The organism is Desulfoconvexum algidum (assembly GCF_055382125.1).
The window spans coordinates 4,091,372-4,149,042 of record NZ_AP042394.1 but is presented as its reverse complement, the minus strand read 5'-3'; the positions used below and the strand labels follow the sequence as shown (position 1 = coordinate 4,149,042).

The following is a 57,671-nucleotide window of genomic DNA, read 5'->3' as shown; positions in this document are numbered from 1 at the left end:
GCATCAGCAAATCTTGAGCAAAAAAAAAATGCAGACACCTTTCAAGAAAAGAAAGTCCAGGCTTCTGATCAAATGACAACCCGGGATGTGAAAGAAGTTTTGGAATCCTTTCAAGAGCTTTCAAATACCATTCAGACAAAATTAAATTTTACGGTCCATGAAGAAAACAACGCAATTGTTATCAAGGTCCTCGACAAAGAGTCAAACGAGTTGATCCGGCAATTCCCTACCGATGAAATGCTCAATCTTCAAGATAAAATGAGAGATATGGCAGGCTTCCTTTTTAACGCAAAGGTATAGGTACTTGAAGATCCATCCAGGGGGCAATGGTGGCCACCAACGGGCCGGTAAAAATGGAAACCAGGGTTAAATCAAGGTGGTACCGGGAGAATTTTAGGAATAAATTTTTTCACAATTATTGAAGAATAATCTGGGCACGCCTATTTTTTCTATGGATTTCGTCACTCAATCCGCTTTGTATCGGTTTTTCTTCACCATAGCTAACCAAGGTCATACGAGAAGCTGAAACCCCGAGATCCTGCAGATAGTTTTTAACAGCCATTGCCCGGCGTTCACCCAGCGCAAGGTTGTATTCAATGGTGCCTCGTTGGTCACAATGCCCTTCAATGGTGATGGCAATCCCTTGGTTGGAATCCAGCCATTCTGTTTTTTTCGTGAGTAGTATTTTCGCCTTGGAACCTAGGTTATAACTGTCAAATTCAAAGTAAATATGCTGGTTGAGAAATTGTTGTCTGGCAGTATTTCGGTTTTTTTTCAATTCCTTTTCTCTCAGTTGCTCCTGGAACGCTAGGCTTTTGATCCGCTCCTCCTCGATGCTAGCCAGGTCCTGGGCATTTTTTGCATCGTCGCCATTATTTTCCATTGCATTTTCATGGGATGTGATGCTTTTTTTTGCACATGAAACAGTCATAAGAAGTCCTAATATTACCAGGGCTGCCATCAGGGTTGTTCCTATCGTTTTCTTCATTATATTTCCTTTTTTTATGATATCGTCATTGAATAAAATCAGAAAGAATTCAGACTGCACCCATATTATTTTCAATAAAATCAACATCCAGGGCAATCATAAAATGATCTTTATACCCCATGGGGTTATCCTCTGTGATATACTTAATTCGGGTTGCTCTTTTTTCCATTGGTATCGTTTTATCCTGAAAGTGGTAGGTCATGGGAATAATATCCCCTTTTTTGATGCATGCCAGGGCCTTGGAGCCTTTTCTCACAACGGCAAACATGGGTTCTGACGCATGTTCTCGAAGTTTGAACTGATAAAAAATTCCTGGGTTTTCTAACTGGAATTCAGCGCTGGTATATTTTTGTGTTGTCCTCATATTTACTTAAAAGCTCCTTATTTCATATTGATAACACCCCGGATTAATCGTGATTTTCCAAGGCAGTTGACTTAAATAACAATAAAGCAACATAGCAATTGGTGTGCCAGGTGTATAAGGGGCTGAATCCTTAGGCTTTATTTAGAAAAGGGAGGGGCTTTTGTAACCGTTGGTTACAAAAAGAACATCGGTGGTTACAATTTTTGCACACTTTTAAACCGGCATTGTCGGTGAAGCCGTTTTGGGGGCTATTTCATCAGGAGGGTATCGAGGAGGGTCTTTAGCTGGTTCACTTTATAGGGCTTGTCTTGGTAGACCGAAAAATTATAAATATCTGAAATCATAACCAGGGGAAGCCGTGAATCTTCGGGATGATCACTACCGTGAATTTTGTTATGACCGGCATGGTCACTGGTGATGATGATTAGATACTTTTTCTTGTCCTTGATCATGGTGATAAGCGGTTCCAGGGTATCATCGATAAAATAAAGTTCTTCCATATATCCCGGAGACAACCATCCCTCTGTTGGACCAGCCTGGTCCAGGCCGCTGATATGTAAAAAACAAAAATGTTTTCCAGGAATTTGGAAAAAATCTGTGGCACGGTCTATGGCAAAATCCCTTGAGAGTCCATGGACGTCAATGTCTTTATTGATCAGAAACCCCAGTTTTTTCTTTGAATAAAAATAACCCGTCAAAAATCCTGCGTGTTTGGGACGTTGGAAGATGGTTTCCCCCTGGATGGTGTCCTGCCCCGGAAGCCAGTCATTGTCGGTCTTTCCATTCTCCTGGGGAGAAAGTCCTGAAAACATTGCAGAATGGGCGATCAATGTTAATGGCGGGTCTGTGCTCTGCCCCTTTAGGGTGTAAGTCCCTTTTTCCATCAGTCTATAAATATGGGGACTTGATTTGGGTCCCAGAGCCTTGGGATGGAGGGCATCAATGGAAACAATCAGGATGTTTTCCAGGGAATGGGGAGCAAAGGATTTGTCACTGGCAACGGACGAGCCATTAGCAACGGACGAGCCATTAGCAACGGACGAGCCATTAGCAACGGACGAGCCAGTAGCAACGGATGAGCCAGTAGCAACCAATGGTCCAGCAAAGGAAATCGTCAGCATCAAAAGAGATAAAAATAATCCGATCAAAGAATTTTTACCTCTTTGTATAGGATCTTCGGTCAAACTAAGGGAATAAAATTTTAGCAGCAAATATATGCTTCCTTTATACATCCAGGTTAAGGGTTTGATAAAAATGGGGTGAGGATAAAATAAATCCCCAGCATGCCCAGGGCGACCCAGATCAAGATCAGGCCCACCAGTATCTGCCAATAATTCCCCACATCCCCCAGCATCCGGCCAAGGAGGGCACAAAGAATTCCAATAACCGCAATGGTGATAAAAAGACCCAGGGTAAATATGATGGAATAAAGACAGGCCTCTCTGGGGTTCAGCAACTTTTTTTGCCCCCCCCACATAGGCCACAATCAGAGGAATTGATGCCAGGTGGCAGGGGCTGAACAGCACACTGACCATTCCCCAGGCAAAGCAACCCACCCCGGCCAGGGCCAGGGAGCCTGTCATCCACTGGTTGACCGTTAAAAAAAAGTGTCCAGCATTCTAAGATCCCTGGTTCACAGACTGGCCCAGGGACTCGGGTTCTTCAACTCCCATTTGACTCAACTGCTCAATAATTGAGTGTTCATCAAAAAAACCCACATGACGGAACACTTCTTTTCCCTGTTCATCAAAAAAAATCTGGGTCGGGATGGCGTGGACCTTAAATCGGGGACCCTGCTCCCGATTTTCCCACACGTCAATGAATACAATGGCGGCACGGCCTTCATAGGCGGCTTCAAGCTTTACCATAATAGGGGCCATCATTTTACAGGGAATACATTTTTTGGCCCCCAGGTCCACCATGGTTACCCTTCCTTTGACCGGGATTTGGGTAAAATCTTCGGCAAAAACACATGTTGTCAAAGACAAGATGAAAATAATCATCCAGACACGGAATCCGGCTTTTGTCAATTGCGTCATCTTGGGGTTTCCTTTCTTTTATTCTGCTTGGATCTCTTCTCTTTTATTGGCCCAGCCATTTTTTAATATCCCCTTTTTTCGGCACTTTGCCGGCGCATTTGACCTGGTTGTCAATAATCACGGAGGGGGTGGCAAAAACACCGTGGGAAGCAATCTGCATCATGTCGGTTACTTTTGTTACTATGGCATCTGACTTGGTTTCAGCGATCACTTCCTGGATTAATTTTTCGGTCTTGTTACACTTGGCACATCCTGGTCCCAATACTTTAATTTCCATGGGTCACTCCTTTGCATCATTATTAGAACATTGTTGTTATTAAATAATCATATTGAACAAATAGCCCACCAAAAGGATACCGCTGGCAACCACCCCGATAAACACGGCAATCAATTTGGGTTTTAGCACTTTTCTTAAAATTACCATCTCGGGCAGGGACAGGGCAATCACACTCATCATAAACGCCAGAACCGTTCCCAGGGCCGCCCCTTTCCCCAACAGGGCCTCCACCACCGGAATAATGCCGGCGGCATTGGAATACATGGGAATCCCGATGACAACAGAGAGGGGAACAGACCACCAGGAACCTTTGCCCATGATGGAGGCCATGACGCCTTCGGGAACAAATCCGTGGATGCCGGCTCCCACTGCAATACCAATGATTACATAAACCCAGACCCTTCCGATGATTTCTTTTACCGCATCCCATCCATAAACGATCCGGTCATAAAAGGAGAGTTTTTCTTCTTCCATGGACATGGCAGCCCCGTTGGCCTGGGTCACCCAGTCTTCAATATGGGCTTCCAGCTTGAGTCTACCAATGACCCATCCGGCAAAAATAGCAATGAAAAGACCGGTTCCCGCATAAATGGCCGCTACTTTCCAGCCCAGAAGGCCGTAAAGAAGTCCCAGGGCAATCTCATTGACCATGGGGGCTGCGATCAGAAAAGAAAAGGTGACACCCAGGGGCACCCCGGCGGTTACAAATCCGATGAACAAAGGAACAGCCGAACAGGAACAAAAAGGGGTTATAATTCCCAAAAGGGCAGCCAGTATATTGCCGGCAAACTCACTCTTTCCGGACAAAAAGGCCCGGGTCTTTTCCGGAGTGAAAAAGCTTCGGATAATGCCCACCCCAAAAACCACTATAAACAGGAGCATCATTACCTTGGGGGTGTCGTAGAGAAAGAACTCCACGGAAGCCCCTAGATGGGAACCTTGTTTGATGGGCAACACTGAATAGGTTGCCCATGCGGAAAGGGTGGGCAGAAAATGGTAGAGAATCCACCAGAGATATACACCTATTGCACCGAAAAGAAGGGTGGCCATAAAACCGAACCTGGCCCTGTTGTCTGCGTTAAAAATATTTATTGTTGATTTGGATTCCATTGTGTCTCCTGGGTTTTATTTATATCTGGTCATTTGTCGATATTATTTTGGCAATTATAAATTCATTGTTTGCCCACAATATCTATCCGGTTAATTCCCGGCAGTATTTGATTCAGACCTTTGATCTGTTCTTCATCCTCCAGCCAATGCTTAAGGTTTCCGATCATACTGGCGCAATAGGGAGAATCACTGCCGTCCGCCAGGGAATAATTAACCCATAACCCCTCCTTAAAACTTCTTACCAGTCCGGCATCTTCTAAAAGTTTTAAGTGTTTGCTGGCGGTGGACTGGGCAATGCCAAGGGTTTCTTTTATTTCGCAGACGCAAAGGGGGCGGGATTGAAGAATTTTCATTATTTTTACCCGGTTGGGATCTGACAGGGCTTTCATGACTTTGATAAATTGTTTCATTTGTTTTCCTTGGGTTATAAATCGTTAAAACGGAATATAGCGATCTATTCACCGATTGTCAACACAGAAAACAAAAAAATAGCGGATTTCAGGTGGGGTCATTAGGGCCTGGTGATTTCAGACATGGCAATGCCGAATATGACAGGTGGTCAACTGGTTAGTAAAATTTTGAAACTTTGCCCTGATATACCTATGATTATTTGCACAGGTTATAGTGCAAAAATATCAGAAAAAGAAGCCGTAAAAATTGGTGTTTGTGAATTTTTAGATGAATCCGCCTGCTTTTTTAGCATCAATCGTCACGAGTAAAGGTTATTCATTCTTTTTGCATTCCCCGAGTTTTTGATGTACATTTACTGTGATTTTTTTCAAAAATAATTTGAATCGTTAAAGTTTTTGAACCTCATTATAATTGCAGCAATATGAGAATTATTCTGTTTTATGAGCAAAAAAGCCTATCGGTATTGGAAAATAATTTTGATAAACTCTTTTAAAAATAAAAAATATTCAATGAAAGTTGGCAGCACCTTTTTGATGGCAGTATTTGTACTGTTATGTATTCTCTTTTGCCGGCCCGTTATGGCTGAACCAAACAAGCCGCAAGCCTTGCGCCAAGTCCTCATTGTACATTCTGCCTATGAAGGCTATCCATGGACAGATTCTTTGAATCGCGGTATTCACGATGTTTTCTCCTCTGCCCCGGAACAAATCGAATTTGCGATTGAGTATATTGATACCAAACGAAATCATAAGAAATCCTACTTTGAAAAATTACAAAAATTATGGCAATACAAGTACCGCGATTGGCGTATCGATCTGATAATTGTTTGTGATAACGAGGCCTACGATTTCATACTAAACGACAGGGACAAGTTGTTTCAGAATGTCCCTTTGGTCTTTGCAGCATATATCGGATTTAAACCCGCCATGTTGGAGGGAAAACAATTCATTACAGGGGTGGTTCAGGAAACCGATATTAAAGAAACAATTGATATCGCCCTTGAGCTTCATCCAAAAACAAAAAAAGTTGTTTTTGTCGCGCCGGGTGCACCTTCTTTCCGTATGGTATGGTTGGAGAACCTTCCGGCTCGTTACAAAAATCGCGTAAAATTGGTCAATATTACAGCAAAGAACCTGTCGGTAATTGACCATGAGCTTGATTCCCTCGGGCCAGATATTATCGTAATCCCGCTTAATAGTGTCCGTGACGAATTGGGTACCTATATGCCCTTTGATAAATTTGTTTCCCACCTATCAACGAATCGGGCATTCCCAGTGTATGCCCTGTGGGATATTGCCATGGATTGCGGTGTTGTTGGCGGTAAAATGGTGAGTGGTGAGTTACAAGGCCGTGAAGCGTCAAAATTGGCATTGCAAATTTTAAGGGGTATTCAGGTCAGTGAATTGCCGGTTGTCAGCACCAGCCCAAATCAGTACATGTTTGATTGGAAACAGCTGGAAAGGTTTAATGTCAACTTAAATGATTTACCCAAGAATGCGATTGTGATAAATCGCCCCATATCATTTTATGCCGAAAATAGAACAATTGTCCACGCGACAATTATGGGCTTTTTAGTTTTGCTTTTATTCATCATTTCACTTACTATCACCATTATAAATCTCAAAAGAGCCCAAAAAAAACTGCTCCTTTCCGATGAAATATTAAAACAAATGCCCGATGCTGTTATCCTGACAGATCTTAATGGAAATATTTTGCGGTGGTTGGGGAAATCAGAACAGATCTTTGGTTATTCGTTTCCGGAAGCAAGTCGCCGATCGATAAGCTTTATCCATTACCCTGAAATACCCGTTGAAATGGTGGATAAACGTATGATCACTTTAGAAAAAATAGACAATTTTAATGGAGAAAACCTCTGCATTAAGAAAGATGGGACAATCATCCCCATTGAAATAACGGCTACAAAAATTTTTGATAAATTTAAAAACCCCAGTGGAATTATCTGGATATACAAGGATATCAAGTTTCGCAAGCAAACAGAAAATGCCCTGAGAGAAAGTGAAGCTCGGTTCAAAAAAATGATTGCAAAATCACCACTGCCAATGGTTATTACCGATCAAAATCAAGATATGATATTTTTAAATGATAAATTTACACAATTATTTGGGTATACGGTTCAAGATGTAGGCACAGCAGAAAAATGGTGGGATACTGCCTATCCTGATCAAAAATATCGAAAAAAAGTACAATCTTCATGGATGGTTGCCATTGACCATGCAAAAAAAAATAAATGCGATATTGCCATGCAAATATGGGATTTAGCAATAAAGGATAGAACGAAAAGAACCTGTGAGTTTTATATGGTCCCCCTGGGTGATGTCGGTTTGATAATAATGAATGACATTACTGAAAGAAATGATATTTTGGCGGATAAACTCAAACTTGAAAACAAGCTTTATAAAGCCCAAAAGCTTGAAGCCCTCGGGACATTCGCAGGAGGGATTGCCCACGATTTCAACAATATACTATACCCCATCATCGGCTTTACGGAGATGTCCATTGCAGATTTAAATAAAGCTCACCCAATACAAGAGAATCTTGAAGATATTTTGCAAGGTGCCAAAAGAGCCCGTGATTTAGTGAAACAAATCCTTTCATTCAGCAGCCAAAGCGATATTGATCAAAAAGTTTTATCACTTCAACCGCTGATTGAAGAAAGCCTTAAGCTTATAAAAGCAATTATGCCTTCTAACATAATAATTGAGCAGGATTTTCCTGAAAAACAAATCCATGTTCTTGCCAATGCCACTGAAATTCATGAGATAATAATGAACCTGTGTACCAATGCATATCACGCAATGGAAAAAAAAGGCGGGATTCTAAAGGTCTGTCTATATGAAAAAAAACCGGAACAAAAATTTCAATTACCACCCGGTAAATATTGTTGCCTGGGTATTGGTGATACGGGTTCCGGGATATCTCCAGATATAATGGATAAAATTTTTGAGCCGTATTTTACGACAAAAGAACAGGGGAAAGGGACTGGATTGGGACTTTCTGTTCTTCATGGTATTGTCAAAAGTTATAGTGGTGCTGTTGATGTCCAAAGTGAACCCGACAAGGGTACTCGGATTAATATATATCTGCCAATGACATCAAAAAGTCAGGCCCTTGAAGAGGTTAAAAGTGCTTCGATTCAACTTGGTTCTGAGAACATATTGTTTGTTGATGATGAAGCATCCATTGTAAAATTAGGAGTTCGACTCCTAGAACGATTGGGGTATAAAGTCGTTGGTAAAACAAGCAGCATTGAGGCTGTGGAATTATTTAAATCAAATCCAGATCAATTTGATCTTGTCATTACAGATATGACCATGCCGATATTAGTTGGGACAGAACTTGCTAAACAGATATTAAAAATTCGTCAAGACATACCAATCCTTATCTGCACAGGTTTTAGCGAGCAGGTGGATGAAAAAACAGCAAACGCTATGGGTGTTAAAGGATACATAAATAAACCAATTTTAGCCCAAGAGCTATCCAGAAAAGTCAGAGAACTCCTTGACCAGAAAAAGGAGGCATAATTTTGTCGACACTATTAATCATAGACGTTGAACCGTTTATCCGAAAAATGGTAAAAATGAGATTCAACACCGGCAACAAACCATCATACCCTGGCTGATGTTTTGCGGTCCGATATTTTTATCCCGATTGAGGAGATATGTTACAAAATGTTTGTTTTAGAAAAAAGTGATGTGCTTGTGGTGGATGATACCCCGGGCAATATGAAGGCTTTGAAAAGGATTTTGAATAGAAAGGGTCATCAGGTCCGGGGATTTACCAATGGCAATTTGGCATTGCTTTCGGTTAAGGCCAAGGCCCCGGATCTGATCATCCTTGATATCCGAATGCCGGGAATGGATGGGTATGACCTGTGCAAAAAGCTGAAAGAGGACACAAATTTTTCTGATATCCCTGTGATTTTTATCAGCGGTCTCACAGATGTTGAAGATAAAATTAAGGCCTTTGAGGCAGGCGGTGTTGACTATATCAGCAAACCGTTTCATGCCGCAGAAGTGATACTGAGAGTCGAGACCCACATCAAACTGTACCGTTCGGAAAAAGAATTAGAGAAAAGAACAAAAAACAGTGAAGACAGGCTGGAGCATAGTGAGCAAAAATATCACAACCTTCTGGAATCAACCCCTGATCCCATTGTTTTTTACGATAAAGAGGGAAAGATTGAGTACGTCAATCCCTCCTTTACCCATGTGTTCGGCTGGACCCTGGAAGAATGCTTTGCCCGTAAACTATATCAGTTTGTGCCCGATGAAAACCGGCCTGAAACCCAAATGATGATGGATCAGTTGAATGCCGGGCAAAATTTTTCCGGCATTGAGTCCAGGCGCCGCACCAAAGAGGGAAATATTATTCCTGTCAGCATCAGCGGTGCTGTTTACCGGACCAAGGGTGGCCAGGCAATGGGCAGCATCATCAATTTGCGGGATACCACAGAACAAAAGAAACTTGAAGCCCAGTTTCAGCAGGCGCAGAAGATGGAGGCGGTCGGTATCCTGGCAGGCGGGGTAGCCCATGATTTTAATAACATCCTCACCGTCATCAACGGCAGTGCCACTTTAGCATTAATGCACGGTGAAGTAGCAGATTCTGTTCGAAAGGATATAGAAGCGATTCAACTGGCCGGTGAAAGAGCGGCTGCCCTGATTCGTCAACTGCTGGCGTTTAGCCGAAAACAGATTATCAAACCGGAGATTCTTGATTTTAATAAACTTTTTTCAGGTGTAGAAAAGATGCTTCACCGCTTGATTGGAGAAAATATTGAAATTTTGAAAATACCAGGTCCGAAATTATGGCAGGTAAAAATTGACCCCGGACAGATAGAACAGGTGCTCATGAACCTGGCTGTAAATGCCAGGGATGCCATGCCCCAAGGTGGAAAGCTTACAATTGAAACCGCCAATAAAATTTTGGATACACATCATTTTCATTCCCATGGTGTTGATGCGCAGCCAGGCCCTTATGTCATGCTGGCTGTACGTGATACCGGCAGCGGCATGGACAAGGAAACGCAAAAACACATTTTTGAACCGTTCTACACGACCAAGGAAAGCGGCAAAGGCACGGGATTGGGTCTGTCCAGTGTCTATGGCATTGTTAAACAAAACAAGGGGTTTGTATGGGCTTCCAGCGAGAATGGGCAGGGGGCGATCCTGGAAATCTATCTGCCCAGGGCAAGCCGTGACGGGGTTTTGGAAAAGAAAGAACAACCTTTGCTGCCAGTCCATGGTGGCTCCGGGACTGTTTTATTTGTGGAAGATGATGAAACTGTTCGAAAACTTTCCAGAAGAATTCTTAAAAAAAATGGATACACAGTGTTGGAGGCTCAAAACGGAGAAGATGCGTTACGCGTCAGCAAGGGATATGACGGGCAGATTGAACTGATGATCACCGATGTGATGATGCCCAGGATGGGCGGCCAGGAAGCCGCAGAACAAATAAAGCCGCTCCGACCGAGAATGAAAATAATTTATATGTCCGGATATACGGACACCGCCATCCTCGATCACGATATTTTGGCCAGGGAGATACATTTTATTCAAAAACCCTTTTCACCGGAAAAATTGATCCGCCTAGTGCAAAGGGTAATGGATGAAAAATAACGTTTCATTTGAACAAATGATGAGAATTTTTGACATGGCATTTGATTCCCTGTCCATGGATTCTTCAAAAAAAGAGAACATCGTCAGGGTGTTGGAAGAAAGATTCAAAAACCATTTAGACATAAGCGTAACCGAAGTATTCAAGCAGGAAAACCTCATATCTGATGAAGAAATAGAATATGTGCGTATTTTTGATGCGCACCTGAAAACTGTGAGCCTGGATCAATATTTTGGAAGGCTTGCCATTGCCAATGGTCTGACCTCGGAAAAAGAGGTTGCCCTTGCCCTTAACCGTCAAAAAACATATTTTGAGAAATATCGTATCCATCTAAAAATCGGGGATATTTTAGTTGAAAATAAATGTCTTTCCCCGGGGGATCAGGTTTCAATTTTATTGACTCAAAATCGGATTAAAGATGAAAATATTCTTGGGGCCTTGAACCAGATCGGTTCAACCGTAAGGCAACAGGAGATGATCAATAAACAGTTCGGGGCACTTGCTAATAAAAAGGAACTGGTCACAATAGAGCAGGTGAATGCTGCCCTGGCAGTTCAAAAGAGTGAAAAACAGATACAGGGTGAATTCCGGTTTATCGGTCAGATCCTCCAGGAAACAGCCCATTTGTCAGATGAGGATATTATGGGGGTACTTTTGGAACAAAAACAATTTGAAAAAAGGAGACTGGATCTTGAAAAAGCCCTGTATACGGTCAAATCTGAAATAAAAATTTCGAATAAATTCAATAAAATTTTTGAATATCGGGTCTCCAGGGACGGCCTGGAGGTCCATGTAAAAAAACGAATTGAAAGCAAAGAAATCATGCCGGTTTATGAATTTCTTATCTGGTTGAGACGGGCAGGGATTAAGTTTGGTGTTGTACGTGATGCAGTTTTGGAAGAATTTATTCAAACAGCAAAAAAAGATTCTCAGATCATTGCAGCAAAAGGGCAACCGGCCAAGACCTGTAGCAATGAGAGGATTCAGTTTTATTTTGAAAATGAATGTATACAAGACGAAAAAAATGAGAATGACCTGTTTTGTATCGTCAAAAAAGGCAGTTTCCTGGCACGGATCATTCCCGGGGAAGAAGGAAAACCCGGGAAAAATGTTCTAGGTCACCCCATACCGCCGGCCAAACCTTCCATCTGTGTGCTAAATGCGGGAAGCGGCGTGATTAAAAAAGGTCCTGTTTTTATTGCCCGGATAGACGGCCATCCTGTTTTGAAAAACAATACCCTCAGGGTTGAGCCAATGGTTGAGAAAACCGATGTCAAAACCATTAACGACAGCATCAGCACGGACACGAAAGATATGTATGAATCTGAGACCGTTTTGCTTAAGGGCAGCATCACCCGGGGGGCAATTTTAAAATGTCACGCTCTGTTTGTTCAGGGTGACCTTTTGGGACAGGTCATCTGTACCGGTGATATGGATGTGAAGGGGGCTGTCGGCACGGATGAACAACCAAAGGATGACGAGGGTATTCATCAGGCGGATATTATCTGCCAGGGGTCGGTGAAGGTATCAAAATCCATCACTCATTCAAAAATTCAGACGGCCGGTGAACTGTTGGCATTTAATTCAACGGTTACCGGATCAGAGGTGATCGCTGCCAAGGAAATAACCATCAATGCTGCCCTTAAGGGTATCCACACGCCGTCTGTTTTTCGGTTCGGCCTTAAACCAGAAGATAAAATCATTGCCACAGATCATACCTTTGAAATGAAGAATGAACAATTGTCGGTGTTAAAAAGGGAGATGGAGATCAGCAGGCTCACCCAGGAATATCAAAAAGAGCTTAAAGAAGAAGCGCATTTTCAGATGGAACAGGCCATATTGAAAAACCTGGTGGAAATTATCGAAGCGCCGGAGCTTTATCGGTTTGAACGCCTTGAAGAAAAGATCTCCTACCTCAACCGGCTGCCTGATTTTTCCTCCATTAAAGCCTATTATCTCAAACCGGCGAAAACAGATACAGCGTTGGCCTCGTTTAATCAAATTGTGGGGTTAACCCAAAAAATGCCTCTTGAAAAAGTTTTGCAGCAGATTAAAAAGAAAATTGATCCAAAACTGGAAAATGAAAACGCAGACACCAGGAAGTCTGAGATCGAAACCCAGTTTAAAGGTCGCCTTGCTGTTTTTGAACAAGAAATTGCCGATGGCTCACAAGAAATTGAAAAGCTGGAAAATGCAATTAAAGGGCTTGAGGCGTTAAAGACAAAACTGGGTGAAATATATTTTAATTCCTGCCCCCAATCCGGGTCGGTTAGAATAAAACGCAGGTGTGAAAAGGGGACAATCATCAAAGGAAGAATTGCCCGACGTGTTGTGGAAAAAACGATATACAATGTTAGATTCAAAGAAGTGATGGATCCCAAGACCCATACGGCTTCAATTGTCATTGAAACAAATTAGGGGGAATTAACCTTCCTGTTTGGATACTTTAAATAGGGCAAGGGTCTCCCATTAAACTTGTTTGGGAGGAAATTTTGAGAAAAAAAATCTTGGAAAATGAGTACGAATCGTTAATGAATTTTACCCTTGAGTTGTACAAGCTTGAGGATATAAGAACGGTTTTGTCCCTGATTGTTGATTTTTCTGCCACCCTGATAAAGGCCGACAGAGGGACGCTATACTTATTTGATGAAAAAGCAAATGAACTCTACTCTGAATTCTATCATGGCATCCCTGAAAGAAAGATCAAACTTCCCCTGGATAATAATAGTGTTGCCGGATACTGTGGCGCCCATAAGGTCAATGTCAATATCCCTGATGTATACGGGGATATTGATAGATTATACAAGGGCCTGAAATTTGATGATTCTTTTGACAAACTCAATAAATATAAAACACAATCCATAATGTGTCGCCCCTTAATAGACCATGAAAATAATTTGCTTGGGGTTTTGAGCCTGATAAACAGTTGTTCAGGCAAGGGCTTTTTAAAAAAGGACGAATATCTGTTCGAAATTATAGCCCGTCATGCTGTTATCTCCGTAAGCCGGCTGCAGCGCCAGGAACTGGCAAAGGTATTTTCAGAAGCTGAACAAAAAAGTCTTTCCGGTGATCAGGAACTCTTTGTCGTTTTTTTTGATATCATTGAATTTACAAGGCTGAGCGAGGTGCAGGGAGATGCGAAAATAAAAAAAATCATCCAGGCATGGGAGGAAGAACATATTCGGTTAATAAATTCATATGGTGGGCTCTATGTTAAGTCGGTGGGTGACGAAATCATGTCGCTGTTCGGGATTGACCCATTTTATCCCGACCCCTTGCCGGACACCAGGTTTTTGGGGATCAAAGCTGAAAAAGAAATGCGCCTTGAAACATTTATCAAATTTAAAAAAACAATTTCAAATCAAACCAATTTGCAACCCTTTATCCTGCATTTTGTGAACTGGTTTAGAAAAAACAAAGACACCCTGGATAAATCCACCTTGAATAAAGCGGTAAAATTTAAACAAATTTTATGGGCAGAAAATGTGATTCGATTCATGGATATGGCCCAGAAAAATCTGAACTGGCTCAACAATTTTCTTTTTGCTCAAAAAATTTTGACAGAAGAAAAAAGTGACAGAGTTTTTATGAAGGGGGGAGCGGAATTCGGATCTGTCATCGTTGGGTTTGATTATTACGGCAGGATTGATGTCATCGGCGATACGGTAAATGTGGCATCCAGAATTACGGGACAAGGAAATAAACCATCTGTCATCGCAGGTGTTGTGGAACAGCCCTTAATGATTGGCCCAAAGTTAAACAGTCTGTTACCTGAAAAAGGGTTTGTTAACCAAACAAAAAGCTATATCCGATTGAAAGGTAAGGAAGATCCTCTTTATATCTATTCAATTGCCAGTATCGATTCCTTTGAGAACAGATCGGTGATCCCTGAAAAAAGCTTTCATCAGTATAAAAAAAATATTTTGAATCAGATTATTCAACTTGATAAAATCAAGCAGAAAACATTACCCTTCAACTATGCCAGTTATAGAATTGAAGAAAGTGACCGGTATCTTGTGGATCATTCAAAACGGGTTGCGGTCAATTGCTTGCATCTTATTGACCTGATGAACAAAAAACATAAAAAAGGGCCATTGGCCGGGAAGACCTGGATTACTGAAGCGCAGAAAAAAACAACCGTGATTGTGGCTTTGCTGCATGATATTGGTAAGCATTCCCTTAATGATCAAGTCAAGGCATATATGGATCCCACAAAAAGTATTCAGAGACTGAACAAAGAAGAAAAAAAAATGTTTAACCGGTTAATCAGTTCTTTCGGGTGTTCAATCCTAGAAAGCATCACAGAATTAAGACCTTTTTCGCATCTTGTAAAATACTGTTTTCTTGATTTTAAAGGTTGCAACAGCCTTCAAAACAATACAGAAAATCCCTTTAAAGAAAATATTCCAATTGAAAGCAGGATCGTCTCAATTGCCAATTCAATAGATTCCATTCTTTCTGATACCCCATTTCGTGAGAAACTGAATCTGGAAAAGTTGATCCATATTTTTAAATCAGATGTGAAAAAAACTCAAGTTCACGGTCATGATCAAAAATTTGATCCCTCAATTGTCTGTATTGTTGTTGACTACTATGAGCAGATTCTATTAAATAGATCACCCCTGGTAATTAAATGAAACCATGTGATGATAGGAAGAAATATCATCTCCCCTGCATACAACCTGAAAGGTGAGGGAATATGAGCAACACCATAGATAAAGAGACGGCCGAAAAATTATACAACGGCCTTCGAGCTTTGTCGGAATTATCGTTTCCCAAGCTATGCGCCAACTGTGGAAAACGGTATGAAACAGTAGATGAATTTGTCTTTCAGACCGAAGCTATCAGAAAATCAAGCGGTTTAAAAGAGGAGGAGGAGGAGGGTCAAATTATTGTTGAGCTTTTTAGAAATTGTATCTGCGGTTCTACATTAATGGACGAGTTTAATAACAGAAGGGATCTTTCTTCGACGGGTATAGGTCGGAGAGAAAAATTCGGAGAGATTTTGGAACGGCTTACAGGTTCGGGAATTTCCCATGAAACCGCCCGCAACGAACTGTTAAAGGTCATGCGCGGAGATGGAAGTGAGCTGCTCCGGGTCAAGGCAAGCAAAAAGGCGCAGTCGTAGCCGGCAAATCAGGCGGGTGCCCGGCCAGGTCAATGAGGGTGAAAAAACAGGCCCGTTGGTTGGTGTCTTTCATTCGTCAATTATGATAATCTAGGAGGATATGGAATGGCTCTAGGAGAAAAATACAATACAGGTGTGGTCTGGCAGGATTTCCAGCATCAACAATTGATGGATCTTTTTTTTAAGGTTAAGGAAGCAAAAGTAAAAAAGTCTGGAAATGAGGTGTTCCGATATTCACTGGCATTTCTTGCCATGTATGTGAATCACCACTTCAAACTCGAAGAAGAGTACATGGATATTTATTATTATCCGGAGACTGAATCCCACAAGAAGGAACACAAGGGTTTGGTGAAAAAAATCAAAGAGTTAAGAAAAAAATATCCGAATTATGAAGAAAAAGGCATGGACAACATTTTGATCACGTTAAATGATTGGATTTTAAAGCATATTTTGGGCGATGATAAAAAATTGGGAGAATATATTCTTTCATGTGAACAAAAAAACAGGGCCATTGCCGATGAAACACGACATTAAAATGAAAATTTATTCCAGAATCGGAAGGGTTTAAGGTGATGGCTGCCTGGGAGAAAGGGTTTGACCTCCGGGTGCTCCTCTATAAATTGAACCTGAAATGAAATTCGTTTTTTATTAAATCGGTTATGGCTGTCTGCAGCGCTTCGGTATCTTAAGTAGTATGCATCATAATTTTTCATATGTTTCTGACTTTTAAGGGTCATGATGTTTTCAAAATTTGTGTCGGTATAGGTTAAAAAGGAATCAAATGCTGTAAGAAAATGGTTTTGGCTTTTTTGATGCTGGGTGATATGGTGGTGGGTGTAAAAGTCTTTGATGGCAAAAATCCAGGATAGTTTTTTCCTGGATAAAAAGGCCTGATGCGCATCAATAAACTGGATGAGTGTGTCAATGGCCGATTGATTCACCTCTGCGAGTTGCTTGAGTTCTTCGATCCGTTTAAGGGCTGCTTTGATATCGGTGGTTCTCGATTGGACCATACCCAGACTGTCCAGTTTTGCAGAGGCATTGAACAGGTCAATGGTGCATTTTTTGACATCTTCGTTTAATTGAATCACCTTTTTGATAATGGGAGGGGTTCTGTTCAGCTTTGGCGCTTCCTTTTTTGAGAGATATAGAAATATTTCACCTCCCAATACCATCGAAAACGTCATAAAAAAAATGAGAACAAGAGATATTTTTCGGTTTTTTTTTGTCTTTAAAATATAAACAGGCACAAGGGGCGGAAAGAGCAAAACAACCCCGCTCCACCACTTGGCCTGTTTCTTCTTTTGGCAGTCGATAAAAACAAGCATGAACAGCAACAGTGTATATGGTAAATAAAAAAGGCCCAATTTTCCTCCCTGCAGCAATGGGGGATTATCTGTTCAATGCCAGCGCAATGATATCATTGACTGATTTTTTTAGTTCCGGTATTCGACTGGCACTCCTGCCGGTCACATTCAGCGCTTTGATGTTAAACTGGGACAGCCATTTCCTCAGAATATTTGACGGATATTTTTCGGTTTCAAGATCAATGTGGAGCCAGGGTTTTTTATAAGCTTTTGCAAAATTTATGGATTCAATGGCACTGGCGCTCAATTTCCCAAAAGAAAAAACAACAGTTCCATTGGTATCCAATACATTTTTTTCTAGGTTTTCCCCTTTTCCCCCATCTTCTCCGTTCAGTTCGATAATATCCGTTAGCTGTTTATTAATTTCAGAAATTTTTTCATGGCTGCTTGCCTGTCTTCTAATGGTTTTGAATGTCTCCACATTGGCACCGGTAATTGCAGCGGTCAGATTCTCTACGGTTGCGATTAATCGTTCCATGGTTTCACCCAATACTTCAAATTGCGCCATATCCATGGGCGCCATAATTGCAGCTCCCGGCTGATCTGGTGAAACCGATGCCCCTCCCAGTTTGATCCGGATTTCATCTTTGGTCATGCCGCTTGTCTGGTAATAACTATAGATTTTTTTTATCAGGTCCTGGGCTTCGGGGGGATATTCTTTGAGCCCTTCATGTTCGACAGGGTCTGGGAAAAATTCTTCAAACCGGCTTACATATTCCCGAATTGTACTGGATGAGATGTCCAGGACTTTTGCCATTTGAGCGATGGATTTCATAGGGTGTTTCCAAAAAAGACTAAATTGTTTATGATTACGAGAATAGCATAGTTATATTTCATTTTCCAATACATTTAATAAATAAAAACCTTGAGAAAAATCATGGAAAATTATAATAATTCAATCATAACTCAAACCTTGAATTCGTCAGATGCAGAACATACCAAGCAGCAATCAATTGGTGGTATAAAAGGACGGTATAAAAAAGGTGGATTATGGATCGTTTGACCACGCTTCCTTTGGCGGTGATGAATTCTTATGGGAGACTGAATGACGAATAAATTTGACCATACTGTATTAATCGTTGACGATGAAGAAAACATCGGAAGGGCTCTTGGGCGGCTGATGAAAAGTATTGGTGCCAAGTATGTATATATGGAATCCGGTCCGGCAGCCCTGGACAGAATAAAAAGCGCTGCCAGCCCTTTTTCCTTAATCCTTTCAGATCAGCGAATGCCCGGGATGGAAGGGTCGGTTTTTCTGGAAAAGGCCAAGGCAATTGCGCCGGATACCGTCCGATTTCTCATTACCGGGTATGCAGATCTGGATGCGGTGACGGATGCGGTGAACAAAGGATCCATCCACCGGTACATTGCCAAGCCCTGGGATAACAAAATTCTGGCAGAGATGGTCAAATACGGGCTTGAACAGTATGAACTGATCATGGAAAACCACCGGTTGTTTGCCTTGGCCAAACAACAGAATACAACATTGTACAAACTTAACCAGGATCTTCAAAAGAGTGCAGCGGTCCATAAAAAAGCAATTGTTCAAAAGGAAACCCAAATCGTTGAATTAAAGAGTCGTCTGGAAAAAGGGTTTGAAAACAGAGACTATATCAATGAAATGGAAACCCTGTTAAAGGAAAAAAAATTACTTGACCAGGAAAAACTGAACGCCTTATACTTGGCCATCATTGCTGAATTATATGAACAGTTCCAGGACATTGCTACCCGGCATGGGGTTGACATGCCTGAAGAAATTCCAGGAGATTAAATGGCGGACAACAGTGAATACAGTATCCTGGTGGTTGATGACGACGAACCGATTACAAAAAGTATGCGGCGGGTGTTAAAACGCAAAGGGTTTACGTCTATCGTCTCTGCCCTTAACGGCGAGCAGGGGCTCAAACTTTTGGAAACCACCCAATCCCCGTTTTTTTTGATCATCTCTGACCAGCGGATGCCGGGTATGTCCGGCAGTGAATTTTTAGAAAAAAGTATTCTGCTCAGTCCTGAGTCCCGGCGGGTACTTGTGACCGGGTATCCAGATATGGATGCGGTTATTGATGCGGTGAACAAGGGTGAAATTCATCAGTTTGTTTCAAAACCCTGGGACAATGATGATCTCTTGCTCAGGATCACAGGTGAACTTGAGATATATAAGAATTTTCAGGAGCGAAAACACCTTTATAATGTGACCAAACGACAGAACGCAAAATTGTTCGATCTGGCATCGGTTCAGAAAAAAAACCTAAAGACCTTCACCACCTCCCTTAACGCTAAAAAAAAAGAAGTGGAAATGCTGGTTCAAGAACTCAAAGAAGCCAAAGAGCAGGCTGAGTTCAAAGAGGTATTTTTGGGACTGGATGAACTTCTTTCAAGAACCATTACCATGAATAAACCCAACCTGATCCAGGCCTTTAATTTTGCAAGGAAAGAAGCCAATTCGATGATGGAAACCATTTCAGACCGCTGCAATCTGTCTTTTTCATCGGAAAATCTTCACCAGGGCGATACGGATTTGGTTGAACTGGAAGATGAAACCTATGAGGTCATCGATCAGATTATTGAAAATGTGGTCATTTCAGTGGAACCCGATCTCTTTGGGATTGGATCCGAACCCAGTACCGGTGTTGTAATTGATGATTATAAGCAAATGCCTGATTTTGATGACCTTGCTTTTAATGATGGGCTTATCACCAAAGGAGAACGGGAACGGGCGCTGGAGGAATTGGAGGAAAAAGAGGCGGAACTGGCCACGGGGCTTACCATTGATAAGGTGATGGTTCAAAGCAATTTTTTAAGAAGACAGGATTTGAGTCGGATTTTTGCAAAACTTGCCATGATTGAAACCCGGCTTTTGGATAGGGAATTGGCCAAAATGCTGGTGGACAGGGAACTTGCCAGAAAAAAAGATATTGACCGGGCCTTTCGAAAGCAGTTGAACAATTTTGAAGACAGCGGTGTTACAACTCTTTTGGGTGATATTCTGGTTGAATCGGAAATTATTTCAAGCCAAACCCGGGATGAGGTCATGGCGGCCCAGGACAGAACCGGGAAAAAGAAAAGTGCCATTGACCAATCTTCTCAATTTTCTGCTCAATTCGGTGCATTTGTCGATCTCCAGATTTCAGAAAACAAGGTTGAGGCATGGATACGGGTTCCAAAGACGGCCCAGGGAACAAGTGATATCGAACCGATCAAATCATTGATAAAGAAACGCGGTATAAAATATGGTGTCGCCGCCGATCTGGAAATCCGAAAATTTTTGAAAAATTGTAAAGATCCCCATGAAAAATTTATTGTGGCCCGGGGTATTGCCCCCAGCGTTGGAAAACCGGCCCTGATCGTCTATCACTTTAATATGGAATCGGATACGGCCGGAGTGATCAATGAAGATGGCTCCATTGATTTTAAGGCCAGGGGAGATTCCCCCTACGTTAAACGCGGGCAGCTTCTGGCTGAAAAACAACCCATGGAGCAGCCCAGAACGGGAATGGATGTGTTTGGAGAAACCCTGCTGGTAGGGGACGTGGATGATGTCCCCCTTGAAGGGGGGGAGGGCACACAATTATCGGAAGACGGGTTAACGCTCACCGCCACCATTACAGGCCAGCCCAGCATGGATGTTAAAGGGGTGATTTCAGTGCTTGAAACCTTTACTGTCAAAGGAGATGTGGACTTTAAAACAGGAAATATCAACTTTAACGGCAATGTGGTTGTTACAGGAACCGTTAAGGAGGGGTTCCTTGTGGAGTGTGAAGAACTGACGGCCAATGAAATAAACGGCGGCATCATCCGGATCAGGGGAGATCTTAAGGTTTCCAATGGCATTGTGAAGGCCGATATTCAAACCCAGGGAAGCGTGCAGGCCAAATTCTTAAATAAAATAAAGCTCTATGGGTATGGCAATATGATGGTCACCCGGGAGATAATGGAGTCCTATATTGCCATCAGCGGCAAGTTGATCAATGAAACCGGCAGAATCACCTCGTCTACCATTGCCGCCAGACAAGGCATGAACGTTAAGCAAATCGGTACGGAAAAGGCTGAGTATTCAACTGTAAAGGCTGGGGCAGACGATCATATTCGATGGGTCGCACAAAAATATGAATCACAGATAGAAGAAAAACAGCAGACCCTTGACCTGACCATTGCAAAAAAGATGGAGTTTGATGACGCCTATAATGCATTGCATGTTGACATTGCCAATCAGACCTTTGCCCAGGAAAAAATTACCAAAAAAATCGATTTTTTAGAAAATCGTATCGGTGAGATCAAGGAAAAGGAGGAAAAAGTAAATATCGTAAAAGAGATGAAAGAGCTGGAAGTGAGCGTTCAACAAGCAGATGAAAGAATAAAAACCATTTTTGAAGAGCAGGATATGGTCCAGCAAAAATCCGATGGGTGTGAAAAGGAAATTGAAAGATTAAACAATGAGATTAAAACCATTGAACAGGATAAAAATAAAATTGTCAGCAATCTTGAAAGAGAAGAGCCCGTCCCCATACTGAAAGCCAATAAAAGGCTTTACACCGGAACTCGGATAACCGGTACCCAGGCATCCATGATTCTCAAACAGGACTTTGGTGCTTCACAGTTCACAGAAATTGATTCTGAGAATCCGGACAACCCGAAACAATTGGTTCATAAAGTTTTAAACCTTTAAAAGGAAAGGGAAATTATTAAAGGAAAAAAACATACCATCCTTTTGATTGAATCCACGGTGGCCTTGAGGAACAGGATACAGGCCCTTCTGTCCGACAGTGGATATCATGTGAACAGTTTTAATGTTTCCCAGGAAGCCCTTGAGGATCTTGAAGCTGTTATGGAGGAATATGCCCTGATCATCTCCAGCTACATGATGCCGAAAATGAAAGGGGATGAAATTCTTAAACATGCAAAAGTTCTGGCCCCGGATACCCAGCGGCTGCTGATATCAGATACAGGTGATATGCAGACCCTTATCAGTGCGATTAATTTTGCCGATATCAACGCCTGCCTGATACTGCCAATCAAGGATGATGAACTTCTCAACCAGGTCACGCTCTGCTGTGATCAGTACGAAACTACCAAAAAACAGAAAACGCTAAAGGGAGTAATTCATCGGCAGAATAAACAGCTGTTCCAGATCGCCAGTAATTTCAAGAAAAAGGACACGATTTGTTCAAAACAGATTGAAAAGAAAAAAATGGAAATCCGTATTCTTGAATCTCGAATTCGGTCAGCCGGCGGTTTGGTCAACTCCGGCAAACCGGTATTGCTGACCGATATCCTGCCCCAGCAGGAGGATGCCTTTTCAGCCGGCAGCCTGGGCGCGCAGTTTCTAACCGTTAAAGAACAGATCAGGCATATGATGGAAACAGCAGCCTCCAGCTGCGATATTCGCCTTTCCCCCATTTCCTACCGGCAGGCGGTGGATTTTAAAGGGACTGAAAATAACTACCAGGACCTGGTGAAACAGATATTGCCCTCCCTTTATGCGTTTATTGAAAAAAATGGGAATCCGGGTACCCCAACCCATAAAAAAGAAGAGGTGATCCTTGAGGAGCAGTTTGCGCTGACGGTTTCAAAAGACAAATTTCGGGCATTCATTCAAATAAAAACAACGGATATACAAAACTTAAGTGTTGCTCATGTAATGCAAGTTCTTGAGAAAAACAAGATCGTCAATGGGGTCATGACGCCAGATGTGATCGAATCCTGGCTTTACAGGGCGCTCCCCGATGACGCGCCGTTTATGATTGCCGAGGGAAGGGAAGTGCAATACCCCATAGACGCAAAGATCCGGTATCATTTCCCAACAAATTTTCTCCATGCAGGAAAGATGAACGAGGACGGCAGTATCAATTTCAGGGACAGGGGAGAGATTCCCCATGTGGCCGAGGATGCGTTTCTTGCATCAAAAATTCTTCCTGAAAAAGGCAAACCCGGTATTACTATTTTTGGAAAGCAAATTTCTGTGGAGGATCCTGTTGACCTGTCATTTTCATGCGGATCCGGCACCCGGATGAGTGAGGATGGGGCCAGGATCTATGCGGTAACTGCAGGCCAGCCCCATTTGGATGCCATGGGGAATGTATCGGTTTGCCCGGAATTTCAAATAAAAGGGGATCTTGGTTTTGAAACCGGAGATGTGAATTTTGATGGGAATGTGGTCGTAAATGGTTGTGTCAAACCGGGGTTTAAAGTTAAATGTGCCTCTTTAACCGCCCAGGAAATCCAGGGTGCACATATTGATATCCAAGGGGATTTGAATGTTTCCATGGGAATCGTTGACACCGAGCTTGTCAACGTCAAAGGCTCGGTTCAGGCAAAATTTGTTCGCAATTCAAAAATTAATGCATTTGGAGACCTGATTGTTCAACGGGAAATTTTAGATTCAAGGATCCATTTAAGCGGGGCCTGTGTGAATGAAAACGGTTCCATTGTTAATTCTGAAATTTGCGCAAAAATGGGAATCCGGGCCGGAAATATCGGGAAGAAAACGGCAAAACCCTCAACCCTGACGGTTGGAGTGGATGAACATACCAACCTTTTAGTCAACAGGGTGGATTCAGAATTGAACATCAACACCAGGACGGTCAACGAATTGGAAACCGAATTGGAAGACCTTGAAAAAGAGGACCAGTCCCTCCATGGGAGTATCTCCCAACACGCCCATGTTCAGGATCGGGCACAGCTGGAATTAAGAGATATTGAAAAGAAAATGGAAAACCTGAAAGCGTCCGGGAATATGGCTGCATTTCAAAAGGTATCCAAACTTGTTAAAGAAATACAAGAAAGGGCGGCAGAAGCTGAGGTAAATATCAATAAAGGCTTTGACCGCCAGGATGAAATTTTACAGGAAACCTTACAGAAAAAGGGCCGGATCAAAGAGTTTGAAACGCTTGAAAAGTCGCTGTTGGACCAAAAAAAGAGGCTGCTTGAATTTTCCAATAGAAATGAACCCCTTCCCGAGGTCAAGGTGGCAAAAAAAATAGAATCCGGAACAAAAATTTTTGCTGCTAACTCCTCGATGACCCTTTTTAACTCAAACTCCAGGTGCAGCATAAGGGAATTTGCCAGGCGCTCTGATGGCAATTCGGGAATTGTGTCCCATGAAATGCGGATTGGCGAGTATGGCAAATAAAAATCAGGAAATTTCATTTTCCGGGCAGGGTAATGGTCACTATAGTCCCTTTTCCGACAGTGCTCGTTACCTGGATTGTTCCTTTATGTTCTTCAATAATATTGTAGGCGATATGCAGGCCAAGGCCGGTTCCAGTGCCAATTTTTTGGGTCGAAAAAAACGGATCAAATATTTTTGATATATATTTTTTTTCAATGCCGTATCCGGTATCGGAAATGGAGACCACGGCATCGTGATTTTCTGTTTTTGTCAGAATTGTGATTTCTCCCTTTATTTCAATGGCCTGGGCGGCATTGATCAGGATATTCATAAATACCTGGTTTAATTTTTGCGGAAAGCCTTGGACCAGGGGAACGTCTCCAAATTCTTTAGTGACAATGGTCTTGTATTTGAGTTCATTGGAAAGCACATTGAGTGTCGTTTTCAATCCCTCATTGATATCGACGAGCATTTGTTTCTCATTTCCAGGATGGGCAAAGTTTTTTAAATCACCAACAATTTTGCTGATTCGTCCGGTTCCATCCCTACAATCATTTAAAAGTTCGGGGATATCTTCCATGATATAATCGATTTCAATTTTTTCCCTATGGTCAGCAATGGTTTGAACCTGTTCTCCAATGGTTGGGGGCAATAGTTCGGTTGTTTCCAGGGTTTTGGATAGTTTTTCATACGCCATGAACAACGCCCGAATCTCTTTCATATAATCATTGAGTGCATCCAGGTTGGAGGAAACAAATCCTATGGGGTTATTTATTTCATGGGCCATGCCTGCGGCCAATTGCCCGATAGAAGCCATTTTTTCAGATTGCAGGATCTGGGCCTGGGTGAACTTTAGATTTTTCAAAGCATCATCTAATTTCTTGTTTTTTAGGGTGAGTTCTTCCTGTATTTTATGGTGCCGGCTTTCAAGGGAGATAATTCGTTCTCCCGTTTTGATGCGCGAATTTAATTCCTCGTGTTTAAAGGGTTTGAGAATATAATCATCAGCGCCCGCTTCAAAGACTTCCACCAGATCTGACATTTGGTCCTTTGCCGTAAGCAGGATAATATACGTATACGCTTTTCCGGTGTGTGACCGTATTTTCCGGCACAGTTCCATTCCATCCATTTCAGGCATCTCCCAGTCAGAAATGACCATTTCCGGAGAATGTTCTAAAAACATCTGCCAGGCAAGCTTTCCATTTTCAGCTTCCATGACCCTGTGGCCGATTTTCTCAACGGTTTTTTTGACCAAAAGTCTTGAAACATAGTTGTCTTCTGCAATCAGGATGTTCATGGGCTCCTTTCTATTTTTGTTGAATGAAATCTCTCCACAAGGTTATTTTGCCCTTCAATCCGAGATTTTCCAGGTAGGCTTCATCGACACCGTTTAGTGTCTCCCACATACCCGGCTGCCGCTGTTCATGGTGTTCAATCAACTGCGCCACATGAACCAGTCCGCACAGTTCAAATTTTTCTGAGACCACCTTTGAGGGATGATGATGGAAGGCAATGGCTTTTACAACCTCTTCGGGCAGCCCCCACAGACCGAGCAGATAGGCGCCGACCTCGGCGTGGGTGGTGCCGAAAATTTGTTTTTCAGCCTTGAAAAAGGGGAGATGTTCCTGGTGGACTATTTCTATAACATTTTTATAGTCATCTGTGAAATGTTCTGCCAGCAGCAATTTGCCCATATCGTGAAGGATTGAAGCAATAAGGGCATGGTCCAATTTTTTTTGTTCCATTTTTTCCTGAGCGCCGATCTTGCTTGCAATCATGCCGGTTTTAACACAATGATCATGGATCTTATCCACTGAAATAACAGACAATGCGCCCTTACTGAGAGTGGAGAACACTTCGATGCTTAAGACAAGGGTTTTAACGACATCTGTTCCTAAAATGACAACTGCTTCTTCCGGGCCTGATATGTGTCTGGGCATTGCAAAAAAGGAGGAATTAACCAGTTGAAGTATTTTGGCTGTCATTCCCATGTCTCTTGCAATAATTTTGCCCACACCTGCGGCGGATCCATTGGATGACCGCAGTTCTGTCATTATCTGACTATAAATACAGGGGATGCTCGGCAGGGTTTCAATCTTGCCCAGCAGCTGTTTCAAGACGCTATTGTTTAAAAGATCTCCAAGGGTACAAACTTTATTTATGGTAGAAATGAGCCTTTCTTTTTTGCAGGGTTTGGAAAGATACTGATGGGCTGATTTCATGGACTTCAGGATCATTGCCTTGTCAGCATGGCCTGAGAGTATGATTCTTGCCGTCATGGGGTATTTATTTTTTACAATGTTTAAAAGCGTGTCGCCATCCATCTTTGGCATTCGCATATCGGAAATGATAACATCAAACGGTTCTTTTTCGAGAACTTTAAGTGCATTCTCCCCTCCTTCTGCAAATACCATGTCCCAGGCGTTTCTCATGGGTCTCAGACTTCGCTGAAGCCCTTTTAAAATATTGGGCTCATCATCAACAAATAAAATGCGTTTTTTCATATTTTTCCCAGGGGAAGCAAAATGATAAAGGTTGTCCCTTTGCCTTCCCGGGTTTCCATTTTGATTTTTCCCTGGTGTCGTTCTTCCACAATGGAGCGGGAAATAGCAAGCCCCTGGCCCGTTCCTTTGCCCAGGTCCTTTGTCGTAAAAAAAGGATCAAAAATTTGTGTTTTGATGGCTTCGGGTATGCCCGTGCCGGTATCGCTGATTTTGATTTCAACCCAGCCTTGGGTACTAGTTGTACTGATTCTGATGTTACCTTTATCTCCTGTTTGAGAAGCGACCTTTTGAGATATGGCATGGCCGGCATTGACGAGCAGGTTTAGAAAAACCTGATTCATCTCACCGGGATTACAGACGACTTGCGGCAGAGCCGGATCAAGGTTCACACTCAGGTCTGCGGTATTTTTCCATTCATTTTTTGAAATTGTTATTGCGGTTTGCAGGCATTGGTTCAGATCAATTGGAACATGCTCTTTTTGTCCTGGGTGTGAAAACACTTTCATGGCCTGTATAATATCCTTGATACGATCAATCCCTTCTATGGCCTGATCGATGGCTTGGGGGATTTCTTTTTGAATATACTCTAAATCCGTTTTATCCAGTGCCGTCTCCATTTGTTCAAGCATCACGGCATCAATAGATCCCATTTTCGCGGCCTTAAATAAGTGTAAAAATTTTTCCATGAGCAAATTTAGATCTGAAATAACGTCCTTTAAAAAAAAGGTGTTGTCACTGATATATTGGATGGGCGTATTTATTTCGTGGGCAATTCCTGCTGAAAGCTGCCCGATGGATTCGAGTTTCTGGGCCTGGGCAAGCTGGTTATGCATATGAATTTGTTCTTCTTTCAGGCAGCGTTCCCGGATCACTCGGTTTGTTCTTAAAATGATTTCTTCGGTTGTGAATGGTTTTTGAATAAAATCACTGGCGCCGATGCCGATTATTTCATCATAATGGTATTGGGAGATCATTCCGGTCATGAGGATAACATCGGCTGAATAGGCGGATAAAATTTTTTTTGTTAATTCAATGCCGGATATTCCCGGCATGGCGATATCTGAGATAACGATGTCAAAGGATTCTTCCTTCAAATAGGTTAATGCCTGTTTGCCGTTTGATGCCGTACGTGTTTGAAATCCTTGGGAATTCAATGTTCTTTTCAAAAGTTTTTGGATCGGCTCTTCATCATCAACGATCAGAATATGAAACCGGCTTTTATCAACACCCGAATGTTTTTGTACCATAACGAATATTCCTGAAATGCTTATGAGGCGTTCATAACTGGTTAAAACTTTATCTTTGCCACCAGGTACAATAGACTTATAGAATACCTTAAACGAGTCTATAAATCAATAATTCTCAAAAATGGAAAAGGTGATAAGATTGCGGGTACGGTCACTGGATATCACCAAACCCATAGTTTCAAGGGCTATATCGTTATCTGTCATAGTGGTTTCAGTCGAAATAAATTTTGGCGAGGTATTGAAATCTGAAAATAGAAATTTTTTAAAACCAGGACGAACTTTTTTTGCCATTGCCTGTGTTGTACCATGATCCAATATCCAATAATTTAAATTGTATCTGTAAAAAAAATAGTCTCTCAATCATCATATATATCCACATCAGGGTAATATTTCTGGGCACATTCCTCGCAGATGCTATGACTGAATTGTGCATCTGAATAAGTCGCAATATATTCTTCAATCTGATTCCAATACCCCTTGTCATCCCGGATTTTTTTGCAATGGGAGCAGATCGGTAAAATACCTTTTAACGTGTTTATCTCCAGGAGAGCTGCTTTAAGCTTCTCTTTTTCAGCAAACAATGCTTCTTCTGTTTTCTGACGGTCAGTAATATCTCGAGCGTTTACAACAAAGCCCATGATTATATTGTGTTTATTAATATAGGGAGAATAGGTTATATCCAGATATTTCTTTTCTAAATTTTTAAAATTAAACCATTCACTATATCTTACTTTTTCACCTTTGAGACAGCGATTTCCATGATCGCGAAGAACCGTATTGAAAAATTTTTCACCAAAAACATCTGATGCAATTTTACCAATCAGCTGCTCAGAAGACAAATCGAATGCACCTAAATATGCGTTATTGGCAGAAAGATATTTAAACTGACAATCCAGCATTGCCATCATATCTGTTGAACTGGACACAATATGTTCATACTCCTTCAATGACGCCATGTTTATTTTTAATGCACGGACCATCTCATAAAAGGATGTTGTCAAGATGCCTAGCTCGCCTGATAAAATCGGCACCTTAGCGTTATTTTCAAAATTTCCTTTAGATATCTTTTCTGTCAGGGTTACAAGGTTTTTTATGGGTGAAACCAGTATTTTTTTACCAATCAACCAAGCGATGGCAATGGATATGACAATGGTGAAAAAAGAGATAATCAGATTCCTGATCAGGGCAATATTAGCCGGAGCGCGGATATAATTTTCAGGAATGCCAGTCCATACATACATATAGGGTATGTCGTGGTTGTTATTATAGACTTTTCCATAGGCAAAGAGTCTGCGCAAGCCATCTGAACCATTGCTGAAAAAAAGACCGTCATCTCCGCCTTCATAGGCGATTTTGAAGGATTTGGCAGCAATTGAAGTGCCAATTGGATTGGTTTCCTTTTGCGTCGGATAATAAAACAGCCGGATTCCCTGACGGTCAGTGATGGAAACAAATGCTTTTTCAGGTAATGTCGAAGCATCAAAAAAACGGGAAAAGATAGTTAATTTTATGGTTGCTGTTAAAACAGCTTTAAGCCTGCCTTGTTCGTCCATGACCGGAAATGCAAAGGGAAAAGAAGGGGTTGACGTTCCAACCCGGTTCACAATATATTTCCCGGGGGTAAAGGCTTTTCTAATAATACATTCTTTAAAATATAAGCGATCCGATAGATTTGTTTTTGTAAAATCTTCACCTGACGCAAGGACATCCCCATCAAGGTCAACCAATGCGAAATTATTAAAATTGGGATTCTCGTTCAAGATAGACTGGAAAATGGCTGTGGTCTGATCAATATCCATGTTTTGGATTGCGGGTAACCTAGACAGGACATAGAGAATATTTTTCGTAAATTGGGCCGTCTTTTTTTGAGCGTCTGTCATGGCCCGGGTCATTAATAAAACATCTGATTTGGCCATTTCGATGAGATGCTGTCTTCTCTCAATACCGGAGTATAAAAGAATGACAATGCACGGCACGAGTGACAATAGTATCAGCAGAATCAGCTTGGGTCTTATGGTATCGAGTTTCAAGTTTTATCCAGTACTTTTCTGACGATCATTGCCAAATCAGTTTTGGAGAATGGTTTTTGAATAAATTCCATTCCCTCGCCCAGAACACCGTGATGGGCGATGGCATTGGCGGTATACCCGGACATAAATATAACTTTTAGCGCTGGATATTGTGATTGCAGTTGTTCTGACAATTTACGTCCGTTCATTTCAGGCATGATCACGTCGGTGACAAGCAGGTGAATTGGGCTTGCATGTCCCTCGGCCAGATCAATGGCTTCAGACGGTTTGCATGCGGGCAAGACTGTATAGCCACACTCTTTAAGAACTTTTTCAACAAGTTTCAGGATCGAAGGATCGTCCTCCACCAGGAGGATCGTCTCATCACGGCCGATTGGAATTTCTGTTGGAGGTTCCCTTTGAATTTCAACCTTTTGGGCCCTATGCCTGGACAGGTAGATTTTTATCGTCGTTCCTTTGTCCGGTTCGCTGTAGACGTTAATAAATCCATTATTCTGTTTTACAATGCCATAGACCGTTGCCAGTCCAAGACCGGTGCCTTTGTCCACATCCTTTGTGGTGAAGAAGGGTTCAAAAATACTATCCAGGATTTCTTTATCTATACCGCAGCCGTTGTCGCTTACAGCTAATAAAATAAATTCACCGGGGATAAAACCTGCATGTTCGGCACAATAGGCTGAATCAAAAATAGCCGTGTTCGTTTCGATGGTGACCTTGCCCACCCCCTTGATGGCGTCCCGACAATTGATGCATAGGTTCACCAGGATTTGATCAATTTGAGAGGGGTCCATTTTGACGAACCACAGGTCTGCCCCAGGAAGCCAGGTAAGATCAATGTCCTCGCCGATGAGACGTTGAATCATTTTGAGCATGCTTTCAACAGCATCGTTCAGATCAAGCACTTTTGGAGAGATGATCTGCTTGCGGGCAAAGGCCAGAAGTTGACGGGTAACTTCTGTTGCTCGTTTTGCGGCCTTGAGTACTTCGGTGAGATCCTCATGTAACTGTCCTTTTGGGTCCGCGTCTTTTGCTGCAAATTCAGTAAACCCAATGATCACGCTGAGCGCATTGTTGAAATCATGTGCCACCCCGCCTGCCAGGCGACCTATGGATTCCATCTTCTGGGCATGGCGGTATTGTGCTTCCAATTGGACTTTTTCTTCCTGGGCTTGTTTCTTGTCTGTGATGTCCTGAACAGTTCCAGTAGATTTTACTGGATTCCCACCCTCATCATATTCTGTTTTACAGCATTCATGAACATACTTTACCCTTCCATCAGACATGAGGAGTCTATGGGTAATTTCATAGGTTTTTTTCGTTTTGAGTGAGTCATCATAGGCGTTTACCACAGCGTCTCTATCTTCAGGATGTATGGTTGATAGAAATGCATCGAATAATTCGCCGGAAATTTTTTTGTCTATCTCAAATATTCGAAATACTTCATCCGACCATGTCAATTTGTTGGATCGCAGATCCTGTATCCAGCTTCCAATTGAAGCCATTCGTTGTGCTTCATTGAGTCTTTGTTCACTTTCAAGCAATGCGGTTACCGACCGTTTATGCCCCGCAATTTCTTTCTTCAACTCGACATTGGTATCATCCAATAAACTCAGGTTGTAGCTCAGCTCCTTTTCAGTTTTTTCCCGGAAAACCACCTCTGTTTTAAGTCGTTTATTCCAAATTAAGACAAACACAATAAAAAGCGATGCAATCCCTGAAACACCCAGAATCCATTTTAATATATCGACTTTGTTTATACCGTATTCATATCTGATGGAAAGCCACTTATTGCGAATGGCTGCATGCTGATCAGATGTCATGGATGCAAGTGTTTTATTTATTATACTGACCAATTCCGGCCAGTCATTGCGTATGGCCATGGCCTGATTATGATTGCCAAATGGTGTCGGGGCCGCAACTTTCACATTTGCATATCCCCTGGTCTGTATCGTATACGTAGTCGATAAAAGATTGCCGATATAAGCATCAACCAACCCCGTGGACAGATCTCTAACCGGTATCTCAGCAAAGTCTTCCAAGCTGGCTGAAACTACTTTCAGGTTTATTTCAGGATATTTTTGTTTCAGTAACTCATGGATTACAAATCCTTCTTCTACAGATACGGTCTTTCCTTTTAAATCATCTATGGAACTTAGGAAGTCTGCATCTGATCTGGTGAATATAACCCAGGGAGCCACAATGTACTCATTTGTAAACAACATGTGTTTTTTTCGGTCGTCTGTGATTTTTGCGGTTGGAACCATGTCCACGACATCATGTTGTTCTATATATTTGAGGGCTTGGGGCCAAGTCACTTTTGATTCTTGAACATAGCTAAATTTAATGCCGTTTCGGTTGAAAATGGTTGTCAAATAATCTATGGCTATTCCGGCAATTTTTCCATCGCTCAACATCAATGGCGGATAACTGCCAATTCGTACCCTGACGGTATGTCCTTTTTTAACCCAAGTCAGTTCTTCAGGATTCAGCTGTAATTTTGGATCGTTTCCAAAACACGGCAGTGGAATCATTAAAAATGTAATCAAAGCCAGACATATTACGGCATTGCGCAATGATTTGCAGGCAGTGATTTTTCCGGCGCTCTTTATGATTGAGATTTGCACGATATAGTATGACTCCAGTAATTTAGGTTGACTATTAATTTAAAAAATTTAAATATTCAACAGGTATTTTGTTACAATAAAAATTCTAACAATTCAAATCTTCATAAGTATCCTTTGTATGCTCATCTTTTTTGTGGTTTATCCTTTGATTCATCTAACACTTTACGAATCGTTTCCGCTAAATCAATTTTGGGTGTTGGTTTTTTTAAAACCGCCGTGATAATTTTATTTTTCCCAAAATTATCGGATAATTTCTTGGTATAACCTGTACATAAAATAATCGGCAGATCGGGTACTATATCCGTCATCTCCTTTGCCAGCTTGTCACCTGTCATCTTTGGCATTGTCATGTCGGTTATGACAAGGTCAAATTTTTTGGGATTTGATTTAAAATATTCCAATGCCTTTACACTGCATGTTTTTGTGGTCACTTGGTATCCAAGGGTTTCTAATATTCGTTGATTTAATTTTACGATGGACAATTCATCGTCGATCAATAAAATTTTTTCTGTTCCTTTGGGATAACGGTCTAATTCAGGCGAAATTCGATTTTTAAATTTCTGTGTGACCGGTAAATAAATAGTAAAAACACTCCCCTTTTTTAGCTCACTGGATACGATTATCGATCCTCCATAGGATCTGACGATGCCATGGACCATGGCAAGGCCCAATCCGGTTCCTTTTCCCTGGGCCTTTGTCGTAAAATAAGGTTCAAAAATAGAATCCATAACATGTTGAGGGATTCCCGTTCCTGTATCTGAAACTTTTAGCCTGATGTAGTTACCAGGCTTTAAATCTGGATGTTTTATATAAGATCCACCATTGATATTGATATCTTCCAGTTTCACCTCAAGAAGACCTCCATTTTTCTCCATTGCATGGGATGCATTGGTAAATAGATTCATAAAAATTTGATGGACCTGGGTTTCATTCCCTAAAATCAATGCCTTACTTTTTAAGCTGGATTTTATTTCAATTGTTGTTGGAATGGATGCTCGAATAAATTTTATAACTTCTTTAGCAACACTATCAACTCTCAAGGGACTTAGCTCTTCATCGGATTGACGCGCAATTGTCAGAATCTGTTTCACTAGTTCCTTTGCACGCAACCCTGCGGTGTGAATTTCCTGCAGGTCATCTTCCAGGTCAGAGCCTTTTTCTACATCCCCCATGGCAAGGTCGGAGTATCCAATAATTGAAGTTAAAATATTGTTAAAATCATGGGCAATGCCACCCGCAAGGGTGCCAAGTGCCTCCATTTTTTGAGATTGTTGCAGGTGCAATTTTAGATTTATTTTTTCAGCTTCGATTTGTTTTTGCTGGGTAAGATCTTTTATAACTTTTAATGAGAATCCATCCAGTGGCACCATGTAAAATTCACAACTTCTTTGGGTGCCATCCTTGATGGTTAATTCCCATTCCTGCATTTCTATATCGGTGTTTGTCGCCTTTGCAGTTTCAATGGCATTCATCCAGGATTGTTGAACTTTTAACCGATAATTGCTATCAGGATACGCATTATCCCACCATTCTTCTGCTGTGGAAATGTCTTCAAGCGTATATCCGAACAATTCTGTGAACTTGTCATTAAAATGTATAATATTCTGATTTGAGTCCGTAATCACCATGGGTAGAGGCGATTTTTCAATCATTTTTCTAAACCGGGCCTCACTCGTTTTTAAAATCGCTTCAGATTCCAAAAGTGCTTTTTCTGCTTTCTTTCGTTCAGCGATCTCTGCCTGCAGTTTGCTCGTTCGCTCCATCACCATGGTTTCAAGTCGATCATGATACTCTTGCAATTGAAGTTCATTTTGTTTGCGGTTGAGTGCAAGTTTCACTGTTTCCGGGAGAATTTTAAGATAATTGCCCTCTGGATCTTTTATCAGATAATCGTATGCCCCTAACTTCATGGCCTCAACTGCAATCTCTTCATCACCACTGCCCGTTGTAACAACGACCGGCGTACCTTTAAAAAATTCAAATAATTCAAAAGCTATCCCGTCACCAAGCAAATAATCCGAAATTATAAGGTCAAAACTTTTCGATTCAAGAATTGCTTTGGCTTTTGAAACCGAGCCTGCAATTGAGTAGTCATATGGCAAATCATTTTTTTTGATATATCTTTCAAATGCCATCTGGTCTACTTTATCATCTTCAATTAAAAGAAGGCTGATCATTTTATTATTCATGTTTTGCTCCACGATTTATCCAGAATTATAGCTTACCAACTGAAAAGATATCATTCATCAGGCAATTCGCTCAATGTCCAATATAAATTTATTGTTTTAACAACTTCGACAAATTTTTTGTAATCAATGGGTTTTATCATATAGCCTGACACACCTAAGTTGAAGCTGTCAACCTTATCTTGATCTTCCTTTGAAGTCGTTAAAACAACAACAGGTATTCTTTTTAAGCCTTCCTCTTTTTTGACGATTTTTAAAAATTCAATTCCATTCATTCTGGGCATATTCAAATCGAGTAGAATAATCCCGGGAGTATCATTTTCAGAATCTTTCAGGAATGCCAGTGCTTCCTCACCATTATTTGTAATATTCAACCGGTTGGTTACCTTGATCTCCTTTAAGGCACGTTTCACTGTCATGGCATCAACCTTATCATCTTCAACTAAAAGTATACTTTTAGAACTCTTCATTTTTTTCTCCTTTTTTAGGCAGTGAAAAATAAAATCTTGTCCCAAGGTCTGGCTCTGACTCTATCCAGATCGAACCGCCATATAATTCAATGATTTTTTTAACCAAGGTCAAACCAATTCCAGTGCTTTCATGTTCATCCCGGGGAGCCAATGTTTGAAATATCTGGAATATTTTATCATGGTATTTTTTATCGATTCCAGGACCATTGTCAGACACATTAAATTCCCATAACGTTTCCCGGCTTTCACACCCCACTTTAATGATACCCTCATCCTTGTCCATATATTTAATCGCATTTTCAATCAGATTTTGAAAAATCTGCTCCATGCGTATGGAATCTCTAAAAATCACAGGCAGCTTGTTCTCGAGTATCACCTGGATATTTTTTGGCGGATCAATGGTTTCTATCACTTCAGAGACAAGACTGTTTAAATCCAGCCGTTCTTTTTTTTCTCTAATTCGACCGACACGTGAATACCGCAAGATACCATCAATAAGCCCATCCATGCGACGGACCCTTTTGATGATCAGCTCCATTTGCATTTTACCCTCATCGTCAAATGACTTGGAATAGTCTTCAGAAATCCAGTGGGTAAGTTGGCTGATGGCCCTGAGGGGTGCTTTTAGATCATGGGATACAATATAGGCAAATTCTTTCAGTTCTTTGTTTGCCGTAAGATACGCCTTATTTACTTTTTGAAGCGCCTCCGTGCGCTCTTTCACCATTTCTTCCAGATGATCGCGGTGGGTATTTAACTCTTTTTCTATCTGTTTGCGATGGGTGATGTCTTCCACGAATGCGGTCCCAAATCTTGTTTTTCCCTTATCGTCGATAACCGCTGTTGCGTGTACGCTCACGTCGATCTGGACGCCGTCTTTGCGGATATAATTTTTTTCGATTTTGAACCCGGTTGATTCCAGGGAAAACATGTTCTGGAAAAGCGCTTTGTTCTCTGGGCGATAATCTGGGTGGGTCACATCAAAAAAGGATAGATCCTGGAGTTCCTCCTTAGAATAACCAAGCATTTGCTCATAGGCCGGGTTTGTCGTAACAAAATTGCCAAGCAAATCCACGGTGCAAATCCCGACGGGAGAGTGATCGAAGAGGCGTCGCAATTTTTCATCGCTCTCCAGCCGTTCCTGTTCTGCCTTTCGAATGCGCATGAGGGTTAGTGCAAAAATTACAATTACGGTTACTAAAAAAGAAAATATTCCGGCTACGATCCAGATTTCCTGTTTATTTTGTTCATAATAAGAAGTGGGTTTGTTGATAATATAACTTTCTTCGGGCAAATAGGACAGATTGATATTATATCTTATCAATTGAGGATAATTGAACATAAATTGAGAAGTGGGCTTCTCATCAACAGGTATATCTGCGATATTTTCTCCTTTCAAAATACGGATTACCATATGCACCGCCTTTTCTCCCTGGTGATATCCGTCCAATACATTGCCGCCAATCAATCCATATTTTAAATCTTGGCTCAAAAAAGTGTATATGGGTCGTCTGCTTGCCTTTGAAATTCTTGACACGGCTTCCTTCAAAGGGAAATAGCGACCTGTTTTATCCCGTGTAAGAACAGCATAAAATGAGATTGCATCATTCGGGAGATTGATCATTTTATTTTCAATTTCCGGAAGGGATAAGCTGTCGTCAATACGGATAAATTCGATATTCGGGTAAACTGAAATTAAAGGGACGGTTTGTTTTTCCCAACGATAATTTCCCGAAGGTGTTGTGTCCGCGATTAAATATATTTTCTTTATTCCCGGATGAAGTTTCAAGGCAAGGTTGATCATGGCCCCTTGATCCATGGTCTCAAGTACCCCGGTAAAATAATTATGATCGATCAAATTAGCGGCGTTGATATTGTTGACCGCACAAAATACGATGGGGGTTTCAGGGAACAGTTTTTTATGATATTCCCGAAGAAAATCAAAGGCATGATCATCTGAACAGATAATGGCATCAAATTTAAGGTTGTCATATTTAAATGAATAAAACTCATAGAGTTTTTTTTTAAAATCAGCATTGTATTTGATTGCCTTTGTGTCCATATACGCCACTTGCAGGTCATAATTAAAATTTTCAGCTTTTAGACCTGATTCCACAGCTTTAACAATACCATCTACCCAGGGAAACCCTTTATGATACGAATTCAACACAAGTATTCTAAACGTCCTGCTCTCCTTCGCATACGCCTGGACTGACAGGGATAAAATTAAACATATCCCTATCATTAAAAATGATACGGTCTTATTGAACATTTCACGATCTCCTTCAATGCTATTTATTTTAACACGTCGATAGATAACCCAATTGAAAACGTCTACCTCATTTGCAAAAATTATTCGGAGATTTTAATCTACAGATAAGACTGGAATAAACCCTTTTTATAAAAATATTTTAAAGATACCTTTATCGTATTTAGTATTGGATTAATTTCATGTTACATTAAACGTTTGATGATTGCAAAAATTTTCATATGTTTCACCGAATTATTTGCGACTATAGATGGTAATAATCCTTGACTCCAGAAGAATTTCATCCCCTATACCATAAAGACTCAGGAATAAAAAATATTTAGCAGGAAATTATTTTCATATTTTTTCTTTCAAATTTTGTGTATGGTGCCCCAATTCAACCTTCAGTTTTTTGGAGCGGGATCATTCTGTGTATCGGCGATGATTCGATTCTTCAAGCGGAGATAAATGCATGAGTGAAAGACAGACAAAAAAACAAGTAAAAAAGGATGATCTGGAAGGATTTCCCGTAATGAGGCTCAATCCTTTGAATCTGACCTTTGCGGGTGAGTGGACGCACCTGGAAAAGAATTTTTTGCGTGACTATACTGCCAAATCAATTAAATACATAAGATTGGCTTTTCTGCTGGGCTTATTCTTTTATTCTATTTTTGGCATACTTGACGCAATTTTGATGCCGGAGAAAAAGGCCATACTGTGGTTCATCCGTTACGGTGTTGTGTGCCCCATTATCGTCGTCTGCATACTTCTTTCTTTCTGGTCGGGTTTTCAAAAGTACTCCCAGGCATTCATTGTTTTTGTTATCCTGCTGGCTGGGAGCGGGATCAGTGTTATGGTCGCTGTAGCCCCACCTCCTGCATCATTTTCGTACTATGCAGGGGTTATTCTCGTCCTAATGCTGGGGTATGGATTTGTTAAAGCAAGATTCATCTGGGCATCCCTGGCAGGATGGCTGAACGTTGTAATTTATGAAATTGTTGCCATTGGAATTGTCCAGACTCCGTATCCTATTCTGATCAATAATAACTTTTTTTTTATCAGCGCTAATATCATCGGCATGTTTTCCTGCTACGCCTTTGAGTTTTATACGAGAAAGGATTTTTTCATGGCCCGAATGCTGTCTGCTGAGCGGGAAAAAGTAACTGAGCTGAACCGTGATCTCGAAAAAATTATTCATAAGCGCACCTCTGAATTGCAAAAGGCCAATGATACACTCAAACAGGAAATTAAGGACCGAGAAGCACTTCAATCCCAACTGATTCAGGCGCAAAAAATGGAGTCTGTCGGTAGACTGGCAGGAGGTGTCGCTCATGACTATAACAATATATCCAGTATCATAATCGGTTATTCAGAATTGGCTTTGGGGCAGGTTGAAGACAGTGATTCTCTACATGACGATCTCATGGAAATTTTGACGGCAGCAAAACGCTCAACGAGCATAACCCGGCAATTGTTGGCCTTTGCCCGAAAGCAAACCATTGCACCGAAGGTGCTCGATCCGAACGAAATTATTGAAAATATGCTCAAGATGCTTCGGCGGCTGATCGGCGAAGACATCGATTTCGCCTGGCTACCCGGAACGAAAATTTGCCCTGTTAAAATTGACCCCTCCCAGGTCGATCAAATCCTGGCAAATCTCTGCGTTAACGCCCGAGACGCTATTGCCGACGTGGGCAAGGTGACCATCGAAACAAAAAATATCAGTTTCGATGAGGGGTATTGCGCCGACCACCCAGGTTTTTTTCCCGGCAAGTATGTATTGCTTGCGGTAAGTGACGATGGCAGCGGAATGGCGCCAGAAACCCTGGACAAGATTTTTGAACCATTTTTCACCACCAAGGCTATCGGCAAGGGTACTGGACTGGGACTGGCAACCGTTTATGGTATTGTCAAACAGAACAACGGGTTCATAAACGTATACAGTGAACCGGACAAAGGGACAACCATCAAAGTCTATCTACCGCAGCATACAGGCCAGACAATAGAAGCACAGAACAAAGGTGCATTAGAAATCCCGTTAAGCCGGGGTGAGACGGTATTGCTGGTCGAGGATGATGGCCCTATCTTGAAGCTCAGTAAAAGAATGCTTGAAGAGCTGGGGTATTCTGTACTGTCTGCGAACAGTCCAGGCAAAGCGATCAGGTTAGCCAGAGAATACGTTGACGAAATTCGTCTTGTTATAACGGATGTAGTTATGCCGGAAATGAATGGCCGTGAGTTATCCAAACAACTGCAAACCCTTTACCCTAATCTCAAAATTCTTTTCATGTCCGGCTATACGGCCAATGTAATTGCCCATCGGGGAGTGCTGGAAGATGGTGTTTGTTTCCTAAACAAACCGTTTTCCAAAATGGACTTGGCCATTAAGGTCAGAGAGGCTCTGGATCGTGCAAATACCTGATTGGGGTCAATAAATTTGAATGATGTAAAAATGAATAAAAAATTGCGATATCATCTTTATGGCAGCCATATACAGGGCTATAAATTTCAGGTTTCCAGTGAGATATTAAATAGGCACTTTTGAAGCGGGATTAATTTTGCTATAACCTAATTTATATGGAAAACAGAAAAAGAGATTGATCACAAGAATCTGCTAAAAAATATTCAAGAGTGTTGGCTTTCTTCATTGGGCCTAGGACGTTTTTTGGCAGGGGATACTATTCATTTATATAAGGAGAAAAATATGGCAACAACCAACGACAATCTGAAAGAAGCCTTTGCAGGAGAAAGCCAGGCCAATCAAAAGTACAAAGCGTTTGCAAAAAAAGCAAAAAAAGATGGATTTGCAAATATTGCCAAGTTGTTTTTGACCACGGCAGAAGCTGAGCGGATTCATGCCGAAGGACATTTGAAAGCCCTGGACATGATTGCTTCAACTGCAGATAACCTTCAGTCTGCCATTGATGGAGAGACAGATGAATTTACCAATATGTACCCGCCAATGGTTGAAAAGGCGGTTGCCGAAGGTCATAAAGCCAAGACCATGTTTAAATTTGCAGTTGAGGCGGAAGCTATTCATGCCCAGATATATACCAAGGCACTGGAAGCCGTTAAAAATGGTGTTGACCTGGATGTGAGCGACTTTTATCTCTGCCCGGTCTGCGGTTACATTGAGTTGGGAGCAGCCCCGGAAAAATGCCCGATCTGTGGTGTAAAACAAAAGCTTTTTGTACAAGTTGCCTGATGGTGCGCAGCCGTAGCTGCAAATCAGTTGCGGCTGCTTTTTGACATCGGTTAATGATGTTTTTGGTTTAGAGTGTTTTTAAAAAGATCTTAACCGGGGTGATAATAGTGAAAGAAAAATTAAAGATTTTGTTCTTGTGTACAGGGAATTCCTGCCGGAGTCAGATGGCTGAGGGCTGGACCCGGGCCCTGAAGGCGGATATCATTGAGGTTTATTCAGCTGGGGTTGAAATTCACGGCCTCAATCTTGATGCCGTGGCCGTAATGGCGGAAGCCGGGGTGGATATTTCCCTTCACCAGTCAAAGCATGTCAATGCGTTTGCCGCGGTAGACCTGGATGTGGTCATCACAGTCTGCGGTCACGCCCATAAGAACTGTCCCTATTTTCCCGCCGCTTGTGATGTGATTCATGTGGGGTTTGATGACCCGCCTAAAATGGCAGCTAAACTTGAAGAACAGGGTGCCGATAGAGAGGCACAGCTTGACTGCTTTCGACGGGTGAGAGACGATATCCGAAAATTTGTTGAAAAATTACCGGCAAACTTGAAGTTTCAGGGAAAATAGCACGGGCCATTTAAAAGATTTTCCAAATGGCCCGTGTTGTGTTTTAAAGTAGCTCTGGGGTCCTTTAATTATATTCTGGGGTCCAGCGCATTTTTTCAATCAATGTATTGAGTCTTTCCACATCATTATTGTGCTTGAATGAGGAAACAGCACAACCGTTTCCAGTGACATTGGCCTTAATGGCTTCTGCACCCACCCGTTTTGCCACCTCAAGGGAGACTTCCTTTAGCTGAGCCAGGGGAGGAAACAGGATGCCGTTGCTGAGATCTTCTTCACTGACAAATTCTGCCATGGCATGGGCTGCGGCTGAAAAGAATACCGGCAATACCTCGGAAGCGCCGGAAGCAATGATTCCCAATCCCACTCCCGGAAAGATAAAGGCATTGTTCATCTGGCCGATGCGATAGGTTTTCCCATTATGAACAACGGGATCAAAGGGAGAACCGGTTGCCACAAGGGCTCGTCCATTGGTCCATTCATAAATGTCCTTGGGCAGGGCTTCTGCCTTGGTGGTGGGATTACTCAGGGGCAAAATTGTAGGCTGGTCTGTGTTTTCGCCCACAGCCATTACAATTTCTTTGGTAAAGCAGCCCCCCTGTCCCGAAGTACCGATGAGAACTGTCACCTTTTCGTTTTTAATTGTATTTAACAGGGTATTGTCCGCCGGGGTCTTCAGCCATGCCATGCTTTTGGGATCTTTGGCAAGATTTTGCTTGTAGTCTTCCAGATCCCGGTCAGAGGTGACCACTCCCTTGGAATCCAGGGTGAAGATTCTGGCAATGGCATCGGCTTCACTCAATCCCTGTTCCATGAGTTCGACCTGGATCTGCTGAGCAATACCGATACCGCCGGCACCGGCGCCATTAATCAGATAGACCTGATCGGTCATTTTTTCATTTTTTATCTTCATGGCGGCAAAAATACCGGCCAGGGCAACCGCTCCGGTTCCCTGGATATCATCGTTAAAGGAGATCACCTCTTTGAGATATTTATCCCGGACCGTAAAGGCGGTCTGTTTTGAAAAATCCTCCCATTGGCAGAGAGCTTTGGGGAATATTTTTTTAAAAGCCACCACAAATTTTTCAATGAATGCATAGTAGTCGTCACCCAGGAGGCGTTCATGGCGCCAGCCCAGGTAATTGGGGTCATCTATTAATTCTTTGTTGTCGGTTCCCACGTCAAGGGAGATGGGCAGGCAATGCCAGGGGGCAATGCCAGCTCCCTGGGTATACAGCATCAGTTTTCCCAGGCAGATGGGAATTCCGCCGGCACCCTGGTCGCCAATGCCAAGGATTCCCTGGTTATCGGTGACAACGGCTATTCCGATGTCCTTATCCGTGTAATTTCTCAGAATATATTCGGCATAGTCAATGTTGCCCGGGTAAAGATGAATCCCGTTGGCTTTTCTGAACATGGAGGAATACTGCTGGCAGGCAAGCCCCACCGTCGGTGTATAAATGATGGGCATAAATTTGGGGATATCGCTGGCGATAACGGCATGGGCAAGAACCACATTCCTGTCATAGAGACTTCTGATATATATAAATTTTTCAATATCGGTTTCTTTTTGATCAAGAATATCTAAGCTTGATTGGACCTGTTCTTCAAGGGTTTTAACCCGTGGCGGCAGATAGCCGCTCAGTTTGAGTTTGCGTCTTTCATCGATGGTGAAGGCCGTACCTTTACTTATATTATTAAAGCGCAGGACATCAAATCCTCTTAAGTTGATAGAGACACCTGTTGTTTGACCATACTCACCGTACTCAAATTCGTAATGATTAATTTCCATGACTACAATTTTCCCTTAATTTTAGTTCTAGTGTTAAATCTACAACAATATTTAAATACACAACAATGTTAAAAACTCCAAAAAACAACCCTTTTATTATATCAGAAAAATATAACTAAGCGAATGGAAATGAATTATTTTCATTCGCTGAAATATGTTTATGACGGACAAATACTATTGGGTTATATGTGATATAAATCAAACAAGTTGGGGCTGGGATAAAAAAGAAAAAAAGGACTATGACGGCAGAACCGACATAGTCCTTTTGGACGGGCCTTTTGGACAAAAATTTGTGATCAGACCGAGATCATATTCCTCAGCACATAGTGCAAAATCCCTTTGTTTTTAATATAGTCAATTTCAATATCTGTGTTGAGTTTAACAATGACCTTAAAGGATGTTGTTTGGTTCTTCCTGGTCGCGGTTACCGTCAGGAGACCATTGGGTTTGATATCATTTAATCCGGTTATTTCAAAGGTTTCATCCCCTTTAAGGCCAACCCCCTCAAAGGACTCTCCTTCCTGAAAAACCAGGGGCAAGACTCCCATGCCCACTAAATTGGAACGGTGGATTCTTTCAAAGGATTCGGCAATGACGACCCTGGCCCCGAGGAGACAGGTGCCCTTGGCTGCCCAGTCCCTGGAGGAACCGGTACCATACTCTTTGCCGCCAAAGACTACTAACTCGGTATTTTGGGCCTGGTATTTTTGGGCGGCATCAAAGACATATCCCTCCGCTTGTTCCGGAAATTTAACGGTAAAACCACCGGTCTTGCTGGCCAGATGGTTTTTGATTCGGATATTGGCAAAGGTTCCCCGCATCATGACTTCATGGTTTCCCCTTCGGGATCCGTAGGAATTAAACTCCCAGGGTTTTACTCCGTTGTCCGTCAGGTATTTGCCGGCTGGATATTCCACGGGAATAGCCCCTGCAGGGGAGATATGATCGGTGGTTACGGAGTCTCCCAGCACCAGCAGGACCTTGGCCCCTTTTAGATCCGACAGCGGCGGAATTGTCCGAGAGAAGTCTTTGAAAAAGGGAGGCTTGCGAATATAGGTGGAGTCTGGATCAAAGCTGAAGGTGGTGGTTTCTGTGACCTCTAAATCCTGCCAGAGTTTGTCTCCTTTGAAAATATGGGCGTATTGTTCTTTGAAAAATCGTTCCTGGACATAAGTTTCCACAAACTGATTTATCTCCTGGGGATCCGGCCAGATATCCTTCATGAAAATAGGGGTGTTGTCCTTGGAGAATCCTAGGGGCTCGGTTTCAAAATCGATGTCGATCCTGCCGGCAATGGCATAGATGACCACCAAAAGCGGAGACATAAGAAAATTACCCTTTACCTCCTGGTGGATTCTGGCTTCAAAGTTCCTGTTTCCTGACAACACCGAGGTGACATCCAGGCCGTTGGTTTTAATGGCTTCTTCAATCGAGGGATCCAGAGGGCCGCTGTTGCCGATACAGGTCATGCATCCGAACCCGGTATTGTTAAAATTCAGGGCCTCAAAATAGCGCATGAGTCCGGATCCATTGAGATAATCCAAAACCACCCGGGAGCCCGGAGATAGGGAGGTTTTTACATACCAGGGAATACTTAAGCCTAATTCAACCGCTTTTTTGGCCACAAGCCCGGCCCCGATCATGGTATAAGGATTTGAGGTGTTGGTGCAGGAGGTGATGGCGGCAATGACCACGCTGCCGTTGGTCAAAACCTTTGTTTTGTTTTTCTGATTCTCCTGATTCTCCTGACCTTCCTGACCTTTTTGGGTAATTTCAATATCTTTGCGATTTTTAAGATGATAAAGGGCCGCGGTTTTTTCTTTTACCTTGGACAGGGGAATTCTGTCCTGGGGGCGACTGGGGCCGGCAATGGAGGTTTCCATGACCGACAGATCCACCTCAATGATTTTGGAAAAATTAGGCAGTGTGTCATGGGTGTTGAACAGACCGCAGGTTTTGCAATAGGCTTCCACCAGGGCCGCGGTTTCCGATCGATTGGTCTTGACCAGGTAATCAAGGGTCTGCTCGTCGACGGGGAAAAAGCCTGATGTGGCGCCATATTCCGGAGACATGTTGGAGATGGTGGCCCGGTCGGTTAGGGTCAGATTTTTAAGGCCTTCACCCGTATACTCCACTATCTTTTCCACCACATTCTCTTCGCGCAGGATATTGGTCACATACAGGGCAATATCTGTGGCGGTAATCTGTTGTTTGGGTTTGCCCACAAAATTAACCCCGACAATTTGGGGCAGGTTCATATAATAGGGCTGGCCGAGCATGACCGCTTCCGCCTCAATCCCGCCCACCCCCCAGCCAAGGACACCCAGGGCATTGATCATGGTGGTATGGGAATCGGTTCCCACCAGGGTGTCGGGAAAGGCCAGGGTTCCTTCTGGTGTTTTTCGGGTTGTCACCACAGTTGCCAGGTATTCAAGATTGATCTGGTGGCAGATACCCGATTCCGGGGGCACCACCCTGAAATTGTCAAAGCTTTTCTGGGCCCATTTTAACAACTTATACCGCTCCGCATTTCTCTCATATTCTTTTTTCGCATTGAGAAAAAAAGCATTTTTTTCCTTAAAATGATCCACCTGGATGGAGTGGTCAATGACAAGATCCACTGGAACCAGCGGGTTTATTCCCTTTGGGTCAAGACCTGCTGAATGGACGGCATCGCGCATGGCTGCAAAATCAACCACAGCCGGAACCCCTGTAAAATCCTGCATCAGTACCCGACTAGGATAAAAGGCGACCAGATTTGAAGCATTGGAACGCGTTTCATAAAATTTTGCAGCCCCCACAACATCGTCCCAGGAAATGGTGCCTCCCATATTCCTTGCAAGATTTTCAATCAGCACCCTTGCGGCAAAGGGGAGGGAACTGATTTTTGCCAATCCCTTTTCCTCAAGTAATTGAATGTTATGGATGATGTAATCCTTTTTCTGAAATGACATGGTTTCTTTGATATGATGTGTGGTCATGCAGGCTCCTTGGATTTTCTTTTTGAAGTTTTGAACATTTAGAATATTATAGGATAATATTAAACCATCAATAGATCAAGTTACAATTTCCCGAATCTTTAATAAAAGACGATAATGAACGATAATGAACACCTTTGCCATGAAGGAAGATGTGAGGCAGTGCTTAAAAGCAGGAATGGATCAGTTCTTAACAAAACCGATCCATCCTGAAAAACTTGTTTTAGCCATTGCAAGAACAATGGCGATGCAGATATTATTGTATAGGGTTTGGCCTCACCTTATTTTGCTTCTTCCTGGATCCGTAAATCTTTTCTTAGGACTTTACCCACATTTGATTTGGGCAGTTCCTGGCGAAATTCAATTTCCACGGGCAGTTTATACTTGGCAAGCTTCGTCTCGCAATAGTCAATGACTTCTTTGGCGGTCATCTCCTGGCCTTCTTTTAGAATGACAAAGGCCTTGACCGCTTCCCCGCGTTTGGGATGGGGGATACCGATGGCACAGGCTTCCAAAATTTTCGGGTGCTCAAACAACACTTCGTCAATGTCCCTTGGATAAACATTGTAGCCGCCGGACAGGATCATATCCTTGATCCGGTCAACAATATAAAAGTATCCGTCTTCATCCATTGTTGCCACGTCACCGGTGCGAAGAAATCCGTCCTCGGTCATGGTCTTTTCGGTCTCATCTGGTTTGCCAAGATACCCCTTCATGATCTGGGGACCGCGCATGAGCAGTTCACCAGGTTCTCCCAGGGGCATTTCTCGGGTAATGTCTTCAATATCCACGATCTTACATTCTGTATCGGGAAGGGGAAGCCCTATGCTGCCTTGTTTTCGATTGCCGTTAAAGGGGTTGACATGGGTAACAGGGGTTGATTCCGTCAAGCCAAAACCTTCCACAATAATGGAACCCGTTTTTTCCTGGAAATCATTAATGACATCTATGGGAAGCGGCGCACTGCCGGAAAAACATCCTTTGATAGAGGTCAGGTCCGTGTGTGCCATATCCGGATGGTCCAGCATCCCGATATACATGGTGGGGACCAGGGGGGCAAAGGTAACCTTGAATTTGCTGATGGATTCAAGCAAGGGTTCCGGTTGGGGTTTGGGGACCAGAACATTGGCCCAGCCCATGCGGATGGCAAGATTCATGGACACGGACATGCCGAATACATGGAAAATAGGAAGAGCACCCAGCATGATCTCGCCCCCTTTGTCAAATCCGGGAAACCATGCTTCTAACTGCTGGATCTGGTAGGAAATATTTTTGTGGGTGAGCATCACCCCCTTGGATACGCCGGTGGTGCCGCCGGTGTACTGGTACATGGCCACATCATCTATTCCGACATCGGCATGGGTGTAATCCGGTGCATTTTTGGCAAGGATATCCTTAAATTTGTACAGATTTTTTGCAGGGGTGACATCGGCGGCCAACCCCTTTTTTTTGGCAACCAGGGGGAAGAGCAATCGTTTAACAAAGGGAAGGTAGTCTCCGATGGAGGTGTAGACAATGGTTTGTATGTTGGTTTTTTGCCGCAGTTTCACCATGCGGTTGGCCAATAAATCAAGGGTGATCAAAAACTTTGAGTCTGAGTCTGTGAACTGATGCTCAAGTTCCCTGTCCGAATAGAGCGGATTGTTGAGCACAACGATCCCGCCTATTTTCAGGGTTGCATAATAGGCCACGACACAGGGAATTACATTGGGAAGCAGGATGGCGACACTGTCCCCTTTTTGTATCCCAAAACTTTTGAGTGCAGCAGCAAATCGTGCCACCATTTCACTGAGTTCCGTGAAACTAAGGGTATATCCCTGGAAAATCAGGGCTGGGTTATCAGGGAAATTTTTTGTGGATTCTTCAAGGTACTGAGGAACCAGGACATCGTTGAATTCAATTGTTTCCTTGATTCCCTGTTCATAGGAACCAAACCAGATTTTTTTTGAATAAATGCTTTGATCAGACAAGACCATCTCCTTTGCTGCTGTTTATGATTAAAAGAGATACTTCGTGATCTTGATAGAAGGAAACCCTAGTTTCTGTCAAGGAAAAAATAAAATAAATAAACGTTGTTCATTCACTTGAATTGGATTTTTTGTGAAATATTTGGAGTCAAGCACTCTCTCCCAGGGGTAATCCCTTGAAACTGCACCTGGTTTTATGTTAGGTTGCCGCCCATGAAAGTTATAAAAATTGGCGGCGGCTGTCTCAAAGACGGTCCGGCTGCAAACCTTATTATTGAATTGATTGCCAAAAGGGGAAAAGGGGATGTTTTTGTCCTTTCCGCTTTTTACGGGGTAACCGATATTCTGATTTCAGGCATTGATCGAGCCCTTGAATCGGAAGAAAATATCCCGCTGATTATCAACACCCTGAGAACCCGGCACAACCATATTATAAAAAAACTCATCCAGGAAGAGATCCCTAAAAAACAATTGTCCAAAAGTTTAGGTGATGTTTATAAAAAACTGGAACGGTATTACTATGGGATTAATTTTACCCGGGAAGCCACTCCCAGAATGCAGGATATGATCGCTACGTTTGGGGAACGGATCTGTGCGATTATCATGGCAAAAGCACTTGTTTGCCGGGGCATTGACAGCAGCTTTGTTCTGCCCGAAGAGTTGGGGATCATTTCCGACGGCAAGTTCACGGATGCATCGGTGGTCATGGACAAGACCCATAAAAATCTGAGTGCTTGGATGGCCCGTCATTACGAGCCCCAAAAAATAGTGTTTGTTCCCGGGTTTTACGGTGTCAGTGAAAAGGGAGACATTACAACTTTTGGCAGGGGCGGGTCTGATTATTCTGCAGCCGTTGTTGCGGCAGCAGCAGGGGCCAGTGTGCTGGAAATATGGAAGGACACCCAAGGGTTTATGACAGCGGATCCAGACAATATTCCCCAGTGTAAATTAATCCCTGAACTGACCTATGAAGAGGCGGCAGAGCTTGCCTATACCGGGGCAGGTATTCTGCATCCCAGGACCGTTGAGCCTGTTCGGAAAGCAGGCATTAATATTGCCATAAAAAACACCTATGACCCGGATGCTCTGGGAAGCCTGATTACTCAAACAGGCATCACCACTCCCACCATTGTGAAAAGTGTTTCCTACACAAGGGACGTGGCCGTGTTGAAAATACATGCATCCGGGGTAGGCGCCCGACATGGTATTTTATCCCAGATTACCGAAAATCTTGCCACGGCCGGCATTAATATCAAATCCGTTGTTACCTCCCAGACCTGTATCAGCCTGTTATTATCCAGAAAGGATATTAAAAAAGGGCATACGAGTATTCAGGGAATTGAACCATCCCCCTATCGGAAAACAACTGTTGTTTCCGACGTGGCCCTGGTGAGCATCGTGGGAGAAGGGCTCCATCAAAATCGGGGGATTGCCGCCAAATGCTTTACAGCAGTTTCCAACGCCAATGTCAATATTGAGATGATTTCCTTTGGCACATCCAATGCAGCATTGTATTTTTTGGTGCAGGAACGAAGCCTGGACAGAACAATCCAGGCCTTGCATTCCATTTTTTTTGACGGATAAAAAAGAGGGGGCAATCCTTAACCCAGAAGAGAGCCGCTTCTCTTTTTCTTTGAAGAAATGCTCTGGCCGATAATCCACCCCAGTAAAAGGACGCCTACCCCTGCCAGGAACCATTTAATCATTCCGGTCCTGAACATATGGTTGGTCTCTTTTTCCAATTGAGCAAGTTTATTGGCGAGAGTGATATTTTGTTTTTCAAACCCTTTGTTTTTTTCCACCACCTCTATAACATTTTGGGATTGCGCCTGGAGGGTGCTGTAATTGGTTTGGCTTTCCTTTAATTGGGTCAAAAGGACCCTGGTTTTATCCGCGGCCTCTTTAAGGTTGGCTTCAAGAACCGTGACTTTTTCCCCTTGGTCAGATTCCTGGGCTGCAAGTTGTGTCTTGAGTTGATCAAGGGAGCTGGAAACGGTTTCAAACTTGGTCTCCAGAGCCGCTTTCTCTTGATTTAATTGTTGAATAATTTGGGTTTTAGGCGTTTCAAACACAATAAACTGCTTGTCAACCCACCCGGTTTCTCCTGATGCGAGTGCAACTTTGAAATAGCCCTTGTCTTCTTCTATAATTTTTAAAGGGGTATTGCTTTTCAGGGTTTGTAATACTGAAAAAGAGGTTCCAGGACCTTGCCGGAAGGTTAAAATGAGCATATCGGAAACATAGCCTGTCCTTGCTTGGGAATAGGTGGGGATAGATAAAAAAAGAATTGCGATCATCCATAAGCTAATGTTGAGTTTTTTCATGTTTTATATTACCTCTTAAGTTTTATTCTTATTTTTTGTTTCAATAGCAATCCTCGTGCGATTTTACAATACTTACACAATTAAATTTATAAAAAAAACTTGCCAAAGTTCGTGGAACAAGGGTATCAACAGATCATGAATTAACGAACAGGATCGGTTAATAAAAGAATGAATGATGCTTCCTATAAAAAATTGTGTATTGATAATATTCTTAACGGCGTAACAGAAGGGCTTTCTAAGTATTCAGGACCCACCCGTGTTGCCTTGATTTTTGCTGCTTCGCCCGATGATTCCGTGTCGATTTTTGATCCCCAGGGCTTGCTGCGGGGCCACGAATCAAAGCTGGAGGATATTTTTTTTGCCAATGGCGATCAATGGCGTTCCAGGATAAAAGAGAATATTTTATCCCAGCCCCAAAATTTTCTGATTCTGGAAAATGACTTGGAGTTGTCCGGCCTGATCGCCTACGGAGGAAGCACCAGCGATTTTTTTTACCAGATGTGGTTTACCGAGCATCACCCGGATATGTGTTCCATTTGTCCCACGGAACGGTGGTTGGAACAGGCGTCCTCTCTTCTTGTTCACGACTACAACACACCAAATGCTCCCATTAATTCCTCTGACTATGTTTTGAAAAACTATTCCCTCCAGGCGGTTGCCGATCATATTGTGGATGTGTGGGATAAATTTCTGGAAGTTGACTATGTTATACAAATTCCCCCCATGCTCAACAATATATTGAATATTTCAAAAACAAGGGAAGAAGGTGCATGGGCCAGGGGCGTATTGTTTTTTGCAGATCCCCGGAAAATTGCCCAGCTGTCTTTTTTAATCAAAATCCAGAAACACGAGCGCCCCATGGTTTCCAATGTGAAACACATTAGAAAATTATTGGTGGCAGTTGAACGATCAAATAGAAAACTGGTATCCGACGGTAAAACCATTATTGGGATTACCGACAGCCCGGTGCCGGAATCTGCCATTGCTGCAGTGTTCAAAGGGGATTACGGTTTTTTGCGAATGGGCAATGAAAAAATTGCTTCTTTTTTTGACGGCAGTTTTCATTCCACGACACGGGAGGCAAAGCTGGTGGAATTAGAGGAATTGTTGCTGGATTCAAATATGGAAACACAAGCCTCTACCTCACTGTTCAGGGTGGTTTCCCATTTGGTTCACAAGGCCGGGCATGCTCGACATGGCTGTACCCTGGTTATTGATTTGAACATCACTCCCCTTCGGTTGTCCGGTCATGTGCTGGAGCCGCCCATCAGTCTATTGGAACCCCAAAATATCGACCTGGTCTGCTCCTTGCTACGGATAGACGGAGCGATCCATTTGACCTCCGATGCCCGAATTCACGGGTTCGGTTGTCTTCTGGACGGGAATACCGTCACCTGGGAAAATATGGCCAGGGGGGCAAGGTACAACTCCGCCCTGAGATTTTCCGCTGCCAACCGCCGCATTATTGTGGTGGTGGTATCGGCTGACAGACCTGTATCCATTATTTATAATGGAATTGAAATCAATGCATTCAGACAATGGCAACCGGTTTATGATTATACACCCGAATTGCTGAGTCTGAAACAATATTTGAATGGAGCCCTTTTATGACACACGATCACGATGACCATTCCACTGGTCAAGAACATTCACATACCCATGATCACGGCCACACCCATGATCACGGCCACAGCCACGATCACGATCACAGCCACGATCACGATCACGATCACGATCACAGCCACGATCACAGCCACGATCACGCCCATGATCCGGTCAAGGAAATGACCCTGGAACAGAAGCTTAATACCTTGTTCTCCCATTGGATTGCGCACAATGACAGTCACAAGGATAATTTTTTGTCCTGGGCCGGGAAGGCGCGAGACGCCGGGTTGACAGAAGTCGCCGCATCCCTTGAACAGGCCGGTAGCCTGTCCCAGGAGGTAACAAAAAAATTGGAAGCGGCACTGGCAAATCTGACCCCATGATTGACCCTGTTATTAAAGGGATGGCTGGCCAGCGACTCATGCTGGGCTTTGATGGTACTGCCTTGAACCCGGAGTTAAAATTTCTTATCAGGGAGCTCAAGGCGGGGGGTATTATTTTGTTTAAACCCAATATTGAGTCGCCGGACCAGCTCACACAGCTTTGTTCAGATGCCCAGGCCTGTGCAGCCGACGCAGGCCAGCCGCCCCTTTTTATTGCCATTGACCAGGAGGGCGGGGTGGTGGCAAGATTAAAGCATCCCTTTACCGAGTTTGCCGGCAATCCCCATATCCATACAGAGTCGGATGCCGAGTATTTTGCACGGCTGACAGCCCGGGAATTATCCCAGGCCGGCATCAACATGAACATGGCCCCAGTGATGGATATTGCCCCTGTCGGGGGGGGCAGCATCATGCAAGAAAGGGCTTTTAAAGGGAATGCCGCTGCCGTGTCGAAACTTGGCACCTGCGTGATCAAAACCCTCCAAGATAAAAAAATCATGGCCGTGGCAAAACATTTCCCCGGCATCGGTAGGACCAGAAAGGATTCCCACTTTTTTTTGCCCCGGCTGGATATAGATCTTGACACCCTGAGGTCTTCGGACATGAAACCATTTGAGGCTGCCAGGGATGCAGATGTCTCAGGGATCATGCTTTCCCATATTTTTTATCCCCAATTAGATGACACCTGGCCGGCAAGCCTGTCTCCTTATATTGCAGGAGAACTGCTAAGGGAGCAATTGGGATATGGGGGCCTGGTTTTGACAGATGACCTGGATATGAAGGCCATACAGCATGACATGAAAACCTGTATCCGCCAGGTGATGGCAGCCGGGATCGATCTTGCCCTGATCTGTCACAAGGGCCCCAATATCGAGATTGCATGGGAGCAGATCTGTCATCTTCTGGAGAGCAATCCGCAATTGTTTGCCTTGGGCGAAGCCTCCATGGACAGAATCCTGGGGGTTAAAAAGAAATATTTGCAGGTTTAATGGGTTCTGGAAAACACGTCATGGTCAAGATTACAGGTATGGCCTTGCTCAATCATGGTCGTTCCCCGGGCCGCAATCATGGCGGCATTGTCACCGCAGAGACTTACCGGGGGGGCAAAGATTTGAATGCCTTGTTTGGCAGCTCGTTGTGATAATTTTGTGGCAAAGGTTTGGTTGGCGGAAACCCCCCCGGAAATACCAATGCGCTTGCAGCCTTTAAACCTGGCGGCATTCAAAAGTTTGGTACTCAATACATCAATGACGGCTGCCTGGAAAGAGGCGGCAACCTGGGCTTTATCCTCATGATTTACAATTTTATGATCATGAAGATATCGTGCCACAGAGGATTTTAAGCCGCTGAAGCTGAAGTCAAACCCTTTTTTATCCAGCAGGCTCCTGGGGAATTTAATGGCGTCTGGGTCCATTCCTTTGGCCAGGGTTTCAATGATAGGGCCTCCGGGGTATCCCAGTCCCATCATTTTTGAAACCTTGTCAAAGGCTTCTCCGGCTGCATCATCCCGTGTCTGACCCATGAGTTCAAATGTGTGGGGGGAGGTGACATGGTAAATATTGGTGTGTCCCCCTGAAACAACCAGGGCAATGAAGGGAAATGTGGGAGGCGTCTGCATTAACAGCAAAGAATAAATGTGGGCCTCGAGGTGGTTGACCCCTGCCAGGGGGAGTCGTCTGGCCCAGGCAAAGGCCTTGGCAAATGAAAATCCCACCAAAAGGGCACCAATAAGCCCGGGGCCCCTTGTGGCTGCAACTCCGTCAATATCGGCAAGTTTGATGCCGGCTTTTTCCACGGCGTCAGCGACCACGGGAACAATGGCTTCTGCGTGCATGCGGGAAGCCAGTTCCGGTACAACCCCACCGAATTTGCAATGGGTATCTATCTGGGAAGCAATGATTGAGGACAGGACGTTGGTGCCATTTTGCACCAGTGCTGCCGCCGTTTCATCGCAGGAGGATTCAATCCCGAGAATGATCATATAAGATTAACTGAAGATCAGACCCATTGGGTCTGTTGTTCGTTGTTTTCTCTGGTGGTGATTTCACCGATAAAATAGGCCTTTTCACCCAGGGCCGACAGTCGGTCCATGGTCTCTTCAACTGATTTTTCAGGGACCACTACCACCATGCCGATTCCGTTGTTGAAGGTTCTTTGCATCTCCGTGTCTGATACGCTGCCTTCTTTTTGCAGAAGTTGGAATACCGGCGGAATCTCCCAGGCATCTTTATGAACAATGGCTTTGCACGAATCGGGTATGACCCGGATAATATTTTCATCAATTCCACCGCCGGTGATATGGACAAGTCCATGGATCGGCAGGTCCCGGAGCATGCTCAAGATGCTGGATACATAGATAATGGTGGGTTTTAAAAGCTCTTCACCCAGGGTGGTGCCAAACTCTGGTATATGGGTATTGACATTGTATTTGCATTTATCAAAAAATATTTTTCGAACCAGGGAAAATCCATTGGAATGGACACCACTTGCGGCAATGCCGATGAGTTTATGGCCCGGCCGAATATAGGAACCGTCAATGATTTTAGTATTGTCCACAAGCCCTACAGAAAATCCAGCCAGATCATATTCTCCGCCTTGGTACATCCCCGGCATTTCAGCGGTTTCACCACCGATCAAGGCACATCCGGCCTGATTACAGCCTTCTGCAATCCCCAATAGGATTTTTTCCGCAACTGCAGTGTCAAGGACTCCCATGGAAAGATAATCCAGGAAAAATAAAGGTTTGGCGCCCTGGACAATGATGTCGTTGACACACATGGCCACAAGGTCAATGCCAATGGTATCGTGTTTATCCATTTGCAAGGCAATTTTGAGTTTGGTCCCCACACCGTCGGTGGCACTGACCAGTACCGGGTTTGAAATATTGGCGAGGTTTAGGGAAAAAAGACCGCCAAAACCACCAATTTCTCCCATTACACCGGATCGGGGTGTGGATTTTGCAATTGATTTTATTCGATTAACCAGCTGGTTTGCTTTCTCTATGTCCACGCCGGAATCCGCATATGTCAAGGAATCGTTCATTTGAAATCACCTTTGAAATCACATTCTTTGGATAAGATCTATTAAGATTTATTAAGTTTTTAAAACCCTTTGATACTAAACATATTGGGTCAAAAAGTCAAAAGCTTTTTGACAGGAACCAGTTTATATTGTATCAATGCAGATTTAAAGGCAAATTTAAAATCAGACATATTTCGGAGAATTTAGCGCAATGAAAACAATCAATATTGGAATTATAGGGTATGGAGTTGTGGGAGCTGGCGTTGCAACTTTGCTCGTCCAAAAAAAAGAATTGCTGGAAGCCAGGACCGGGGCCTCTTTAACCCTTAAAACCATTGCTGATATTGATATAGTAACCGATAGAGGCGTTGATCTGGGCAATACTGTTCTTGTGAACGACGCCATGGCGCTTATTAATGATCCTGAGATTGACATTGTTGTGGAACTTGTCGGCGGGGATACCATTGCCAAACAATTTACCCTCAAGGCCCTTGAAAACGGCAAGCATGTGGTAACTGCCAATAAAGCTCTTCTGGCAGGTCATGGTAATGAGCTTGTGAAAACAGCCCGGGAAAACCAGGTGGATCTTGCCTTTGAAGCCAGCTGCGGCGGGTGTATGCCCATTATTAAATCCCTTCGGGAATCCCTTGTGGCCAATTCGATTTTATCCATGTCTGCCATTCTAAACGGCACCTGCAATTATATATTGACCAAAATATCCCAGGATGGGTCCTCGTTTGAAGATGCCCTGAAGGATGCCCAAAAGTTAGGCTTTGCTGAAGCCGAGCCCTCCTTGGACGTGGATGGCCATGACACCGCCCATAAGCTGGCCATCTTAAATTCCCTGGCCCACGGCATGGAGATCAATTTAAAGGATATCCATGTGGAAGGCATCCGGAATATTACGCCGGTGGACATTGAGTTTGCCCGGTCGTTTGGGTATACCATTAAACTGCTTGCCATCGGCAAGGTCCAAGGAGACTATGTGGAAGCCCGTGTGCATCCCACCATGATTCCCCATGCCAACCCCCTGTCCCATGTGGACCATTCCATGAATGCCATTGCCATTGATGCCGATGCCACGGGCAAGACCATGCTCTATGGCCACGGGGCCGGCATGATGCCAACCGCCAGTGCCGTATTAAGTGATATAGCCGATATCGCCAGAAATATTATTTCCAATACCAACCGTCGGGTGCCCATACTGGGGTATCTCCAAGATAATATTAAGATTATTCCCATTCTGCCCATGAAAGAATTGCAAACAAGATATTATCTGCGGTTTGAGGCCCAGGATCATCCCGGGGTGTTGTCAAAAATTTCGGGCATTCTGGGAGCCAACAATATCAGCATTAAATCGGTCCACCAGAAGGGCCGGCAAAGCAATGGAAAGGTGCCCGTGGTCATGATTACCCATATGGCAAAGGAAGAATGGGTTCAGGAGGCATTGACGCAAATTGCTGCCACAGATTCTGTGGTGGGAGACTCTGTGGTCATTCGAATTGAAGAAGATGTATAGACCCTAAAGAATAGAATTTGGAAAGAATAATATCAGGAGTGAGGCCATGAAAATACTTGTAGCAGATCTGGAAGGGGTGTTTTTACCTGAAATATGGGTCAATGTTGCCTTGGAAACCGGAATAGAGGAATTGAAACTTACCACCAGGGATATCAGTGATTATGATGTGCTGATGACCAAACGATTGTCCATACTCAAGGAAAATAAACTGGGAATTGAAGATATCAGTGACGTGATATCCACCTTAGAGCCCCTGGACGGTGCAAAACAAATGCTGGATTGGATCCGAAGCCGCACCCAGATTATTATCCTGTCAGACACCTTTGAGGAGTTTGCCAAACCCTTGATGGCAAAACTTGGGTTTCCTGCCCTGCTGTGCCACAATCTTACCATTGATGCGGCCGGCAATATCATTGGCTACAATCTTCGGATTGACAACCAGAAAGCCCGGGCAGTCAATGCATTAAAGGCATTGAACTACCAGGTTATAGCCTTTGGGGATTCCTATAACGATATTGGTATGATCCAGGCGGCAGACCATGGATTTTTCTTTTGTCCGCCCCCCTCTTGCCTGACTGA

General features: G+C 43.0%; 44 protein-coding genes (2 of these 44 running past the window's edge). 20 read left to right on the top strand and 24 right to left on the bottom strand.

From position 1 onward, the window contains the following. A protein-coding gene (locus ACZ45G_RS18815) for a flagellar protein FlaG (protein WP_464172033.1) crosses the window boundary here: on the top strand, positions 1-300 show its 3' portion. The gene continues 93 nt to the left of window position 1, outside the view; only the last 300 of its 393 coding nucleotides appear in the window; the start codon falls outside the window, past its left edge; the stop codon is at positions 298-300. A 115-nt stretch (positions 301-415) separates the two neighbouring features. Here ACZ45G_RS18815 and pal read toward each other — a convergent pair whose 3' ends face one another. From pal to ACZ45G_RS18775, 8 genes are all read right to left on the bottom strand, one after another. Continuing rightward, positions 416-988 carry a peptidoglycan-associated lipoprotein Pal gene (pal, locus tag ACZ45G_RS18810; protein WP_464172032.1) on the bottom strand — a complete coding sequence of 191 codons (573 nt, stop codon included), beginning with the start codon at positions 986-988 and terminating at the stop codon, positions 416-418. 49 nt (positions 989-1,037) lie between these two features. After that, a complete protein-coding gene (locus ACZ45G_RS18805) occupies positions 1,038-1,352 on the bottom strand; it encodes a hypothetical protein (RefSeq protein ID WP_464172031.1) in 315 nt (104 codons plus the stop codon). Between the two features lie 248 nt (positions 1,353-1,600). Continuing rightward, positions 1,601-2,563, bottom strand: coding sequence for an alkaline phosphatase family protein (locus ACZ45G_RS18800; protein WP_464172030.1), 963 nt, complete (start codon positions 2,561-2,563; stop codon positions 1,601-1,603). A 26-nt stretch (positions 2,564-2,589) separates the two neighbouring features. Next, positions 2,590-2,808, bottom strand: a complete 219-nt coding sequence (locus ACZ45G_RS18795) for a hypothetical protein (RefSeq protein ID WP_464172029.1) — start codon at positions 2,806-2,808, stop codon at positions 2,590-2,592. 163 nt (positions 2,809-2,971) lie between these two features. Beyond that, a complete protein-coding gene (locus ACZ45G_RS18790) occupies positions 2,972-3,391 on the bottom strand; it encodes a thioredoxin family protein (protein ID WP_464172028.1) in 420 nt (139 codons plus the stop codon). A gap of 43 nt (positions 3,392-3,434) precedes the next feature. Then, on the bottom strand, positions 3,435-3,668 hold the full coding sequence (locus ACZ45G_RS18785; protein WP_464172027.1) for a thioredoxin family protein: 234 nt from the start codon (positions 3,666-3,668) through the stop codon (positions 3,435-3,437). Between the two features lie 39 nt (positions 3,669-3,707). Beyond that, positions 3,708-4,778: a permease gene (locus tag ACZ45G_RS18780; RefSeq protein ID WP_464172026.1), complete on the bottom strand. Its 1,071-nt coding sequence runs from the start codon at positions 4,776-4,778 to the stop codon at positions 3,708-3,710. A 62-nt stretch (positions 4,779-4,840) separates the two neighbouring features. Next, positions 4,841-5,188, bottom strand: coding sequence for an ArsR/SmtB family transcription factor (locus ACZ45G_RS18775; protein ID WP_464172025.1), 348 nt, complete (start codon positions 5,186-5,188; stop codon positions 4,841-4,843). Positions 5,189-5,299: 111 nt separating this feature from the next. Here ACZ45G_RS18775 and ACZ45G_RS18770 point away from each other — a divergent pair, with 111 nt between their 5' ends. From ACZ45G_RS18770 to ACZ45G_RS18740, 7 genes are all read left to right on the top strand, one after another. Then, positions 5,300-5,497 carry a response regulator gene (locus ACZ45G_RS18770; protein WP_464172024.1) on the top strand — a complete coding sequence of 66 codons (198 nt, stop codon included), beginning with the start codon at positions 5,300-5,302 and terminating at the stop codon, positions 5,495-5,497. A gap of 132 nt (positions 5,498-5,629) precedes the next feature. After that, positions 5,630-8,731, top strand: a complete 3,102-nt coding sequence (locus ACZ45G_RS18765; protein WP_464172023.1) for a hybrid sensor histidine kinase/response regulator — start codon at positions 5,630-5,632, stop codon at positions 8,729-8,731. A gap of 147 nt (positions 8,732-8,878) precedes the next feature. Continuing rightward, positions 8,879-10,828 carry an ATP-binding response regulator gene (locus ACZ45G_RS18760; protein WP_464172022.1) on the top strand — a complete coding sequence of 650 codons (1,950 nt, stop codon included), beginning with the start codon at positions 8,879-8,881 and terminating at the stop codon, positions 10,826-10,828. Next, on the top strand, positions 10,818-13,244 hold the full coding sequence (locus ACZ45G_RS18755; RefSeq protein WP_464172021.1) for a flagellar assembly protein A: 2,427 nt from the start codon (positions 10,818-10,820) through the stop codon (positions 13,242-13,244). The genes ACZ45G_RS18760 and ACZ45G_RS18755 overlap by 11 nt, the downstream gene beginning before the upstream one ends. A 74-nt stretch (positions 13,245-13,318) precedes the next feature. Further along, positions 13,319-15,463: a GAF domain-containing protein gene (locus ACZ45G_RS18750; RefSeq protein WP_464172020.1), complete on the top strand. Its 2,145-nt coding sequence runs from the start codon at positions 13,319-13,321 to the stop codon at positions 15,461-15,463. A gap of 62 nt (positions 15,464-15,525) precedes the next feature. After that, positions 15,526-15,954 (top strand): hypothetical protein, encoded by a 429-nt coding sequence (locus tag ACZ45G_RS18745; RefSeq protein WP_464172019.1) that lies wholly within the window; start codon positions 15,526-15,528, stop codon positions 15,952-15,954. Between the two features lie 105 nt (positions 15,955-16,059). Then, positions 16,060-16,488 (top strand): bacteriohemerythrin, encoded by a 429-nt coding sequence (locus tag ACZ45G_RS18740; RefSeq protein ID WP_464172018.1) that lies wholly within the window; start codon positions 16,060-16,062, stop codon positions 16,486-16,488. Here the strand turns inward: ACZ45G_RS18740 and ACZ45G_RS18735 are convergent. After that, the gene (locus tag ACZ45G_RS18735; protein ID WP_464172017.1) at positions 16,485-17,321 is read right to left on the bottom strand and encodes a hypothetical protein; all 837 of its coding nucleotides are present in this window, start codon (positions 17,319-17,321) and stop codon (positions 16,485-16,487) included. The two genes, ACZ45G_RS18740 and ACZ45G_RS18735, sit on opposite strands and share 4 nt — an antisense overlap. Positions 17,322-17,346: 25 nt before the next feature. Further along, on the bottom strand, positions 17,347-18,096 hold the full coding sequence (locus tag ACZ45G_RS18730; protein WP_464172016.1) for a YpsA SLOG family protein: 750 nt from the start codon (positions 18,094-18,096) through the stop codon (positions 17,347-17,349). A 270-nt stretch (positions 18,097-18,366) separates the two neighbouring features. Between ACZ45G_RS18730 and ACZ45G_RS18725 the strand changes: the two genes are divergently transcribed. From ACZ45G_RS18725 to ACZ45G_RS18715, 3 genes are read left to right on the top strand one after another with little or no spacing between them, the layout of a single operon-like run. Further along, the gene (locus tag ACZ45G_RS18725; protein WP_464172015.1) at positions 18,367-19,092 is read left to right on the top strand and encodes a response regulator; all 726 of its coding nucleotides are present in this window, start codon (positions 18,367-18,369) and stop codon (positions 19,090-19,092) included. Then, on the top strand, positions 19,093-21,987 hold the full coding sequence (locus ACZ45G_RS18720) for a flagellar assembly protein A (protein ID WP_464172014.1): 2,895 nt from the start codon (positions 19,093-19,095) through the stop codon (positions 21,985-21,987). Between the two features lie 42 nt (positions 21,988-22,029). Then, entirely contained in the window at positions 22,030-24,450 is a 2,421-nt protein-coding gene (locus ACZ45G_RS18715; RefSeq protein WP_464172013.1) for a flagellar assembly protein A, read from the top strand. Between the two features lie 13 nt (positions 24,451-24,463). Here the strand turns inward: ACZ45G_RS18715 and ACZ45G_RS18710 are convergent, their stop codons facing one another. The 8 genes from ACZ45G_RS18710 to ACZ45G_RS18675 all read right to left on the bottom strand — a co-directional run bounded on the left by ACZ45G_RS18710 (position 24,464) and on the right by ACZ45G_RS18675 (position 37,762). Then, positions 24,464-25,726, bottom strand: coding sequence for a response regulator (locus tag ACZ45G_RS18710; protein WP_464172012.1), 1,263 nt, complete (start codon positions 25,724-25,726; stop codon positions 24,464-24,466). A gap of 10 nt (positions 25,727-25,736) precedes the next feature. Further along, complete coding sequence (locus tag ACZ45G_RS18705; protein WP_464172011.1) at positions 25,737-26,933, bottom strand: HDOD domain-containing protein; 1,197 nt, start codon at positions 26,931-26,933, stop codon at positions 25,737-25,739. Next, positions 26,930-28,180 carry a hybrid sensor histidine kinase/response regulator gene (locus ACZ45G_RS18700; RefSeq protein ID WP_464172010.1) on the bottom strand — a complete coding sequence of 417 codons (1,251 nt, stop codon included), beginning with the start codon at positions 28,178-28,180 and terminating at the stop codon, positions 26,930-26,932. Before ACZ45G_RS18700 ends, ACZ45G_RS18705 begins: the two co-directional genes overlap by 4 nt. Positions 28,181-28,536: 356 nt before the next feature. Next, positions 28,537-30,210 carry a cache domain-containing protein gene (locus ACZ45G_RS18695; RefSeq protein ID WP_464172009.1) on the bottom strand — a complete coding sequence of 558 codons (1,674 nt, stop codon included), beginning with the start codon at positions 30,208-30,210 and terminating at the stop codon, positions 28,537-28,539. Next, entirely contained in the window at positions 30,207-32,834 is a 2,628-nt protein-coding gene (locus ACZ45G_RS18690; RefSeq protein WP_464172008.1) for a response regulator, read from the bottom strand. The genes ACZ45G_RS18695 and ACZ45G_RS18690 overlap by 4 nt, the downstream gene beginning before the upstream one ends. Before the next feature lie 122 nt (positions 32,835-32,956). After that, the gene (locus ACZ45G_RS18685) at positions 32,957-35,023 is read right to left on the bottom strand and encodes a two-component system sensor histidine kinase NtrB (protein ID WP_464172007.1); all 2,067 of its coding nucleotides are present in this window, start codon (positions 35,021-35,023) and stop codon (positions 32,957-32,959) included. Positions 35,024-35,073: 50 nt separating this feature from the next. Then, positions 35,074-35,490 carry a response regulator gene (locus ACZ45G_RS18680; protein WP_464172006.1) on the bottom strand — a complete coding sequence of 139 codons (417 nt, stop codon included), beginning with the start codon at positions 35,488-35,490 and terminating at the stop codon, positions 35,074-35,076. Beyond that, complete coding sequence (locus ACZ45G_RS18675; protein ID WP_464172005.1) at positions 35,477-37,762, bottom strand: ABC transporter substrate binding protein; 2,286 nt, start codon at positions 37,760-37,762, stop codon at positions 35,477-35,479. The genes ACZ45G_RS18680 and ACZ45G_RS18675 overlap by 14 nt, the downstream gene beginning before the upstream one ends. Positions 37,763-38,210: 448 nt before the next feature. Between ACZ45G_RS18675 and ACZ45G_RS18670 the strand changes: the two genes are divergently transcribed. The 3 genes from ACZ45G_RS18670 (at position 38,211) to ACZ45G_RS18660 (ending at position 41,506) form a co-directional block, all read left to right on the top strand. Beyond that, positions 38,211-40,160: an ATP-binding protein gene (locus ACZ45G_RS18670; RefSeq protein ID WP_464172004.1), complete on the top strand. Its 1,950-nt coding sequence runs from the start codon at positions 38,211-38,213 to the stop codon at positions 40,158-40,160. 282 nt (positions 40,161-40,442) lie between these two features. Continuing rightward, positions 40,443-40,943, top strand: a complete 501-nt coding sequence (locus ACZ45G_RS18665; RefSeq protein WP_464172003.1) for a rubrerythrin family protein — start codon at positions 40,443-40,445, stop codon at positions 40,941-40,943. A gap of 107 nt (positions 40,944-41,050) precedes the next feature. Beyond that, complete coding sequence (locus tag ACZ45G_RS18660; RefSeq protein ID WP_464172002.1) at positions 41,051-41,506, top strand: arsenate reductase ArsC; 456 nt, start codon at positions 41,051-41,053, stop codon at positions 41,504-41,506. A 64-nt stretch (positions 41,507-41,570) separates the two neighbouring features. Here the strand turns inward: ACZ45G_RS18660 and ACZ45G_RS18655 are convergent, their stop codons facing one another. From ACZ45G_RS18655 to ACZ45G_RS18645, 3 genes are all read right to left on the bottom strand, one after another. Continuing rightward, on the bottom strand, positions 41,571-43,295 hold the full coding sequence (locus ACZ45G_RS18655; RefSeq protein WP_464172001.1) for an NAD-dependent malic enzyme: 1,725 nt from the start codon (positions 43,293-43,295) through the stop codon (positions 41,571-41,573). 296 nt (positions 43,296-43,591) lie between these two features. Beyond that, on the bottom strand, positions 43,592-46,276 hold the full coding sequence (acnA, locus tag ACZ45G_RS18650; RefSeq protein ID WP_464172000.1) for an aconitate hydratase AcnA: 2,685 nt from the start codon (positions 46,274-46,276) through the stop codon (positions 43,592-43,594). A gap of 278 nt (positions 46,277-46,554) precedes the next feature. Next, the gene (locus ACZ45G_RS18645) at positions 46,555-48,243 is read right to left on the bottom strand and encodes a long-chain-fatty-acid--CoA ligase (protein WP_464171999.1); all 1,689 of its coding nucleotides are present in this window, start codon (positions 48,241-48,243) and stop codon (positions 46,555-46,557) included. Positions 48,244-48,453: 210 nt separating this feature from the next. Here ACZ45G_RS18645 and ACZ45G_RS18640 point away from each other — a divergent pair, with 210 nt between their 5' ends. Further along, the gene (locus ACZ45G_RS18640) at positions 48,454-49,824 is read left to right on the top strand and encodes an aspartate kinase (RefSeq protein WP_464171998.1); all 1,371 of its coding nucleotides are present in this window, start codon (positions 48,454-48,456) and stop codon (positions 49,822-49,824) included. Positions 49,825-49,841: 17 nt separating this feature from the next. Here ACZ45G_RS18640 and ACZ45G_RS18635 read toward each other — a convergent pair whose 3' ends face one another. Further along, positions 49,842-50,564 (bottom strand): TIGR04211 family SH3 domain-containing protein, encoded by a 723-nt coding sequence (locus ACZ45G_RS18635; RefSeq protein WP_464171997.1) that lies wholly within the window; start codon positions 50,562-50,564, stop codon positions 49,842-49,844. Between the two features lie 168 nt (positions 50,565-50,732). Between ACZ45G_RS18635 and ACZ45G_RS18630 the strand changes: the two genes are divergently transcribed. From ACZ45G_RS18630 to ACZ45G_RS18620, 3 genes are read left to right on the top strand one after another with little or no spacing between them, the layout of a single operon-like run. After that, a complete protein-coding gene (locus ACZ45G_RS18630; RefSeq protein ID WP_464171996.1) occupies positions 50,733-52,175 on the top strand; it encodes a DNA integrity scanning protein DisA nucleotide-binding domain protein in 1,443 nt (480 codons plus the stop codon). Beyond that, positions 52,172-52,552, top strand: a complete 381-nt coding sequence (locus tag ACZ45G_RS18625; RefSeq protein ID WP_464171995.1) for a DUF8180 domain-containing protein — start codon at positions 52,172-52,174, stop codon at positions 52,550-52,552. The genes ACZ45G_RS18630 and ACZ45G_RS18625 overlap by 4 nt, the downstream gene beginning before the upstream one ends. Next, positions 52,549-53,541 carry a glycoside hydrolase family 3 N-terminal domain-containing protein gene (locus ACZ45G_RS18620; protein ID WP_464171994.1) on the top strand — a complete coding sequence of 331 codons (993 nt, stop codon included), beginning with the start codon at positions 52,549-52,551 and terminating at the stop codon, positions 53,539-53,541. Before ACZ45G_RS18625 ends, ACZ45G_RS18620 begins: the two co-directional genes overlap by 4 nt. Here the strand turns inward: ACZ45G_RS18620 and tsaD are convergent. Then, positions 53,538-54,533, bottom strand: coding sequence for a tRNA (adenosine(37)-N6)-threonylcarbamoyltransferase complex transferase subunit TsaD (gene tsaD / locus ACZ45G_RS18615; RefSeq protein ID WP_464171993.1), 996 nt, complete (start codon positions 54,531-54,533; stop codon positions 53,538-53,540). The two genes, ACZ45G_RS18620 and tsaD, sit on opposite strands and share 4 nt — an antisense overlap. Positions 54,534-54,550: 17 nt before the next feature. Further along, entirely contained in the window at positions 54,551-55,594 is a 1,044-nt protein-coding gene (gene purM, locus ACZ45G_RS18610) for a phosphoribosylformylglycinamidine cyclo-ligase (protein ID WP_464171992.1), read from the bottom strand. A 190-nt stretch (positions 55,595-55,784) separates the two neighbouring features. Between purM and ACZ45G_RS18605 the strand changes: the two genes are divergently transcribed. Further along, the gene (locus ACZ45G_RS18605; RefSeq protein ID WP_464171991.1) at positions 55,785-57,092 is read left to right on the top strand and encodes a homoserine dehydrogenase; all 1,308 of its coding nucleotides are present in this window, start codon (positions 55,785-55,787) and stop codon (positions 57,090-57,092) included. Positions 57,093-57,138: 46 nt separating this feature from the next. Further along, positions 57,139-57,671, top strand: partial view of a bifunctional phosphoserine phosphatase/homoserine phosphotransferase ThrH gene (thrH, locus tag ACZ45G_RS18600; protein WP_464171990.1) — the 5' portion only. 70 nt of this gene lie beyond the right edge of the window; only the first 533 of its 603 coding nucleotides appear in the window; its start codon is at positions 57,139-57,141; the stop codon falls past the right edge of the window.

Bases quoted from the DNA above. Each gene is read 5' to 3' on its own strand.
- pal (WP_464172032.1), bottom strand. From the start codon at position 988: ATGAAGAAAACGATAGGAACAACCCTGATGGCAGCCCTGGTAATATTA.
- ACZ45G_RS18805 (WP_464172031.1), bottom strand. From the start codon at position 1,352: ATGAGGACAACACAAAAATATACCAGCGCTGAATTCCAGTTAGAAAAC.
- ACZ45G_RS18790 (WP_464172028.1), bottom strand. From the start codon at position 3,391: ATGACGCAATTGACAAAAGCCGGATTCCGTGTCTGGATGATTATTTTC.
- ACZ45G_RS18785 (WP_464172027.1), bottom strand. From the start codon at position 3,668: ATGGAAATTAAAGTATTGGGACCAGGATGTGCCAAGTGTAACAAGACC.
- ACZ45G_RS18780 (WP_464172026.1), bottom strand. From the start codon at position 4,778: ATGGAATCCAAATCAACAATAAATATTTTTAACGCAGACAACAGGGCC.
- ACZ45G_RS18775 (WP_464172025.1), bottom strand. From the start codon at position 5,188: ATGAAACAATTTATCAAAGTCATGAAAGCCCTGTCAGATCCCAACCGG.
- ACZ45G_RS18765 (WP_464172023.1), top strand. From the start codon at position 5,630: ATGAGCAAAAAAGCCTATCGGTATTGGAAAATAATTTTGATAAACTCT.
- ACZ45G_RS18760 (WP_464172022.1), top strand. From the start codon at position 8,879: ATGTTTGTTTTAGAAAAAAGTGATGTGCTTGTGGTGGATGATACCCCG.
- ACZ45G_RS18755 (WP_464172021.1), top strand. From the start codon at position 10,818: ATGAAAAATAACGTTTCATTTGAACAAATGATGAGAATTTTTGACATG.
- ACZ45G_RS18745 (WP_464172019.1), top strand. From the start codon at position 15,526: ATGAGCAACACCATAGATAAAGAGACGGCCGAAAAATTATACAACGGC.
- ACZ45G_RS18740 (WP_464172018.1), top strand. From the start codon at position 16,060: ATGGCTCTAGGAGAAAAATACAATACAGGTGTGGTCTGGCAGGATTTC.
- ACZ45G_RS18730 (WP_464172016.1), bottom strand. From the start codon at position 18,096: ATGAAATCCATCGCTCAAATGGCAAAAGTCCTGGACATCTCATCCAGT.
- ACZ45G_RS18725 (WP_464172015.1), top strand. From the start codon at position 18,367: ATGACGAATAAATTTGACCATACTGTATTAATCGTTGACGATGAAGAA.
- ACZ45G_RS18720 (WP_464172014.1), top strand. From the start codon at position 19,093: ATGGCGGACAACAGTGAATACAGTATCCTGGTGGTTGATGACGACGAA.
- ACZ45G_RS18710 (WP_464172012.1), bottom strand. From the start codon at position 25,726: ATGAACATCCTGATTGCAGAAGACAACTATGTTTCAAGACTTTTGGTC.
- ACZ45G_RS18705 (WP_464172011.1), bottom strand. From the start codon at position 26,933: ATGAAAAAACGCATTTTATTTGTTGATGATGAGCCCAATATTTTAAAA.
- ACZ45G_RS18700 (WP_464172010.1), bottom strand. From the start codon at position 28,180: ATGGTACAAAAACATTCGGGTGTTGATAAAAGCCGGTTTCATATTCTG.
- ACZ45G_RS18685 (WP_464172007.1), bottom strand. From the start codon at position 35,023: ATGAATAATAAAATGATCAGCCTTCTTTTAATTGAAGATGATAAAGTA.
- ACZ45G_RS18680 (WP_464172006.1), bottom strand. From the start codon at position 35,490: ATGAAGAGTTCTAAAAGTATACTTTTAGTTGAAGATGATAAGGTTGAT.
- ACZ45G_RS18675 (WP_464172005.1), bottom strand. From the start codon at position 37,762: ATGTTCAATAAGACCGTATCATTTTTAATGATAGGGATATGTTTAATT.
- ACZ45G_RS18670 (WP_464172004.1), top strand. From the start codon at position 38,211: ATGAGTGAAAGACAGACAAAAAAACAAGTAAAAAAGGATGATCTGGAA.
- ACZ45G_RS18665 (WP_464172003.1), top strand. From the start codon at position 40,443: ATGGCAACAACCAACGACAATCTGAAAGAAGCCTTTGCAGGAGAAAGC.
- ACZ45G_RS18655 (WP_464172001.1), bottom strand. From the start codon at position 43,295: ATGGAAATTAATCATTACGAATTTGAGTACGGTGAGTATGGTCAAACA.
- acnA (WP_464172000.1), bottom strand. From the start codon at position 46,276: ATGACCACACATCATATCAAAGAAACCATGTCATTTCAGAAAAAGGAT.
- ACZ45G_RS18640 (WP_464171998.1), top strand. From the start codon at position 48,454: ATGAAAGTTATAAAAATTGGCGGCGGCTGTCTCAAAGACGGTCCGGCT.
- ACZ45G_RS18635 (WP_464171997.1), bottom strand. From the start codon at position 50,564: ATGAAAAAACTCAACATTAGCTTATGGATGATCGCAATTCTTTTTTTA.
- ACZ45G_RS18630 (WP_464171996.1), top strand. From the start codon at position 50,733: ATGAATGATGCTTCCTATAAAAAATTGTGTATTGATAATATTCTTAAC.
- ACZ45G_RS18625 (WP_464171995.1), top strand. From the start codon at position 52,172: ATGACACACGATCACGATGACCATTCCACTGGTCAAGAACATTCACAT.
- ACZ45G_RS18620 (WP_464171994.1), top strand. From the start codon at position 52,549: ATGATTGACCCTGTTATTAAAGGGATGGCTGGCCAGCGACTCATGCTG.
- tsaD (WP_464171993.1), bottom strand. From the start codon at position 54,533: ATGATCATTCTCGGGATTGAATCCTCCTGCGATGAAACGGCGGCAGCA.
- purM (WP_464171992.1), bottom strand. From the start codon at position 55,594: ATGAACGATTCCTTGACATATGCGGATTCCGGCGTGGACATAGAGAAA.
- ACZ45G_RS18605 (WP_464171991.1), top strand. From the start codon at position 55,785: ATGAAAACAATCAATATTGGAATTATAGGGTATGGAGTTGTGGGAGCT.